This window comes from Microbispora sp. H10670 (genome assembly GCF_014161385.1).
Lineage (GTDB): Bacteria > Actinomycetota > Actinomycetes > Streptosporangiales > Streptosporangiaceae > Microbispora > Microbispora triticiradicis.
Genome location: NZ_JABBWW010000001.1, coordinates 675,813 through 732,079 on the forward strand (window position 1 = coordinate 675,813; position 56,267 = coordinate 732,079).

Annotated in this window: 56 protein-coding genes (1 of these 56 only partly in view); 25 read left to right on the top strand and 31 right to left on the bottom strand. The window is 70.9% G+C overall.

Going from position 1 to position 56,267, the window contains the following annotated elements; genetic code table 11:
• Window positions 1–29, top strand: partial view of a FadR/GntR family transcriptional regulator gene (locus HHX33_RS03250; protein ID WP_117408393.1) — the final stretch only. 661 nt of this gene lie to the left of the window's left edge; the window shows 29 of its 690 coding nt (coding positions 662–690); its start codon lies off the left edge, out of view; it ends in the stop codon at window positions 27–29.
• Between the two features lie 36 nt (window positions 30–65).
• Here the strand turns inward: HHX33_RS03250 and dnaN are convergent, their stop codons facing one another.
• The 3 genes from dnaN to HHX33_RS03265 all read right to left on the bottom strand — a co-directional run bounded on the left by dnaN (window position 66) and on the right by HHX33_RS03265 (window position 3,390).
• Window positions 66–1,157, bottom strand: coding sequence for a DNA polymerase III subunit beta (gene dnaN, locus HHX33_RS03255; protein WP_117408394.1), 1,092 nt, complete (start codon window positions 1,155–1,157; stop codon window positions 66–68).
• Between the two features lie 92 nt (window positions 1,158–1,249).
• Window positions 1,250–1,903 (bottom strand): response regulator transcription factor, encoded by a 654-nt coding sequence (locus tag HHX33_RS03260; protein WP_182873214.1) that lies wholly within the window; start codon window positions 1,901–1,903, stop codon window positions 1,250–1,252.
• The gene (locus tag HHX33_RS03265; protein WP_220501395.1) at window positions 1,894–3,390 is read right to left on the bottom strand and encodes a sensor histidine kinase; all 1,497 of its coding nucleotides are present in this window, start codon (window positions 3,388–3,390) and stop codon (window positions 1,894–1,896) included. The genes HHX33_RS03260 and HHX33_RS03265 overlap by 10 nt, the downstream gene beginning before the upstream one ends.
• Before the next feature lie 132 nt (window positions 3,391–3,522).
• Between HHX33_RS03265 and HHX33_RS03270 the strand changes: the two genes are divergently transcribed.
• From HHX33_RS03270 to HHX33_RS03290, 5 genes are all read left to right on the top strand, one after another.
• Entirely contained in the window at window positions 3,523–4,527 is a 1,005-nt protein-coding gene (locus HHX33_RS03270; protein WP_182873215.1) for an ABC transporter ATP-binding protein, read from the top strand.
• Entirely contained in the window at window positions 4,524–5,285 is a 762-nt protein-coding gene (locus HHX33_RS03275; protein WP_182873216.1) for an ABC transporter permease, read from the top strand. The genes HHX33_RS03270 and HHX33_RS03275 overlap by 4 nt, the downstream gene beginning before the upstream one ends.
• 180 nt (window positions 5,286–5,465) lie before the next feature.
• On the top strand, window positions 5,466–6,257 hold the full coding sequence (locus tag HHX33_RS03280; protein WP_182873217.1) for a helix-turn-helix domain-containing protein: 792 nt from the start codon (window positions 5,466–5,468) through the stop codon (window positions 6,255–6,257).
• An 89-nt stretch (window positions 6,258–6,346) separates the two neighbouring features.
• Window positions 6,347–6,799: an SRPBCC family protein gene (locus HHX33_RS03285; RefSeq protein ID WP_117408400.1), complete on the top strand. Its 453-nt coding sequence runs from the start codon at window positions 6,347–6,349 to the stop codon at window positions 6,797–6,799.
• A gap of 180 nt (window positions 6,800–6,979) precedes the next feature.
• Window positions 6,980–7,714, top strand: a complete 735-nt coding sequence (locus HHX33_RS03290) for a metallophosphoesterase (RefSeq protein ID WP_182873218.1) — start codon at window positions 6,980–6,982, stop codon at window positions 7,712–7,714.
• Window positions 7,715–7,784: 70 nt separating this feature from the next.
• On the opposite strand, the gene HHX33_RS03295 is transcribed toward HHX33_RS03290, so the two are convergent.
• On the bottom strand, window positions 7,785–9,089 hold the full coding sequence (locus HHX33_RS03295) for a carotenoid oxygenase family protein (RefSeq protein ID WP_182873219.1): 1,305 nt from the start codon (window positions 9,087–9,089) through the stop codon (window positions 7,785–7,787).
• A gap of 60 nt (window positions 9,090–9,149) precedes the next feature.
• A complete protein-coding gene (locus tag HHX33_RS03300; protein ID WP_259402030.1) occupies window positions 9,150–9,710 on the bottom strand; it encodes a hypothetical protein in 561 nt (186 codons plus the stop codon).
• Window positions 9,711–9,803: 93 nt separating this feature from the next.
• Here HHX33_RS03300 and HHX33_RS03305 point away from each other — a divergent pair, with 93 nt between their 5' ends.
• Complete coding sequence (locus tag HHX33_RS03305; protein WP_182873221.1) at window positions 9,804–10,379, top strand: PadR family transcriptional regulator; 576 nt, start codon at window positions 9,804–9,806, stop codon at window positions 10,377–10,379.
• 76 nt (window positions 10,380–10,455) lie between these two features.
• Here HHX33_RS03305 and dnaB read toward each other — a convergent pair whose 3' ends face one another.
• Window positions 10,456–11,823 (bottom strand): replicative DNA helicase, encoded by a 1,368-nt coding sequence (dnaB, locus tag HHX33_RS03310; protein ID WP_182873222.1) that lies wholly within the window; start codon window positions 11,821–11,823, stop codon window positions 10,456–10,458.
• A gap of 290 nt (window positions 11,824–12,113) precedes the next feature.
• On the opposite strand from dnaB, the gene HHX33_RS03315 reads away from it, so the two are divergent.
• Entirely contained in the window at window positions 12,114–13,442 is a 1,329-nt protein-coding gene (locus tag HHX33_RS03315; RefSeq protein ID WP_182873224.1) for an MATE family efflux transporter, read from the top strand.
• Between the two features lies 1 nt (window position 13,443).
• Here the strand turns inward: HHX33_RS03315 and HHX33_RS03320 are convergent, their stop codons facing one another.
• The 7 genes from HHX33_RS03320 to rpsF all read right to left on the bottom strand — a co-directional run bounded on the left by HHX33_RS03320 (window position 13,444) and on the right by rpsF (window position 17,927).
• A complete protein-coding gene (locus HHX33_RS03320) occupies window positions 13,444–14,187 on the bottom strand; it encodes an amino acid ABC transporter ATP-binding protein (RefSeq protein ID WP_182873226.1) in 744 nt (247 codons plus the stop codon).
• Entirely contained in the window at window positions 14,184–15,119 is a 936-nt protein-coding gene (locus tag HHX33_RS03325; protein ID WP_310741189.1) for an amino acid ABC transporter permease, read from the bottom strand. Before HHX33_RS03325 ends, HHX33_RS03320 begins: the two co-directional genes overlap by 4 nt.
• Window positions 15,116–16,003, bottom strand: a complete 888-nt coding sequence (locus HHX33_RS03330) for an ABC transporter substrate-binding protein (protein WP_182873230.1) — start codon at window positions 16,001–16,003, stop codon at window positions 15,116–15,118. Before HHX33_RS03330 ends, HHX33_RS03325 begins: the two co-directional genes overlap by 4 nt.
• A 182-nt stretch (window positions 16,004–16,185) precedes the next feature.
• Window positions 16,186–16,632, bottom strand: a complete 447-nt coding sequence (gene rplI / locus HHX33_RS03335; RefSeq protein WP_117408409.1) for a 50S ribosomal protein L9 — start codon at window positions 16,630–16,632, stop codon at window positions 16,186–16,188.
• A 17-nt stretch (window positions 16,633–16,649) separates the two neighbouring features.
• Complete coding sequence (gene rpsR / locus HHX33_RS03340) at window positions 16,650–16,886, bottom strand: 30S ribosomal protein S18 (RefSeq protein WP_036324737.1); 237 nt, start codon at window positions 16,884–16,886, stop codon at window positions 16,650–16,652.
• Between the two features lie 110 nt (window positions 16,887–16,996).
• Complete coding sequence (locus tag HHX33_RS03345; RefSeq protein WP_182873231.1) at window positions 16,997–17,545, bottom strand: single-stranded DNA-binding protein; 549 nt, start codon at window positions 17,543–17,545, stop codon at window positions 16,997–16,999.
• 91 nt (window positions 17,546–17,636) lie between these two features.
• On the bottom strand, window positions 17,637–17,927 hold the full coding sequence (gene rpsF / locus HHX33_RS03350) for a 30S ribosomal protein S6 (protein WP_117408411.1): 291 nt from the start codon (window positions 17,925–17,927) through the stop codon (window positions 17,637–17,639).
• 182 nt (window positions 17,928–18,109) lie between these two features.
• Here rpsF and HHX33_RS03355 point away from each other — a divergent pair, with 182 nt between their 5' ends.
• Window positions 18,110–18,442: a hypothetical protein gene (locus HHX33_RS03355; protein WP_117408412.1), complete on the top strand. Its 333-nt coding sequence runs from the start codon at window positions 18,110–18,112 to the stop codon at window positions 18,440–18,442.
• A gap of 33 nt (window positions 18,443–18,475) precedes the next feature.
• On the opposite strand, the gene HHX33_RS03360 is transcribed toward HHX33_RS03355, so the two are convergent.
• On the bottom strand, window positions 18,476–18,652 hold the full coding sequence (locus HHX33_RS03360) for a hypothetical protein (RefSeq protein ID WP_165900793.1): 177 nt from the start codon (window positions 18,650–18,652) through the stop codon (window positions 18,476–18,478).
• 178 nt (window positions 18,653–18,830) lie between these two features.
• On the opposite strand from HHX33_RS03360, the gene HHX33_RS03365 reads away from it, so the two are divergent.
• On the top strand, window positions 18,831–19,619 hold the full coding sequence (locus HHX33_RS03365; protein WP_182873232.1) for a deoxyribonuclease IV: 789 nt from the start codon (window positions 18,831–18,833) through the stop codon (window positions 19,617–19,619).
• Between the two features lie 55 nt (window positions 19,620–19,674).
• Here HHX33_RS03365 and HHX33_RS03370 read toward each other — a convergent pair whose 3' ends face one another.
• The 4 genes from HHX33_RS03370 to HHX33_RS03385 all read right to left on the bottom strand — a co-directional run bounded on the left by HHX33_RS03370 (window position 19,675) and on the right by HHX33_RS03385 (window position 26,033).
• Window positions 19,675–20,910, bottom strand: a complete 1,236-nt coding sequence (locus tag HHX33_RS03370) for a glycosyltransferase family 87 protein (RefSeq protein ID WP_182873233.1) — start codon at window positions 20,908–20,910, stop codon at window positions 19,675–19,677.
• A gap of 124 nt (window positions 20,911–21,034) precedes the next feature.
• The gene (locus HHX33_RS03375; protein WP_138459828.1) at window positions 21,035–22,435 is read right to left on the bottom strand and encodes a glycosyltransferase family 87 protein; all 1,401 of its coding nucleotides are present in this window, start codon (window positions 22,433–22,435) and stop codon (window positions 21,035–21,037) included.
• Between the two features lie 114 nt (window positions 22,436–22,549).
• Window positions 22,550–25,132 carry a transglycosylase domain-containing protein gene (locus HHX33_RS03380; RefSeq protein WP_182873234.1) on the bottom strand — a complete coding sequence of 861 codons (2,583 nt, stop codon included), beginning with the start codon at window positions 25,130–25,132 and terminating at the stop codon, window positions 22,550–22,552.
• 517 nt (window positions 25,133–25,649) lie between these two features.
• Window positions 25,650–26,033: a DUF5318 family protein gene (locus tag HHX33_RS03385; RefSeq protein WP_182873236.1), complete on the bottom strand. Its 384-nt coding sequence runs from the start codon at window positions 26,031–26,033 to the stop codon at window positions 25,650–25,652.
• Between the two features lie 125 nt (window positions 26,034–26,158).
• Between HHX33_RS03385 and HHX33_RS03390 the strand changes: the two genes are divergently transcribed.
• Both HHX33_RS03390 and HHX33_RS03395 read left to right on the top strand, forming a co-directional pair.
• The gene (locus HHX33_RS03390) at window positions 26,159–26,797 is read left to right on the top strand and encodes a PadR family transcriptional regulator (protein ID WP_111700074.1); all 639 of its coding nucleotides are present in this window, start codon (window positions 26,159–26,161) and stop codon (window positions 26,795–26,797) included.
• A gap of 13 nt (window positions 26,798–26,810) precedes the next feature.
• A complete protein-coding gene (locus tag HHX33_RS03395; protein ID WP_111700075.1) occupies window positions 26,811–27,890 on the top strand; it encodes an inositol-3-phosphate synthase in 1,080 nt (359 codons plus the stop codon).
• Window positions 27,891–27,982: 92 nt separating this feature from the next.
• On the opposite strand, the gene idi is transcribed toward HHX33_RS03395, so the two are convergent.
• Complete coding sequence (idi, locus tag HHX33_RS03400; protein ID WP_182873237.1) at window positions 27,983–28,576, bottom strand: isopentenyl-diphosphate Delta-isomerase; 594 nt, start codon at window positions 28,574–28,576, stop codon at window positions 27,983–27,985.
• A gap of 101 nt (window positions 28,577–28,677) precedes the next feature.
• Here idi and HHX33_RS03405 point away from each other — a divergent pair, with 101 nt between their 5' ends.
• From HHX33_RS03405 to HHX33_RS03415, 3 genes are all read left to right on the top strand, one after another.
• Window positions 28,678–29,985, top strand: coding sequence for an MFS transporter (locus tag HHX33_RS03405; protein WP_182873238.1), 1,308 nt, complete (start codon window positions 28,678–28,680; stop codon window positions 29,983–29,985).
• Between the two features lie 119 nt (window positions 29,986–30,104).
• Window positions 30,105–32,195 (top strand): vWA domain-containing protein, encoded by a 2,091-nt coding sequence (locus HHX33_RS03410; RefSeq protein WP_182873239.1) that lies wholly within the window; start codon window positions 30,105–30,107, stop codon window positions 32,193–32,195.
• Window positions 32,195–33,688 (top strand): extracellular solute-binding protein, encoded by a 1,494-nt coding sequence (locus HHX33_RS03415; RefSeq protein ID WP_182873240.1) that lies wholly within the window; start codon window positions 32,195–32,197, stop codon window positions 33,686–33,688. The genes HHX33_RS03410 and HHX33_RS03415 overlap by 1 nt, the downstream gene beginning before the upstream one ends.
• Window positions 33,689–33,752: 64 nt before the next feature.
• Here HHX33_RS03415 and HHX33_RS03420 read toward each other — a convergent pair whose 3' ends face one another.
• Window positions 33,753–35,015: an adenosylmethionine--8-amino-7-oxononanoate transaminase gene (locus HHX33_RS03420; RefSeq protein ID WP_182873241.1), complete on the bottom strand. Its 1,263-nt coding sequence runs from the start codon at window positions 35,013–35,015 to the stop codon at window positions 33,753–33,755.
• Window positions 35,016–36,413 (bottom strand): CCA tRNA nucleotidyltransferase, encoded by a 1,398-nt coding sequence (locus HHX33_RS03425; RefSeq protein ID WP_310741190.1) that lies wholly within the window; start codon window positions 36,411–36,413, stop codon window positions 35,016–35,018. It lies immediately after the preceding gene.
• 180 nt (window positions 36,414–36,593) lie between these two features.
• Between HHX33_RS03425 and HHX33_RS03430 the strand changes: the two genes are divergently transcribed.
• From HHX33_RS03430 to trxA, 8 genes are all read left to right on the top strand, one after another.
• Entirely contained in the window at window positions 36,594–37,130 is a 537-nt protein-coding gene (locus HHX33_RS03430) for an aminoacyl-tRNA deacylase (protein WP_182873243.1), read from the top strand.
• Between the two features lie 46 nt (window positions 37,131–37,176).
• Entirely contained in the window at window positions 37,177–39,429 is a 2,253-nt protein-coding gene (locus HHX33_RS03435) for a hypothetical protein (RefSeq protein WP_182873244.1), read from the top strand.
• A 71-nt stretch (window positions 39,430–39,500) separates the two neighbouring features.
• Entirely contained in the window at window positions 39,501–41,099 is a 1,599-nt protein-coding gene (murJ, locus tag HHX33_RS03440; RefSeq protein ID WP_182873245.1) for a murein biosynthesis integral membrane protein MurJ, read from the top strand.
• A 385-nt stretch (window positions 41,100–41,484) separates the two neighbouring features.
• On the top strand, window positions 41,485–42,984 hold the full coding sequence (locus HHX33_RS03445) for a protein kinase family protein (RefSeq protein ID WP_111700084.1): 1,500 nt from the start codon (window positions 41,485–41,487) through the stop codon (window positions 42,982–42,984).
• Window positions 42,985–42,993: 9 nt separating this feature from the next.
• Window positions 42,994–43,635 (top strand): RNA polymerase sigma factor SigM, encoded by a 642-nt coding sequence (sigM, locus tag HHX33_RS03450; protein WP_111700085.1) that lies wholly within the window; start codon window positions 42,994–42,996, stop codon window positions 43,633–43,635.
• Window positions 43,625–44,596 (top strand): anti-sigma factor family protein, encoded by a 972-nt coding sequence (locus tag HHX33_RS03455; protein ID WP_182873246.1) that lies wholly within the window; start codon window positions 43,625–43,627, stop codon window positions 44,594–44,596. The genes sigM and HHX33_RS03455 overlap by 11 nt, the downstream gene beginning before the upstream one ends.
• A 223-nt stretch (window positions 44,597–44,819) precedes the next feature.
• Window positions 44,820–45,749, top strand: coding sequence for a thioredoxin-disulfide reductase (gene trxB, locus HHX33_RS03460; RefSeq protein ID WP_111700087.1), 930 nt, complete (start codon window positions 44,820–44,822; stop codon window positions 45,747–45,749).
• Window positions 45,750–45,831: 82 nt separating this feature from the next.
• Window positions 45,832–46,155 carry a thioredoxin gene (gene trxA / locus HHX33_RS03465; RefSeq protein ID WP_111700088.1) on the top strand — a complete coding sequence of 108 codons (324 nt, stop codon included), beginning with the start codon at window positions 45,832–45,834 and terminating at the stop codon, window positions 46,153–46,155.
• Window positions 46,156–46,275: 120 nt separating this feature from the next.
• Here trxA and HHX33_RS03470 read toward each other — a convergent pair whose 3' ends face one another.
• Entirely contained in the window at window positions 46,276–46,893 is a 618-nt protein-coding gene (locus HHX33_RS03470) for a GNAT family N-acetyltransferase (RefSeq protein WP_111700089.1), read from the bottom strand.
• A gap of 351 nt (window positions 46,894–47,244) precedes the next feature.
• Here HHX33_RS03470 and HHX33_RS03475 point away from each other — a divergent pair, with 351 nt between their 5' ends.
• Window positions 47,245–48,477 (top strand): PLP-dependent aminotransferase family protein, encoded by a 1,233-nt coding sequence (locus HHX33_RS03475; RefSeq protein WP_111700172.1) that lies wholly within the window; start codon window positions 47,245–47,247, stop codon window positions 48,475–48,477.
• A 409-nt stretch (window positions 48,478–48,886) separates the two neighbouring features.
• Window positions 48,887–49,837, top strand: coding sequence for a D-alanine--D-alanine ligase family protein (locus tag HHX33_RS03480; protein WP_182873247.1), 951 nt, complete (start codon window positions 48,887–48,889; stop codon window positions 49,835–49,837).
• A gap of 90 nt (window positions 49,838–49,927) precedes the next feature.
• On the opposite strand, the gene HHX33_RS03485 is transcribed toward HHX33_RS03480, so the two are convergent.
• The 9 genes from HHX33_RS03485 to rpmH all read right to left on the bottom strand — a co-directional run bounded on the left by HHX33_RS03485 (window position 49,928) and on the right by rpmH (window position 56,260).
• A complete protein-coding gene (locus HHX33_RS03485; RefSeq protein ID WP_182873248.1) occupies window positions 49,928–50,383 on the bottom strand; it encodes a VOC family protein in 456 nt (151 codons plus the stop codon).
• Between the two features lie 150 nt (window positions 50,384–50,533).
• Window positions 50,534–51,553 carry a ParB/RepB/Spo0J family partition protein gene (locus HHX33_RS03490; RefSeq protein WP_182873249.1) on the bottom strand — a complete coding sequence of 340 codons (1,020 nt, stop codon included), beginning with the start codon at window positions 51,551–51,553 and terminating at the stop codon, window positions 50,534–50,536.
• Between the two features lie 248 nt (window positions 51,554–51,801).
• Window positions 51,802–52,575, bottom strand: coding sequence for a ParA family protein (locus HHX33_RS03495; RefSeq protein WP_111700173.1), 774 nt, complete (start codon window positions 52,573–52,575; stop codon window positions 51,802–51,804).
• 320 nt (window positions 52,576–52,895) lie between these two features.
• Window positions 52,896–53,576: a 16S rRNA (guanine(527)-N(7))-methyltransferase RsmG gene (rsmG, locus tag HHX33_RS03500; RefSeq protein ID WP_111700093.1), complete on the bottom strand. Its 681-nt coding sequence runs from the start codon at window positions 53,574–53,576 to the stop codon at window positions 52,896–52,898.
• A gap of 304 nt (window positions 53,577–53,880) precedes the next feature.
• Complete coding sequence (locus tag HHX33_RS03505; RefSeq protein WP_182873251.1) at window positions 53,881–54,375, bottom strand: protein jag; 495 nt, start codon at window positions 54,373–54,375, stop codon at window positions 53,881–53,883.
• A gap of 18 nt (window positions 54,376–54,393) precedes the next feature.
• A complete protein-coding gene (gene yidC / locus HHX33_RS03510) occupies window positions 54,394–55,350 on the bottom strand; it encodes a membrane protein insertase YidC (protein ID WP_182873252.1) in 957 nt (318 codons plus the stop codon).
• A gap of 4 nt (window positions 55,351–55,354) precedes the next feature.
• Window positions 55,355–55,669: a membrane protein insertion efficiency factor YidD gene (gene yidD, locus HHX33_RS03515; RefSeq protein ID WP_111700096.1), complete on the bottom strand. Its 315-nt coding sequence runs from the start codon at window positions 55,667–55,669 to the stop codon at window positions 55,355–55,357.
• The gene (gene rnpA, locus HHX33_RS03520; protein ID WP_182873253.1) at window positions 55,666–56,043 is read right to left on the bottom strand and encodes a ribonuclease P protein component; all 378 of its coding nucleotides are present in this window, start codon (window positions 56,041–56,043) and stop codon (window positions 55,666–55,668) included. The genes yidD and rnpA overlap by 4 nt, the downstream gene beginning before the upstream one ends.
• Before the next feature lie 79 nt (window positions 56,044–56,122).
• Window positions 56,123–56,260: a 50S ribosomal protein L34 gene (rpmH, locus tag HHX33_RS03525; protein ID WP_015772801.1), complete on the bottom strand. Its 138-nt coding sequence runs from the start codon at window positions 56,258–56,260 to the stop codon at window positions 56,123–56,125.
• Window positions 56,261–56,267: the final 7 nt, after the last annotated feature.

Sequence of the window (56,267 nt, forward strand, 5' to 3'; positions counted from 1 at the left end):
TCACCGAGTCGGCGACGCTGACCTCCTGAGCCGCCCCCGGCTCCCAGAAAACCGGGACCGGGACCTCAGCCGAGCCGCAGGGACATCACCAGGTAGCGGTAGCCGGGGTCGTCGCCCTCGTCCGTGACCAGGGCGGGCCGGGTCGGCGAGTCCAGGTGGACGCGCGCCCGCTCGGTCCCGACGCCCGCGAGGCCGTCGAGCAGGAAGTGGGGCTGGAAGGCGATCTGGATGTCCGGGCCTTCCAGCTCGGCCTCGACGACCTCCGCGCCCCTGCCGATGTCGCCGCCGCCGGCCTGGATCAGCACCTGTCCCGGGGAGAACGACAGCCGGACCGCGGTGTTGCGCTCGGCGACCAGCGTCACCCGCTTGACGGCCTCCACGAACGGCCCCACCGGGACGTCGGCGTGGATCGGCCACTGCTCGGTCAGCCGGGCCCGGTAGTCGATGAACTGCTCGTCGAGCAGCCGGACGGTGGTGGTGCGGCCCTGGCTCTCGAATCCGGCCACGTTGTCGCCGAGCCCGACCGCCACCTCGCCCCCGCGCAGCGAGCGCGCCACCTCGACCAGCACCCGCGCCGGCACGACCACACCGTGCCGCTCCTCCTGCCGCTCCGGGTGCCACAGGAACTCGCTCGCCGCGATGCGGTAGCGGTCGGTGGCGGCCAGGGAGACCCGAACGTCCTCGATGTCCATCCGGATGCCCGTGAGCATGGGCAGCGTGTCGTCGCGGCTCGCGGCGGGCGCGACCTGGTTGACGGCGGTGGCGAAGACGCCCCCGCCCACGGCGCCGACCCTCGGCGGCATCGGCGGCATCGCGGGGAAGTCCTCGTCCGGCATGGTCAGCAGGCCGAACTCGGCGCTGCCGCAGGTGAGCACGGCCTCCGAGCCGCTGGTGGCGATCTCGACGGGGCGCGCCGGAAGGCTGCGGGTGACCTCCGCCAGGACCTTCCCCGGGATCAGCACCCGCCCCGGCTCCGCCACCTCGGCCTCGACGTCGGCCCGCGCCGACACGTCGTAGTCGAAGGCGGACACCCGCAGGTCGTCCCCCGCCTCCAGCAGCAGCCCCGCGAGGACGGGCACGGCTGGCCTGGCCGGGAGCACCCGGGCCGCCCACGCCACCGCTTCGGCGAGCACGTCGCGGTTCACCTGGAATTTCATCCCGACCTCCTGCCTGTGCCACCTGCCTGTGCCACGACTCGATTCCCCAAGGTAGCGCCCAGCACCGACATTCCAGGGGCCGGTCACCCGGCTCAGCTGGGCCTGCTGCCGAGGAAGGCCAGCACCGCGAGCACCCGGCGGTTGTCGTCGTCTGAGGGCGCCAGGCCGAGCTTGGCGAAGATGTTCGCGGTGTGCTTGCCCACCGCGCTGTCGCTGAGGAACAGCCGCTGCCCGATGGCGGCGTTCGACCTGCCCTCCGCCATCAGTTCCAGCACCTCCCGCTCCCGGGGGGTGAGCTGGCCGAGCGGCTCGTTGCGCGAGTTGCTGGCCAGGAGCCTCGCGATGACCTCCGGGTCCATCGCCGTGCCGCCCGCCGCGACCCGGCGTACGGCGTCGACGAACTGCTCGCCGTTGAACACCCGGTCCTTCAGCAGGTAGCCGACCCCGCCCGAGCCGTCGGCCAGCAGCTCCCTGGCGTACAGCTGCTCGACGTGCTGGGAGAGCACGAGCACCGGCAGCCCCGGCACCCGCCGCCGCGCGGCGAGCGCGGCCTGCAGCCCCTCGTCGGTGAACGTCGGCGGCAGCCGTACGTCGACCACGGCCACGTCCGGACGCTCGCCGACCAGCGCGGCGAGCAGCTCCGGGCCGGACTCGACCGCGGCGACGACCTCGAAGCCGTGCGCGCGCAGCAGGTGGACCAGGCCCTCCCGCAGCAGGTGCAGATCCTCCGCCAGGACTACCCGCACCCGCTCTCCTTCTCCCGCATGGCCCGTGCCGTCGTGGTCAGCGCGACGGTCAGCAGGCCGCCGCCGAGCAGCATCATGCCGACGATGACCGGCCACTGGAAGGGCTCGGGCATGTACAGCCCCAGGAACCAGGACCTGACCGGCGAACCGACCAGTTTGAGCACCATCGCCACCAGCCCCTGCGGGAACAGCGCGATCGGCCACAGCGCCCAGCAGACGCCGCCGAGAACGCGCCACGGGGACCGGGGCGCCACCCGCAGCGGGAAGGCCCGCGGCAGCTCGACGACCGCCGTGGTCGGGCCGCCCGCCGGGCTGCTCAGCGCGAACACGCCGTCGAACGCTCCGAGCCTGCGCTCGATGCCGCGCAGGCCGGTGCCACGCCCGGGGTCCGCGCCGCCGCGGCCGTCGTCGGTCACCGTGACCCGCAGCGCGGGACCCCGCGCGCTCACGTCCACCCACGCCTCGGTCGCGTCGCCGTGCCGGGCGGCGTTGGCCAGCAGCTCGCTGACCGCGAAGTACGCCGCGGACTCCAGCGGCGCGGACGCGCGCTCCGGCACGTCGACGGTCACATGGGCGCGCAGCGGGCTGTCCAGGGCCAGCGCGCGTACGGCGTCGCCGAGGCCGCGTTCGGCGAGCACGGGGGGATGGATGCCGCGCACCAGCCGCCGGATGTCCTGCAGCGCGGCCGCCGAGGCGTCCCGCGCCTTGTCCAGCAGCGCCCGGGCGGCCCGCGGGTCGGTCTCCAGCAGCTGCTCGGCCGCGCCGATCGTCATCCCGATCGCGACGAGACGGGCCTGGGCGCCGTCGTGCAGGTCGCGTTCGATCCGCCGCAGCTCGGCGGCCTGCGAGTCGACGACCTCGGTGCGCGCCGCGTCCAGGTGGCTGACCCGCCGGGCCAGCCGCGTCTTCTCCGTGGGCCCGAGGAGCACGGCGGCGACGCCGCCGTGGACGCGCAGGGCCCACGGCGCGTACCAGTACGCGACGCCCGCCGCGAGCAGGATCCACACCACGCCCAGGGGGTCGCCCCCGGCCAGCCGCAGCACGCCGTACGCGGTCGTGAGCAGCGGCGCGGCGGCCACGAGTCCGCAGGTCACCGGCGCGGCGAGCAGGTAGGCGAGGTCGCGCCAGGTCGCCGGGTCCTTGATCATCCAGTTCCACCGCTTGTTGAAGGCGGGGATCGTGGGCCTCTTGTACAGGGTGCGGCCGTCGCGGTACCAGCCGTCCGCCTGCGGCACCGGCGGGGACGGCGCCGGCAGGTAGGGGTCGTCCACCGGCACGCCCGACCAGCGCCCGGACAGATGGCGCGCCAGCCCGGTCACGGCCCGCGTGAGCCGTACGGCCGGGGGCAGGGCGAAGACCAGGCCGAGCAGGAAGGTGAGCAGCGCCGCCGTCAGCATCACCAGGGCGGCGGCCAGGCCCAGCAGGGCGAGGCCGGCGAGGGCTGCGCCCCTGCCGAGTGCGACGAGGGTACGGCGAGCTGCGGTCATGCGTCCAGTCTGCGAGTTCCGGGCGGTTCCGCACAGTGGCCCCGGCCCCCCAGCGGGGGTGGGGGAAAGTACACCCCCGCCGGGTCCGCAGCCGCATTCCGGGCGGCCCGCCTGATTCCTAGCGTCGTCGGCATGGCAATCATCACCGTGGACCACCTCCGCAAGACGTACGGGGCACGCGTGGCGGTCGAGGACGTGTCGTTCTCCGTGGAGGAGGGCGAGGTCTTCGGCATCGTCGGCCGCAACGGGGCCGGCAAGACGACGACGGTCGAGTGCGTCGCCGGGCTGCGCACCCCCACGGCGGGCACGATCGATCTGGACATCGGCCCGGACGGCGACGCAGGCGCGGACCTGAAGGAACAGGTCGGCGTGCAGCTCCAGGAGTGCTCGCTGCCCGACAAGATCCGGGTCGGGGAGGCGCTGTCGCTCTACGCGTCGTTCTACCGCCGTCCCGCCGACTGGCGGGCGCTGGCCGCCGACGCCGGGCTCGACCTCCGCGCGTCGTTCGCCACCCTCTCCGGCGGGCAGCGCCAGCGGCTGTCGGTCGCGCTCGCGCTGGTGGGCAGCCCGCGCGTCGCGATCCTCGACGAGCTCACCACCGGCCTCGATCCGCAGGCCCGGCGGGAGACCTGGGAACTGGTCACCCGGATCAGGGACCGGGGCGTGACGGTCCTGCTCGTCACCCACTTCATGGAGGAGGTGGAGCGGCTGTGCGACCGGGTCGCGGTCATCTCACGCGGCCGGGTGCGCGCGGTCGACACGCCCGCCGGGCTCGTCGCCCGCGCCGGCGGCGAGCAGCGCCTGGTCTTCCGTACGGAGAGGCCGCTGACGGATGCGCAGGTCACGGGCCTGCGGGCGCTGCCCGAGGTGACGTCGGCCACCGTGGAGGGCACTGTGGAGAGCACGGTGGAGGGCGCGGTGGAGGGCTCGGTGCGGGGCGCGGCGAACGGCGGGGACGACGCCGGGGAGGTCACCGTCACCGGCACCGGCGACCTGCTGAGCGCGGTGACGGCGGTGCTGCCCGCGTCCCTGATGCGCGGCCTCCGCATGGAGCGCACCACCCTCGACGACGCGTTCCTCGCCCTCACCGACCCCTCGTACGGACCCTCTCACGCACCCTCCCAGGAGGAGTCATGACCACCGCCCCTACACGGGTTCTCGTCCGGATCGCGGCCGTGGAGGCCCGGCTCTTCCTCCGTGAGCCCGCCGCCGTGTTCTTCGCGGTCGTGCTGCCGGTCGCGCTGCTGCTGACCCTCGGCGCCACGATTCCCGGCTTCCGCGACGCGGACCCGTCCCTGGGCGGGCAGCGCTTCGTGGACGCGCCCTTCACCTCGATGATGGTGCTGCTGTCGGTCGTGACGCTCGGGCTCAGCGCGCTGCCGGCGGTCCTGGTGACCTACCGCGAGCGCGGCGTGCTGCGGCGGCTGTCCACGACGCCGGTACGGCCGGGGGCCCTGCTGTCCGCGCAACTACTGATCAACGTGGGTGTGGCCGTCGTGGCGACGACGCTGACGCTGGGGCTGGGGCACCTGTTCCTCGGGGTGCCGCCGCCCCGCTCGCCCTTGGCGTTCGCGGGGGTCTTCGTCCTCGGCTCGACCACCATGCTCGCCATCGGGCTCCTCCTCGCCGCCGTGGCGCCGAACTCCAAGGTCGTCCAGGGCGCGGGGGCCGCGCTCATGTTCCCGCTGCTGTTCCTGGCCGGGATGTGGCTGCCCAGGCCGCTCATGCCGGAGCTGCTGCGCCGGATCAGCGACTTCACGCCCACCGGGGCCTTCGGGCAGGCGCTCACGGACGCGCTGGGCGGCGGGGGTCCCCAGGCCGTCCACCTCGCCGTACTGGCGGGCTGGGCGCTGGCCGCCGGGCTCGCCGCGGCCCGGCTGTTCCGCTGGCAGTGAGACCGGTGCGGTGAGAGCCGTGCGGTGAGGACCGTGCGGTGAGGACCGTGCGATGGAAGGCGGCCCGTTCCGCGCCCGTCGCGGGGGCGGGGCACGGGACGGGCCGCGACCGGTCACGTGGGCCCGGTGGTTACCCAGGGGGTAATCGCCGGGCCGCGCGGACGGGGATAGCGTCGGGGCGTGACCGTCGCCCAGATCCACCAGCGGCCGTTCGGTGAACTCCTGCGCCGGTGGCGCGAGCACCGGCGGCTCAGCCAGCTCGACCTCTCCAACCGCGCCGAGATCTCCACTCGGCACATCAGCTTCCTGGAGACCGGCCGCTCCACGCCGAGCCGCGACATGGTGCTCCACCTCTCCGAGCACCTGGATCTCCCGCTGCGCGAGCGCAACCACCTGCTGCTGGCCGCCGGGTACGCCCCGGTCTACACGGAGTCGCCGCTCGGCTCGCCGGGGATGGCGGCGGTGTGCGAGGCGATCCGCCGGCTGCTGTCGGCCCACGACCCCTATCCGGCCGTGGTGGTGGACCGGGCCTGGGACCTCGTCGACGCCAACGAGGGGATCGCGCTGCTCGCCGAGGGGATCGATCCCGACCTGATGGGCAACGTGCTGCGGGCGAGCCTCCATCCGGAGGGTCTCGCGCCGCACATCCTGAACCTCGGCGAGTGGCGGGCGCACCTGCTCGGACGGCTGCGGCGGCAGATCACGCACACCGCCGACCCCCGGCTCACCGAGCTGTACGCCGAACTGCGCGACTACCCCTGCGACCAGCCCGAGCCCGAGGTGGAGCTGCCCGGGCCCGGAGACATCCTGGTGCCGCTCCGAGTGCGGCGGGCCGGGCGGGAGCTGTCGTTCTTCAGCATCGTGGCCACCTTCGGCACGCCGCTCGACATCACGGTCTCCGAGCTGGCCATCGAGTCGTTCTACCCGGCGGACGCCGCGACCGCCGCCTTCCTGCGCGACACGTCTTCGTGATCGTCCGGAGATCATCCGGCGTCCGGCGTTCTGTCACACTTCGTGCATCGACACGTGCCTTGGCCGTGCCTGAGCAGAAGGAGGCGAGAATGCCCACACGAGTACTGGTCAACACGTTCCACGTGGACGCCGCTCCGGAGAAGGTCTTCGCGCATCTCACGACGCCCGAGAGTTACGTCGGCCTGTCACCGCTCGTGGTCGCCGTACGCGACGTCGACCGGTCCGAGCCGGGGGTGGTGCGGTACACCTCCGTCGAGCGGTTCCGCTTCCTCGGTCTCAGGTACGACAACCCCATCGCCGTGACGCTCCTCACCGAGGGCCTGTCCGTACGCGGACAGGTGCGCAGCCCCGGCGGCGTCCGGCTCGGCTACCGGTTCGACCTGTCCCCCGAGGGGCCCGGAACCCGGGTGGCCGACCGGCTCGACGTGAGCGCGGCCTGGTTCCTGCTGGGCTTCGCGGCGGGCCAGGCACGGAAGGTGCAGCTGGCCCGGGCCGGTATCCTCGCCCAACGGCTGTCGGAGGGTTCCGCCCGGATGTCCTGACGGAAGCGGTTTCACGGCGTACGGTGCGGTCGCGGGCGGCGCTCGCGAGCGGCGGCCCGCCGGTGGCGGCTCGCGGGATGTGCACGCGGGCGGCGGCTTCCGGGGCGGCGCCTCGTGATCATGTCCGCCGCGCTCTCACGTGAGAAGCTGTAGCCCCCCATCCATGGCCGGAGGTATCACATGCTCGTGCTGGCGCACGTCAGCGACATCCACATCGACGGAAGCGAGCGGAACACCTCGCGCGCCGCACGCGCGCTCACCTACGCGAGGTCGCTGCGGCCCGACGCGATCGTGCTCACCGGCGACCTGGCGGACCACGGCGCGATGGAGGAGTACGAGATCGTCCGTGAGCTCGTCTCCGGTGACGACGTGCCGCTCGTGCTGTGCCCGGGCAACCACGACACGCGCGCCCACCTCCGCAAGGTCCTGCTGGAGCAGGACGGCGACCACCCGGTGAACCAGGCGCTCAACCTCGACCACGCGACGATCGCGCTGTGCGACTCCAGCGTTCCCGGGCGGCCCGAGGGTGAGCTGAGCGACGACACGCTGGCCTGGCTCGACTCGGTGCTCGCCGCGACCCCCGGGGTTCCGGCCTTCGTCGGCATGCACCACCCGCCGGTCGCGCTCGGCATCCCGTACGTGGACGGCATCCGGCTGGAGCGGCCGGAGGGGCTGGCGGAGGTCCTCGGCCGTCACCCGCACGCCATCGCGGTGCTGGCCGGGCACGCGCACACCGCGGCGGCCACGACGTTCGCCGGGCTGCCGCTGCTGGTCGCGCCGGGAGTGGTGAACACGGGGCTGCTGCCGTCCGAGACCTCCGCGCACCCGCCGGTCGACCACGACCTGCCTCCGGCCGTCGCCCTGCACGTGCTCGACGACGGCCGGGTCACCACCCACTTCCGGCCCGTCCCGTAGGTCCCGGCGCCACTCGGCCGTACGGCCCGCGCCGGGTCCTCCCGCGCGGGCCGTACGGGCGACGGCGGCCTCAGGCGTCGGGGATCCACGAGCCGTGGAACCCGGCGGGCACCCGCCGCGGCAGCCGTACCGACGCGACCTGGGTCAGGTCCGACGCGTCGAGCACGAGCAGCTCGGCGCCGTCGTCGGTGCCGGCGATCGACAGCAGCCAGCCCGCGTCCTCCCCGCCCCCGCTGACGGTGCCGGCGGCGGGCACGAACACGGCCTCACCGGGCGTGCGGTCTCCCGTCTCGTGGGCCAGACTCGTGCCGGCGCCGGTGTCGTACTTCACGATCGCGTCCTTGGTGACCGCGTAGAGGTAACGGCTGCGCAGGCCGGTCAGCGTCTCGTTGACGGTGGGGAACTCGACGTCCCGATCGTCGAGGGCCTCGTCCTTCGACACGCCGGTCGCGGGGTCGAGCACCCAGCGGTGCAGCGCCGCGCCGCCGGTGTGCGCGGCGGGGCTGGCCGTGCCGCCGATGGTCGGCCAGAAGGCCTGGAACGCCCCCGGCGCGTAACGCACGGCGTCGACGACGATCCGCCCCTGCTCGTCCTCGCTCGCGTTCCCCACGTGGAAGACGTAGCAGGGGTCGATCTCGAACCACCGGACCTTCCCGGTGCGCCGGCTCATCACGCCGAGCCGGGCGCCGTACAGGTCGTCCCACCGGTACGGCATGCCCCGGCCCACCAGGTTCACGTCGAAGACGACCGGCAGGTCGAGCCACACGACGTGGTTCGCGGTGATCGCGAAGTCGTGCGCCATCGTGGGCGCGGGGACCTCGACCTCACGGGTCTCCACCAGCTCGCCGGCGGCGGACAGGCGGTGGTAGGTGAGGTAGGGCGGCGCCCAGCCGTACCCGAAGAAGTGCAGCTCCCCGGTGACCGGGTCCTCCTTGGGGTGCGCGGTCATCGCGGTGGCGACCCGGCCGCCGAAGTCGCAGGGGCCGACCGTGTCGAGCTCCGGCGTCATCTCGTACGGCAGGCCGTTCTCGACCAGCGCGAAGATCTTGTCGGCGTGCGAGATCACGTGGGTGTTCGCGGGGACGGCGGCGAGGTCGACGCCCTTGTCACCGAGGTAGGGGGCGCCGTCGAGGCGGGTGGTGCGCACCCACCGGTTGCGGTACCACTCGGCACGCCCCTCGCGTAACCGGATGCCGTGGATCATCCCGTGGCCGACGAACCAGTGGCCGGGCTCTTCGCCGGGGCGGGGGTTGGGCCCGTTGCGGAAGTAGCGGCCGGTCAGCTCGGGCGGCAGCGTGCCCTCCACGGGCAGGTCGAGCGCGTCGATCTCGTCGGGTACGGGGGCGAGGCGGCCGGAGAGGTAAGAGGCGGTCATGTCTCGTGGCTCCTTTCAGAACGGCTTTCCAGACGGCTTTCAGACGGCTTTCGGGCGGCTTCAGGCGGCGTTGTAACGGGCGCGGACGATCCGGGGGTAGCGGACCGTGAACAGGGCGGGCACTGCGAGACCGCAGACCTTCACGGTGACGAGGGCGGCGGTGGCCTGCGGCTCGAAGGCGAGCAGCAGGGCGAGCGCGACGGCGGTGAGCGTGAACGCGGCGGCCCAGACGGTGGTGATGACGGCGTTGACCTGGTAGAAGATCTCGGTCGCGTGCACCTCGGGGGCCGTGGAACGGCGGGCCATGCCCAGCGTGAACGGCCTGCGGACCGCCAGCGACCCCCAGGCGGTGAGCGCCAGCCAGCCGACCGACACCGCCGGTCCGTACTCGCCGAGCGGCGCCGGGGTGACCGTGAAGGCGACGAGCGCGAGGGCCGCGAAGAAGACGCCCGAGCTGAGCTCCAGGACGATCTCGTCCCAGCCGCGCCCCGCGCGGCGGTCGACGGCCAGCAGAACGATCGCCACGAGGAGACCGGCCCCGGCTCCGTACCTCGCCTCGCCGTTGGTGCTGAGCACGGAGAAGACGATCCAGGGGAGGAAGGTGAGGACGTAACGGAGCACGGCGGGTTCCTTCGGACGACGTTCCATTTGTGACATGTCAAAAGTAGAAGCTCCAGAGATGACATGTCAACACAGGAATGTAGGATCTGGCGCATGAGTCTTCGTCACGCACTGCTGGGGCTCCTGTCGGCCGGCCCGGCCAGCGGGTACGACCTGCTGAAGACGTTCGAGATATCGCTGGCCAACGTCTGGCCGGCCACCCAGAGCCAGCTCTACTCGGAGCTGACGCGCCTGGATCGCGAGGGTCTGATCGAGGTCGCCGCCGAGGGCCCGCGCGGACGCAAGGAGTATCGGATCACCGGAGAGGGCCTCGCCGAGCTGCGCCACTGGCTGGTGGAGGAGCCGCCGACGCAGAGCCGGCGCAGCGACATGCTGCTGCGGGTGTTCTTCCTCGACACGGTCACGCCGGACCAGGCCCACGGCTACCTGGAGAGGCTGGCCGTACAGGCCCGCAAGGAGCACGCCGCGCTCCGCGGCGTGCGCGAACAGATCATCGGCCAGGGCGAGGACGCGCTGCGACTGTACGGTGACCTCGCGCTGGAGTGGGGTCTGCGCCTGACCGCCGCCCAGCGCGACTGGGCCGAGTGGGCGGCCGCCCGGATCGCGGCCCTGCCCCGCCAGAGCACCGAGCTCACCGAAACGCTTACCGAGCCCGCCGCGGCCGAGTGAGGCTCCCGGCCCCGGCACGGCGTCCCGACGGACCGCCGCCCGGGGCCGCGGCCCGCCCGGTCAGCGCGTGATTCGCCTAATGGGTGGCCATGTCGACGAAACGGCTGTAGTGGCCCTGGAAGGCGACGGTGACCGTGGCCGTGGGGCCGTTTCGGTGCTTGGCCACGATCAGGTCCGCCTCGCCCGCGCGCGGCGACTCCCGCTCGTACGCGTCCTCCCGGTGCAGCAGGATGACCATGTCGGCGTCCTGCTCGATAGATCCAGACTCACGTAGGTCCGACACCTGCGGGCGTTTGTCCGTACGCTGCTCGGGACCACGGTTGAGCTGGGAGATGGCGATGACGGGCACCTCCAGCTCCTTGGCCAGCAGCTTGAGCGCCCGGGACAGCTCGGAGACCTCCTGCTGCCGGCTCTCGGTCTTCTTCGGCGAGCTCATGAGCTGCAGATAGTCGACGATAACGAAGCGCAGGTCGTGCCGCTGCTTCAGGCGGCGGCACTTGGCCCGGATCTCCATCATCGACATGTTCGGGGAGTCGTCGATGAACAGCGGCGCCTCGGCGACCTCCCCCATCCGGCGGGCCATCCGGGTCCAGTCGTCGTCGCTCATCGTGCCCGAGCGCATCGTGTGCAGCGGGACCCGCGCCTCCGCCGACAGCAGGCGCATCGTGATCTCGTTGCGCGACATCTCCAGCGAGAAGATGACCGTGGTCATCCCATGCTTGATCGCTGCAGAACGGGCGAAATCCAGACCTAGGGTGCTTTTTCCGATCGCGGGGCGGGCGGCCACGACGATCATCTGGCCGGGGTGGAGGCCGTTGGTGAGGACGTCGAGGTCCTGGAAGCCGGTCGGGACGCCGACCATCTGGCCGCTGCGGCTGCCGATGGCCTCGATCTCGTCCAGGGCGCCCGGCATGATGTCCGACAGCGGGAGGTAGTCCTCGGAGGTGCGGCGCTCGGTGACCTTGTAGATCTCGGCCTGGGCGCGGTCGACCAGGTCGTCGACCTCCTCGCCCTGGCCGCCGTAGCCGTAGGAGACGATGCGGGTGCCCGCCTCGATGAGGCGCCGCAGGACGGCCTGCTCCCGCACGATCTTCGCGTAGTAGCCGGCGTTCGCGGCGGTGGGCACGATCGCGGTCAGGGTGTGCAGGTAGGCACCGCCGCCGACGCGGGCGACCTCGCCCCGCTTCTGCAGTTCGTCGAAGACGGTCACCGAGTCGGCGGGCTCGCCCCGGCCGTAGAGATCGGTGATCACGTCGAAGACGATCTGGTGGGCGGGCCGGTAGAAGTCGTCGGCGCGCAGCACCTCGATGACGTCGGCGATGGCGTCCTTGGACAGCAGCATGCCGCCCAGCACCGACTGCTCGGCCTCGATGTTGTGCGGCGGCGTCCGCTCGAACGTCGATTCGGAGCCTCCCGGGCCTCCCGGGAAGTCGAGCACGCTCACCTCACACCCCCTGCCCAGCGGTCACAGCATCCCCAACCCGGTGCGACAGTCTCCCCAACCTCGGGGCGGGGCGGCAACCCGGCCGGTGGACAAGCCTGTGGACAACGTGTGCAGGCACGCCCGTGACATGTGGGAAGCCTGGGGACGAGCCTGTGGACAGCCAAGCGGCCGTGTCGGGGAAATCCATCGTCACCTGCGGTTTCACTGTCCACCGCCTGTGGAGGAAAGAAAGTCGCAGAGGGATTCCCGATACTGATCGAGCATGACCTCGTAAGCCGCAAAATAGGCTTATGTCCCTTACCTCCAGAACAGGACACGGACGCGCCCACGACAGGGAGATCCTGAGGCTCGCGATCCCGGCATTCGGGGCACTCGTGGCCGAGCCGCTCTTCCTGCTCACCGACTCGGTCATCGTCGGCCACCTCCCCGATCCAGCGCTCGGCGCGCTCGGTGTGGCCAGCGCGGCCCTGTCGGCTCTCGTCGGGCTGTGCGTGTTCCTCGCGTACGCCACCACGGCCGCGGTCGCGCGGAGGCTTGGGGCGGGGGACGTCAGGCAGGCGATGCGCCAGGGGATGGACGGCCTGTGGCTGGCCGCGATCATCGGCCTGGCCGTCGGTGTGGCGTGCTGGCCTCTTGCTCCGTTTATCGTACACCTGTTCGGAGCGGCGGGCCAGCTCGCCACGGAGGCCGTCACCTACCTGCGCATCAGCCTCATCGGCATCCCCGCGATGCTGCTGGTCCTCGCCGGCACCGGCGTGCTGCGGGGAATGCAGGACACGCGGACGCCGCTCGTGGTCTCCGTGGCGTCGTTCGCGCTGAACGGGCTGCTCAACGCCTGGTTCGTGCTCGGGCTCGGCTGGGGGCTCGCCGGGTCGGCCTGGGGCACGGTCCTCGCCCAGGTCCTCGCGGCGGCGGCCTATCTCGTGATGGTCGTGCGCGCCGCCCGTGCGCACGGCGCCTCGCTGCTGCCCGACCTCGCGGGGCTGCGCGCCGCCGGAGCGGCCGGGCTGGCCCTGGTCGTCCGTACGGCGTGCCTGCAGGCGGTGCTGCTCGTCGCCGCGGGGATCGCCACCCGCATGGGCGACGAGCAGATCGCCGCGCACACGATCGCCACCCGGATCTGGACCTTCCTCGCCTTCGCCCTCGACGCGATCGCCATCGCCGGTCAGGCCATCACCGGCCGCGCGCTGGGCGCGGGAGACACCTCGGGCACCCGCGCGGCGACCCGGCGCATGCTGATCTGGGGCGTCGCCTGCGGCGTGGTGTTCGGCGCACTCGTGCTGGCCGCCCGGCCGCTGGTCCCGGCCCTGTTCGACGCGCGGGGCGAGGCCGCCGCCGAACTGCTGGCCGTGCTGTGGCCGGTGGCCCTCCTCCAGCCCGTCGCGGGTGTGGTGTTCGTGCTGGACGGGGTGCTCATCGGCGCCGGCGACCAGCGCTATCTCGCCCACGCCGGGCTGTGGACGACGCTGGCCTTCCTGCCGTTCGCCGCGGTGGCGGGCACCCTGGTCGCCCTGTGGCTCGCGCTCGGCGCGTGGATGGCCGCCCGGCTGGTCACGCTCGGCGTCCGCGCGTACGGCACCGCCTGGATGGTGACCGGCACCTCGCGGACGGCGACCTGACTCACATGCGGCGGGCCTCCAGCACGCGCTGGAGGAACGCGCGGGTGCGGGGATGCCGGGGCTCGGAGAAGATCTGCCCGGGTGGACCGCTCTCCAGCAGCACGCCGCCTTCGAGGAAGCAGACCTGGTCGGCGATGTCACGGGCGAAGCCCATCTCGTGGGTGGCCAGGATCATGGTCATCCCGGTGTCCTTGAGCTCGCGGATGATCCCCAGCACCTCGGTGACCAGCGTCGGGTCGAGCGCGGAGGTCACCTCGTCGAGCAGCAGCAGGCGCGGCCTGGTCGCGACCGCGCGGATCACGGCGACGCGCTGCTGCTGTCCGCCGGACAGCCGGTCGGGATACTCGTCCGCCTTGCCGGCCAGCCCGAACCTGTCCAGCAGCTCGCGCGCCCGCGCCTCGGCCTCCTCCGCCCGTACGCCGTGGACCCTGCGCGGCGCGAGCGTGATGTTGTCCAGCACGGTCATGTGCGGGAACAGGTTGTAGGCCTGGAACACCATGCCGATGCGGCGGCGCACGTCGTCGGCGTCGGCCCGCACGTCGGTGATCTCTGCGCCGTCCAGGTGGATCGCGCCGTCGTCGATGGTCTCCAGCAGGTTGACGCAGCGCAGCAGCGTCGACTTGCCCGAGCCGGACGCCCCGATCAGGCAGACCACCTCGTGCGGGGCGACCTCCAGGTCGATTCCGCGCAGCACGCTCTGCCCGTGGTAGTGCTTCCAGACGCCCTCGATCGTGAGCAGGCTCATGCCGTGCCGCCTCCCGCTTGGCGCCGGGCGACCCGCGCGGCGAGATGGTCGGTGAGCCGCGCCATCGGCACGGTCAGCGCGATGAACAGCAGCGCGGCGGCGAGATAGGGCGTGTAGTTGAAGTCGTAGGAGGCGTGGATGTAAGCCTGCCGCAGCGCCTCCAGCGGCCCGAGCACGGCCACCAGGGCCGTGTCCTTCTGCAGCGACACGAAGTCGTTGAGCAGCGGCGGGACCACCCGGCGGACGGCCTGGGGCAGCACCACGTAGCGCATGGTCTGGCCGTGGCTCAGGGCCAGCGACCGCGCCGCCGCCCGCTGGCTCGGGTGCACCGACTCGATCCCCGCCCGGAACACCTCCGCGACGTACGCTCCGTAGGACAGGACGAGCGCGATGATGCCGAGCGTGACGGGGTCGCTCGGCGCGCCCTGCAACTGGAGCGCCGGAATGCCGAACCCGACCAGATAGATGAGCAGGATGGTCGGGATGCCGCGGAAGACGTCGGTGTAGAGCACGGCGAGCGCGCGCAGCGGGAAGAACACCGGCGAGCGCAGGCCGCGCACCAGCGCGACGAGAAGGCCCACCACCAGGATGAACGCCTCGGCGATGAGGAAGATCTTGATGTTGAGCAGGAACCCGCGCAGCACGTCGGGCAGCGCGGCGACGAACGCCTCGGGGCTGAGGAAGGTCTCCTGGACGCGCGGCCACCCCGGCGACTTGGTGATCCCGACGACCAGGGCGACCACCACGACGATGGTCGAGGCGGTGGCGATGGACACCGACCGCCGCCCGCGGGCGCGCAGCTCCGCCTCCCGGCGAAGCTGCCGCTCGCTCTTCACCCACTCCGGCGGATCGCCCGGCCCGGCCGGATCGCGATCGGGATCGTCCTCCCGGCCAGGCGGCCCGTACGGCGCCGACGCGTGCCCGTCGGTCACTTGAGCTCCGGCGCGCCAGCGGCGGCGGTCAGCCACTCGCCTTCGATCTTCGCCAGCTCACCGGAGCTCCGCAGCTCGCCGAGCGCCTTGTCGACGCAGCTCACCAGGGAGCTGCCCTTCTGGAACAGCAGGCCGAACTCCTCCGGCTCGCCGCCGGTCGCGGCGAACTGGCCGACGATCTTCGAGCCCTTCACCTGAGCGGCCGTCACGTAGAAGGCGGTGGGCAGGTCGACGACGATGGCGTCGATCTGCTTGTTCTTCAGCGCGGTGATCGCGTCGACCTGCTGGTTGAACACGCTCGGGTCCTCGGCCGGCTGGATGACCGCCTGTACGGCCTGCAGCGCGGTGGTGGCCGCCTGCACGCCGATCTTGGCGTCCTTGAGATCGGCGAGGCTGGTGGCGGAGGCGTACTTGCCGCCCTCCAGGGCGACCACGCCCTGCTTGACGGTGTAGTAGCCCTGGCTGAAGTCGACGGCCTTGGCCCGCTCGGGGGTGATGGAGATCTGGTTGACGTCGAAGTCGAACTGCTTGGGCCCGGGGGCGAACGACGAGTCGAACGGCACGACCGTCCAGGCGACCTCGTCCCTGGTGAAGCCCAGCTGCCCGGCCACCGCGTAGGCGACGGCGCTCTCGAACCCCTGGCCGCTGGAGGGGTCGTCGTTCTTGAACCACGGCTCGTACGCCGGTTTGTCCGTGCCGATGGTGAGCTTGCCGGGGGTGGTGAGCTTCAGGCTCTCCTTGGCACACGCGTCGGCGCCCGTGGAGGCGCCCGCCGACGTGCCCGCCGAGGAGCTCGCGGTGGTGGAGGCGTCGTTCGCCGGGGCGCAGGCGGCGGCCGCCAGCGTGAGGGCACCGGACGCCAGCAGCAGAGAGGGACGGCGCATCACAGTCTCCATCAGGGGGTCTTTCCACGAAATCCGTCAAAACGGATGGGATGATACTAGCGTTCCGTAGAACCCCCCTTTACCTGGGGAGATCTCGGAATTCACGCTCGTCCACCCGGCTCGGACGACGAAGGGCCCCTCTCCGCGGACGGAGAAGGGCCCTCGACGGACTGCGGCGGGTGTCAGCCCGCGACCACCTCGACATCGAGGGTGGCGGCGACCTCCGGGTGCAGCCGGACGCTGACCTTGTGGGTGCCGACGCTCTTGATCGCGTTGCCGATCTCGATCCGGCGGCGGTCGAGCTGGGGACCGCCGGCGGCCTTGACGGCGTCGGCGATGTCACCGGTCGTGACCGAGCCGAACAGCCGGCCGGACTCGCCGGCGCGGGTCTTCAGCTTGACCTTGAGCGCGCCGAGCTGGCCGGCGACCTCCTTGGCGGAGCCGAGGTCGCGGATCTCGCGGGAGGCGCGGGCCTTCTTCAGCGAGGCGACCTGCGACTCGGCGCCGCGGGTCCACCGGATGGCGAAGCCACGGGGAATGAGGTAGTTGCGGCCGTAGCCGTCCTTGACCTCGACAACGTCGCCGGGAGCGCCGAGCCCGGAGACCTCAGTGGTGAGAATGAGCTTCATGTCCTGGGTCTCCCTTCTCAGCGCGCGGTGCTCGTGTACGGCAGCAGGGCCATCTCACGAGCGTTCTTGATAGCGGTGGCCACGTCGCGCTGGTGCTGGGTGCAGTTGCCCGTCACCCGGCGAGCACGGATCTTGCCGCGGTCGGAGATGAACTTCCGAAGCAGCGCCGTGTCCTTGTAGTCGACGTAGGAGATCTTGTCGTGACAGAAGAGGCAAACCTTCTTCTTGGGCTTGCGCACTGCCGGCTTCGCCATCGTGGTGCTCCTTTCAGAGCCCCGCGTTTCGCGGGAATGGTCGCTCGGTTGTGTTTACAGTGAGTGGGACCGGAAGGCCCGGGACCGGGTCGTTCCCGAAGGTCGTTTCCCTAGAAGGGCGGTTCGTCGCTGAAGTCGCCGCCGAAGCCGCCACCACCCTGGGGAGCGCCGCCGCCGAAGCCGCCGCCGCCACCCCCTCCGCCGGAGCCGTAGCCACCCTGCGGAGCGGGAGCCGCGGACGCCCACGGGTCGTTGGCCGGGCCGCCGCCGAAGCCGCCGCCTCCGCCCTGGCGCGAGGTCTTGTTGACCTTCGCCGTCGCGTTGCGCAGCGAAGGGCCGACCTCGTCGACCTCGACCTCGTAGACCGTGCGCTTCTCGCCTTCCTTGGTCTCGTACGAACGCTGGCGCAGCCGTCCCTGGACGATCACCCGCATGCCGCGCTGGAGGCTCTCGGCGACGTTCTCCGCCGCCTGCCGCCAGACGTTGCAGGTGAGGAACAGGCCCTCGCCGTCTTTCCACTCGTTGGTCTGCTTGTCCAGGAACCTCGGAGTGGACGCGATGCGGAACCGGGCCACGGCCTGCCCCGTCGGGGTGAAGCGCAGCTCCGGGTCGTCGACAAGATTGCCGACAATGGTGATCTGTGTGTCGCCTGCTGCCATCGGTCGCTTTCGCCTTCCTATCCCGTCAGCTGAGCCGTCAGGGGCTCAGAGTACGGCTCGGGCCCGACAAACCGCCGGGCTTCGGAGCCGTCTAGTGCAGCTCGGGGCGGATGACCTTGGTGCGGAGAATGCCCTCGTTCAGGTTGAGCTGGCGGTCCAGCTCCTTCACGGTGGCGGGCTCGGCGGTCAGGTCGACCACCGCGTAGATGCCCTCGGACTTCTTCTCGATGTCGTAGGACAGGCGGCGACGGCCCCAGACGTCGACCTTCTCCACGCTTCCGCCGTCGTTGCGGACGACGGCGAGGAACTGGTCGAGCGACGGCTGCACGGTGCGCTCGTCGAGGGACGGGTCGAGGATGACCATCATCTCGTAGCGACGCATGTGTTATCCAACCTCCTCTGGACTCTTGCGGTCACGACGCCTTGCCGTGACAGGAGGACCTGCGCGATGCCGGGCGGCCAAGCCGCCCCAGCTGTGTCACACGCAGTCGAACCAGGCTACCAGCCACTTGGCCGTACGCCGGACGGAGAGCGAAACTGGAGGTCGGAGAGGGGGGAGGCGCGATGCCACGTGTCATCGGCCGGAGAAGGAGGCGCCCCGGTCACCTGACGCTGAACACCGACGGGCGTCCGCACCCGCGGGAGAACGCGTTGACGATCGCCACGCTCGCGTGTGGTCTGGTGGCGTTCGTCACGGGGTTCGTCGTGCAGGCGCACATGGTCGCGTCCTGGGTCGGCGCGATCGGGTTCTGGGGCGGCCTCTACGCACAGTTCGTCTCGTCGACCAGCAGGCAACGGGCACTGATCATCGTGGGGATCGTGGGGTCGTTCGTCGGCGCGGCGCTGGGGATCGCGCACGGCGGCTTCTTCCCCCGCGGGTTCACCCTGCGCAACTGACTCGTCCACGGCGCCGCTCCGACCGGAGGTGGCTCAGCCGCCGATGTGCAGGTCGACGCCGAGGAGCACGAGGAACCACAGGAAGACGGCGATCAGGGCCTGGGCGACCTGCTTGATGAGGGTGGGGGTGATGTAGTGGTGAATCCAGGCCACGTAGAGGCCGACGAGGATGTAGATGAGAAGGATGAAGCTGCCTAAGCGATATCTCATGCTCGTCTCCCTGACGAAGTAGGATCGGCGCGCGGGTCTCAGGGCGCGTGACACGCGACTTCCCTGGTGCGCTCTTTTGAAACAGCGCACCCTCTTGAAACGCTCTTGGAGAGCGCCTACAGTTCGCCCTCCGCGTCCGGCAGCCGCTCACCAGGCACGCACGTGTTGGAGGACCTCCATGGACAGCCACAGCGCCGGCCCGCGGATCGGGGCCCACGTCGACCAGGACGACCCGCTGGCGCACGCGGCGGCCCGCGACGCCGAGGTGGTGCAGTTCTTCCTCGGCGACCCGCAGGGATGGAAGAGCCCGGTGCTCCCTGCCACGGCCGACGCCCTGCGCGCCTCGGACGTCGACGTCTACGTGCACGCGCCGTACGTCATCAACGTGGCGACCGCGAACAACCGCATCCGCATCCCGAGCCGCAAGCTCCTGGACGCGCACCTCAAGGCGGCGGCGTCGATCGGCGCCAAGGGACTGGTCGTCCACGGCGGGCACGTCAACGCGGGCGACGACCCGCAGACCGGGTTCGACAACTGGCGCAAGGTCTTCGAGCGCACCGAGTGCCCGATTCCCGTCCTGATCGAGAACACCGCGGGCGGCGGCAACGCGATGGCGCGCAGGCTGGAGCGGATCGCCCGGCTCTGGGACGCCGCGACGGCGGGCGCGCCGGACCCCTCGATGGTCGGCTTCTGCCTCGACACCTGTCACTTCCACGCGGGCGGCGAGGAGCTCGCCGGGCTGGTGGAGCGGGTGAAGGCGATCACCGGCCGGATCGACCTCGTGCACTGCAACGACTCGCGGGACGCCTTCGACTCGGGCGCCGACCGGCACGCCAACCTCGGCGCCGGCCAGATCGACCCCGAGTCGATCCTCTCGGTCTGCCGCGCGGCCGGGGCGCCGATCGTGGTCGAGACGCCGTTCGAGGGTCAGGCCGAGGACATCGCGTTCCTGCGCAAGCATCTGTAGAGGCGCCCGCGGAAAGCCGTCCACAGCCTGTGGATAAATCTGCGGATTGCGAACCTCAGAAAACGGGTAGGGCTTCTGGCACGTCCTGCTCGTCCTTCGCCTTCTTCGGTCTGCGCGTGGCCCGCCACAGCTGCACGTACGACGTGACCGCCGCGGCCAGGAAGACCAGGTTCCGGAGGGTCAGCACCACCGTGCCGGGCAGCGCGCCCTCCCAGCTGTAGTCCTGCTCCACCCAGGGGTACATGATCCCGGTGAGCAGGGCGGCGACCATGACGAGCCAGGCGGCCGGCCGCTGCGTCGGCCCCGGCTCCGTGCGCCGCACCGCGAGGATGACGGCGGCGACGCCGATCACCCAGACGAAGTACTGCGGCGACAGCACCCGGCTGGTGACGACCAGGAACAGCACGGTGGTGAGCGCGGCGTCGTAGTAGGACCGCGGGCTGGGAGCCGCGCGCAGCCACCACACCCCGATCAGCACGAGCGCCACGGGCGTGGCCGCCAGGCTCACCCCGGTCGCGGTGTCCACGCCGGCGCCCACGGCCTCCATCGAGCCGTGCTGGTAGGAGGTGAAGCCGTCCCACCACCCGAGGGCCCGGGCGAGCGCGAACGGCGTCGCGGCGAGCGACTCGATCTGCAGCCCCCGCTCCTGCTGCGCGGTCAGGAAGTCGAGCGCGTGCGGCAGGGTCAGAGCGGCCATGCCGCAGCCGGCCACCGCGACGACGAGCGTGGAGCCCGTGGCGGTCAGCAGTTCACGCCACCGCCGCAGGCCGGTGAGCAGCGCGACCGGCCACACCTTGACGATGAGCCCGACGCCGATCAGCGCCCCGCGCACCACCGGGTTCGCCGAGGCCGTCAGCGCCAGCACCGCCACCAGCGTGACCATCAGGTCGTACCGGCCGAGGAGCACCGGCCCGAGCAGGGCGGCACCGATGGTCCACGCCCACGGGCCGGTGCGGCCTCCGCCGCGCGGGGAGTGCGAGAACCGCCACACCAGGAACAGGATCACGAGGTCGCACAGCAGGGACAGCAGGTAGAAGGCGACGTGATACTCGAACGGCAGCAGCCGGGGGACGAGCATCGGCAGCGCCGCGAACGGCGGATACTGCCACTTGTCGTCCCCGGCGGGGAACTCCCCGCGCGCCAGGACGTCCGACCAGCCCTGGTAGAGGGTGACGTCGTTGCTGAAGGAGTCGCCGTGGCCGGTCGGGATGGCCTGGGTCGCGACGAGGAACAGCCCCGCCCTGGTCACCGTCCACACGAGCAGCAGAAGCCATGGCGGCCTCCGGCGCATCACCGTCTCCTCCCCGTTCGCCGCACGCTTGCGAGCGACGTTACGCGAAGCCCGCGCGCACGTCTCGCGGGAACATCCGGCGAGGGTGCGCGCGGGCCGTGAAATCCGATGAAAGATTCATGCCTCAGACCGGTTCCGGCTGCTCCTGTCCGCCCCGCTCCTCCGGTCCGTCACGCTCCTCGGAGCCGCCCCGGGCGAGGACCGCGCGGCGCAGCACGAAACGGTCCTCGGCCTGGTCGAACGGGCCACCGGACGGGTCGTCCACATCCCCCTGGCGGACGACGTCGTGCTCGGGGCGCAGGATCTCCCAGACGACCAGCGCCATGAGGACGACGATCGTCAGCAGCCGGGCCCAGACCGACAGGAAGTACGGGTCGTCGCCGATGCCGAGCGAGGCCTGGTCGGGGATCTGGGTGATCAGGTAGAGCCAGATCGAGAAGAAGTACCAGCACTCGGCCACCTGCCAGGCGGCGAGGGCCCCCCACCTCGGCCTGGCCAGCACCGCGAACGGCACCAGCCACAGGACGTACTGCGGCGACCAGACCTTGTTGGTGATCATGAACGCGGCCAGGGCCAGGAAGCACAGCTGCATCAGGCGAGGCCGGCGCGGCGCGGTGAGCGCGAGCACGGCCACGCCCAGCAGCAGCACCGCCAGGGCCGCCATGGCCATCGTGTTCAGCTTCTCGCCGTCGCCGAGGAAGGCCAGGAACTCGGGCCTGTCGTGGCCGAACCACTGCGTCTTCTGGAAGAAGAACCACAGGCCGCCCCAGTCGGCGCCGCGCTCGCTGCTGAAGGCGTAGAACCGCTGCCAGCCCTCGAAATTGATCATCATGATCGGCACGTTGACCAGCAGCCAGGCGCCGGCCGCCCCCGCGACGGTCTTCAGGAACGGCATCCATTTGGCCGTACGCAGGGTGAGCAGGAACAACGCGCCGAAGAACATCAGCGGGTAGAACTTCGTGGCCACGGACAGGGCCAGCAGCACCCCGGCCAGCCACGGCCGGTGCCGGGCCCAGGCCAGCAGGCCGCCGAGCGCGAGCGCGCCCGCGGCGAGGTCCCAGTTGATGTACGCGCAGAGGATGACGGCCGGGCCGACGGCGTACCAGAGGGCGTCCCAGGGGCGGCGGCCCGCGAGCGCGGCCGTCAGCAGCACGCCCACGACCAGCGCGATGCCCATCAGGACCACGGTGACGTCGTAGAACACGACCCCGTCACCGCCGGCGAGGCGCCGGGCGAACTCCATGATTCCGCCGATGCCGACCGGATACTCGACCGGGTAGTCGACGTACGGGACCTTGCCCTCGTTGAGCTTCTCCGCCCAGAACAGCGGATAGATGTCCGTGTAGCAGAAGTGCGTGTACTGCCCGATTCCGCCGTCCCAGGCGCCGCCGAACCGGCACGGATACTTCCACAGGTAGGCGAGGACGGCGCCGAGTCCCGCGAGAAGCCCGAGAGGCAGGTACGGCACAGCCCGCGCGGCGACCCCGGGCAGCGGGGCGGAGTCGTTCGTGGTCCGGGTCGTCATGGTGGGTATTGCACCATCGAACCCCGTGAGTTGGCGACTCAGACGGTTCGAGGGGGCCCGCGGCGGCGCGCCGCGGGCCCCCTCGTCACGGTCTCACGAAGTTTCGGTCCGGGCTCAGGGGCTGGTTCCGGACTGCCTCGCGACGGGTGCCGACGCGGGGGCGCCAGTGCCGTCCGCCGGGGCGTTCTGTCCCCCTGGTCCCCCCTGTCCGCCCGGGCCCCCCTGTCCTCCGGGGCCGTTGTCGCCGAGATCGAGACCCACGCCGTCGTCGCCACCGCCGACGCTGCCGTCACAGGACAGGTCGCCGGGGAGACAGGAACCGTCGCCGCCGTCGCCGCCGCCGTTCGGGAAGTCGGTCGGCATGTCGTTGGGGAACCCGCCGCCGCCGTCCTCCGGGCTGGGGGACGGGGTGGGCGTCGGGCTCGGCACGAGGTTCTCCGGGCTGCCCATGCCGGCCTTCGCCGGGAACTGCTCGACGGGCTTGCCCTCGTGCGCCGCGACCATGAAGTCGTGCCAGATGTGCGTCGGGGCGTCGGCGCCCTCGAAGCCCAGCGACACCTCCTTGACGCGGGTGTACGGGTTGTTCCCGTTGTACTTCGGGTGCTCCTTGCCGTTCGGCGTGATCGGGCAGTTGGAGTAGCGCGGCTGCACGATCTTGCCGCTCTTGGTCACGCACTGCTCGCGGTACATGCCGACCGCGGTCACCAGCTGCGGCGTGTAACCGACGAACCAGGCTTCCTTCTCGTCGTTGTTGGTGCCGGTCTTGCCGGCGGCGGGGCGCCCGATGGGACCCCAGCGGCTGGCCGTACCGGACTTGATGACCTGCTCCATGGCGTAGGTCGCGTCGGCCGCCGCCTCCGGCGAAATCACCTGCTTGACCTCGCGGGCCTCGGTCAGCACGACGGTCTTGCCCTGCTTGACCTCTTTGATCACGTGGTAGTCGACGTGCTTGCCCGCGTTGGCGAAGATCGAGTAACCGGCCGCCTGCTCCACGGGCGTGACGCCGACGCTGCCGATCGCGAGCTGGTAGCCGTGCCCGCTCTGGCCGCCGACGCCGTTCTTGTCCTCCTCCAGCGCCCGCTTGCTGATGCCGGCCGCCTCGGTGAGCGACCGCAGGTCGTCCAGCTGGCCGGGCAGCTTGAACGCCATCGAGGCGAACGCCGTGTTGATCGAGTGCGCGGTCGCGTAGATCACGTCGATCGACGCGGGGACGGAGTGCCCGTTGGTGATCGGAGTGGTGCCGGGCAGCTCCTTCGGCATCGTCTCCTTGCCGGGGACGTAGCTGTTGAGGCTGTAGCCCGCGTCGAGCCAGGCGGCCAGCACGTACGGCTTGAACGCCGAGGCCGCCTGCTTCCTGGAGTCGAAGGGCTCGTTCCAGGTCTCGTTGAGGTAGTTGCTGCCGCCGTAGAACGCGATCACCCGGCCGTTCGTCGGGTCCACGGCCGCCAGACCGGTGTGGAACTCCTTCGACATCGACGACGTGGTGTTCAGGACCGCCTTCTTCGCGGCCTGCATGAGCTTCTTGTCGAAGGTCGTGTAGATCTTGTAGCCGCCGCTCTCGATCTGCTCGCGGCTGAGCTTGCGGCCCTCCAGCTCGTGCAGCGCCTGGCTGAGCATGTAGCCCTTGAGCCCGCTGAACTCCTGCGAGACCTTCTGCGGCTTCGGCTTGGGGAACTTCGCGGTGGTCAGGACGTCCGGATACTTGGGCTTGCCGTCCTTGTCGGTCATCAGCGACATGCCGTTGACGACGTACTTGAAGCGCTCCTCCGTGCCCGCGTAGTTGCCGTCGCCCTCGGCCTTGTCGAAGTTGCCCGGCTGCTGGATGCGCCCGGCCAGGTAGGCCCCCTGCGCGACGGTCAGCTTCTTGGCGGGCACGTTGAAGAACTCGCGCGCCGCCGCCTCGATGCCGTACGTGTTGCGGCCGAACGGCACCGTGTTCAGGTAGTACTCGAGGACCTTGTTCTTCGACCAGTCCTTGTCGAGCCGGACCGCGATGAAGATCTCCTTCACCTTGCGCTTGATGGTCTGCTCGGTGCTGAGGCCGTTGAAGTAGTTGCGGGCCATCTGCTGGGTGATGGTCGACCCGCCCTGCGTCTGCTGGCCCGTGGCGGTCATCCAGACCGACCGGGTGAGGCCGGCGATGTCGATGCCGCCGTCCTCCCAGAAGGAGCGGTTCTCCGCCGCCACCACCGCGTCCTGGACGTGCTGCGGCACCTGGTCGAGGGTGACCGCCACCCGCTTGGTGCCGAGGCGGGCCAGGACCGAGCCGTCGCGGTAGTAGAAGGTGCTGCCCTGGGCCTTGGCCGCCTCCTGCGCGTCGTGCTCGGAGGGCAGCTCCGTGTTCGCGTAGGCGACCGCGATCATGCCGAAGATTCCGGCGCACAGCACGGTGAGGCTGGCGAGGAGGATCTTCCAGCTCGGGACGAACCGCTTCCAGCCCGTACGGCGGGGCTTTTCGTCGTCCTCGAAGTCGTCGTCGAAGTCGCGCGGGTCACGCGGACCACGCCCACCCGGTCCCCCCGGACCGCCGGGACCCCCTGGACCCCCCGGACCACCGGGGCCGCGTCCGCCGCGACCGGTCGGCCTGCGGCGGCGACCGCCGGTCTGCATCGACTCGGTGGGCTGTCCCTCGACGTCGCGGCGGGGGCCGCCCGCCGGCATGCCCAGCGCCTGCGTGCGCTCGTCGGCGCCCGGCACCCCCGGCCGCCCCGGACCGCCGGGGCCGGCGGGGCCGCCCGGGCCGCCAGGGCCCTGCGGGCCGTAGCGCGGGTCGTGCCCCCCTGGCGGGCGGCCACCGCCCATCGGACCCCGTGGGCCCGGTGCCTGACCACGTGCCTGACCCTGCGGCGGACCCTGCGGCGGGCCGCCTGGCGGCACCGCGCCCATGGCCGCCGTGTCCTCGAAGGCCGCCTCACGGCGGCGGGGGTCCGGTCCGGGAGGGGGCGGCTGCGGCGCGCGACCCCGGCCGGGTTGCCGCGGCGGAGCGGGGTCGCCGTACTCGCCGTACGCGTCGTACTCGTCGGACTCCCGGGGCGAGCGACGACGGCGCCCAGGGCGGGATGATCCACCGGAGCCCGAGGCGTCCTCGGGGCGGCCGGACGATTCCGGTCCGTAGCTGCTGTAAGTCACACGTCCTCGTCAGATGTCTTCGGGAAACTGATCGACGTCGGCCGGCAGGCCGGGAGGGTTCCTCCTGGGAAGGTGGAGGGTCGCCCTACAGGGAAGGGCCCGGGGGATCGGCTGTTCCGTGGACGAACGACACCGCCAGGTGGTTCCAGGTACAACCTTGGCAGACCTCCACCACGCAGACCCGGGATTCGCCGTATTCCCGGGCCGTCGCGGCGCGCTCCGTCCTCCCCCTGGTCCGTTCCGCCGCTCGTCCCCGTTCGCCTCCGTTCGCAGGTGTGACGTTGGTCACGTTCCTTCGCCCGTGCGTGGGGCAGATGCGAGACGTGGGCTCAGCGTGAGGCCGGGCCGCACGTGGGAGGAGAGGGCGGGCGTCCCAGACGTCCCGCGCCCGCGTGCGATCGGCGCGGAAGGACCGTACGGCCGCCCGCCTGGCGAAGCCGCGGGCCTCGACCGATCGCTGTGAGCACATGTGGCCAGATTACGACCCTTTGCCAAATCTTGCCCAACTGTTGACCCGTTGCCAGATATGACACCCCGACGTATCCTGCAGATGTATCGAGTCGATACATCAGTCGGACACAGGAGGTGGTTCCAGTGACGGGCTCTCGTGGAGGTGTGCTGGAACTCGCCGTCCTGGGGTCGCTGCACGAAACACCTCTGCACGGATACGAGCTGCGCAAACGGCTCAACACGCTGCTCGGCATGTTCCGTGCGTTCTCCTATGGCTCGCTGTATCCCTGCCTCAGGGGCCTGCTCAACGACGGGCTCATCGTCGAGGAGGAGCCCCCGCAGGACACGGTTCTCGGCCGCAGGTCGAAGATCGTCTATCGGCTCACGGCGGAAGGTAAGGAGCGGTTGCAGGAGCTGCTCAACCAATCGGGCCCGTCCTCCTGGGAGGACGAGAGCTTCGGCATCCGCTTCGCCTTCTTCCGCCACACGGAAGCCGAAGTGCGGCTGCGCATCCTGGAGGGCCGCCGCAGCCGCCTGGAAGAACGCCTCGACCGCGTCCGTGAGGCTCTGTCCCGCACGAGGGAGCGACTGGACAGCTACACGCTGGAGCTCCAGCGCCACGGGCTGGAGTCGGTCGAGCGCGAGGTTCGCTGGCTGAACGAGCTGATCGACTCGGAACGACGGAGCCGGTCGGCTCCCGGCGAGGGGGATCACCCCCCGGGTCCCGCGCAGGCCGTACAGGAAGAGACCCAGAGGGCGGACACGCCCGAGGCAGATAGGTAAAGGAGCGAGTGCTATGGGTTCGGTGCGCGTAGCCATCGTCGGTGTGGGCAACTGCGCCTCATCGCTGGTGCAGGGCGTCCACTACTACAGGGACGCGGATCCGGGCAGCCGTGTGCCGGGCCTCATGCACGTGCGGTTCGGTGAGTACCACGTCGGCGACGTGGAGTTCGTCGCGGCTTTCGACGTGGACGCCAAGAAGGTCGGCCGCGACCTGTCGGAGGCCATCGTCGCCTCCGAGAACAACACGATCAAGATCTGCGACGTGCCGCCGCTCGGCGTCACCGTGCAGCGTGGCCCCACCTTCGACGGGCTGGGCACGTACTACCGCGAGATCATCGAGGAGTCCGACGAGCAGCCGGTCGACGTCGTCCAGGCGCTCAAGGACGCCCGGGTGGACGTGCTCGTCTCCTACCTGCCGGTGGGCTCGGAGGAGGCCGACCGCTTCTACGCGCAGTGCGCGATCGACGCCAAGGTGGCCTTCGTCAACGCGCTTCCGGTCTTCATCGCCTCCGACCCCGAGTGGGCCGCGAAGTTCACCGAGGCCGGCGTGCCGATCGTGGGCGACGACATCAAGTCGCAGGTCGGCGCCACGATCACGCACCGCGTGCTGGCCAAGCTGTTCGAGGACCGCGGAGTGGAGCTGCTGCGCACCTACCAGCTCAACTTCGGCGGGAACATGGACTTCATGAACATGCTGGAGCGCACCCGCCTCCAGTCCAAGAAGATCTCCAAGACCCAGTCGGTCACCTCGCAGATCCCGCACGAGATGGGGAAGGCCGACGTCCACATCGGCCCGTCGGACCACGTGCCGTGGCTGGACGACCGCAAGTGGGCCTACGTCCGCCTGGAGGGCAGGTCGTTCGGCGACACCCCGCTGAACCTGGAGTACAAGCTCGAGGTCTGGGACTCGCCCAACTCGGCCGGCATCATCATCGACGCGGTCCGCGCGGCCAAGATCGCCCTGGACCGGGGCATCGGCGGCCCGCTGCTGTCGCCCTCGTCGTACTTCATGAAGTCGCCGCCGGAGCAGTACTCCGACGACGTCGCCCGCGAGGCCGTCGAGAAGTTCATCCGGGGCGAGAACGAGCGCTGACGGACTCTTCTCCGCGTGTCCCGCCCCGGTTCCGTGACGGACCGGGGCGGTTTCACATGCTCATGGGTGGCGGCGGGTCCGGAGGCGGCGGCTCAGCCGAGAGGGAGCGCGGCCGGCGGCAGGGCCGCCGGGTCGGCCACCGGCCAGGCCAGCGGGTCCGGGCCGAGCGCGACGAGCTGCGGCACCTGCTCCCGCGCCCAGGGCGAGATGTCCAGCTCTCCGCTCGTCACCCCGGCGGCGAAGCTCGCCCAGGGCTCCCAGCGGACCTCGCCGACCTCCTCGGCGTTGGGCGCGGCCTCCTCTCCCGTCACCACCGCCCGGTAGACCGGGCACAGCTCGTGCTCGACCATCCCGTTGTCCATGACCGCGCGGTAGGCGAAGCGCGGCAGGATCAGGTCGACGGACTCGACGATCAGTCCGAGCTCGAACGCCAGGCGGCGGACCACCGCCGCCGACAGCGGCTCCCCGGGCAGCGGATGGCCGCAGCAGCTGTTGGTCCACGCGTCGGGCCAGGTCAGCTTGTGACCCGCCCGCCGCGACAGCAGCACCCGGCCCTGCCGGTCGAAGACATAACTGGAGAACGCCAGGTGCAGCGGAGTGTCCGCGCCGTGGACGGTGGACTTGGGAGCGGTGCCGATCGGGTTGCCCTCGACGTCGACCAGCACGACATGTTCCGGTGAGGTCACCGTCAGAGAGTACGGTGTCACGCCGTCGCCGGTCAGTGGCAGGGGGTTTTATCGGGGTTGATCCTGATGCCACCCGGAGATCGTCCGCGTAGGCTGTCGCCGTGTCCTACGTCTCCGATCTGCGGGTGGTCCTGCGGGGTCGCAACTTCCGGCGGCTCTTCGCCACGAGGCTCGTCTCGCAGTTCTCGGACGGGATCTTCCAGCTCGCCGTCGGCGGGTACGCGTTCTTCAGCCCGGAACGGCAGGCCAGCGCCGCCGACATCGCGGCGGGCCTCGCCGTGCTGCTCCTGCCGTACAGCGTGCTCGGGCCCTTCGTCGGGGTGTTCATCGACCGCTGGTCGCGGCGGCAGATCCTCGTTATCGCGCCGTTCGTGCGCGGGACGCTGCTGGTGCTGGCCGCCTGCCTCGTCCTGGCGGGGACCTCCGACGTCGTCTTCTACGTGGCGGCGCTCGGCGTGCTCGCGGTCAACCGCTTCTTCCTGGCGGCCCTGGGCGCGTCGCTGCCCCACGTCGTGCCGGGCGACCAGCTGATGATGGCCAACGCGGTGACGCCCACCTCCGGCACGGTGGCGACGTTCCTCGGGATGGGCGCGGCCATGGTGCTCCGCACGATCGCCGGATCGGACGACCGGGGCGTGGCGGTGCTGCTGGTCTGCTCCGGCGTCGTCTTCGGGCTGAGCGCGCTGATCGCCCGGACGATGGAGCGCTCCCTGCTCGGCCCCGCGTACGACCCGGACCGGCCGCAGGCCCGCGAGGCCGTACGGCACGTGCTGACCGGGCTGGTGGACGGCGCGCGGCACGTCGCGCACCGGCGCTCGGCGGCGGCCGCCCTCACCGGCATGGCCGCCCACCGCCTCATGTTCGGCATCTCGACGGCGGCGGTGGTCCTCATCTACCGCTACTCCTTCACCAGCGACCCCGACGACGCGCTGAAGGGCATCGCGCTCGTGCTGGGCGCCGTCGGCGCCGGGAGCTTCGCCGCGGTGCTGGTCACCCCGTGGGCCACCGAACGGATCCGCATCGAGACCTGGGTCCCGGCCATGCTGGTCACCTGCGGGATCCTGGAGTTCGCGCTGTGCGTGACGTTCCGCGAGTGGGGTTTCCTCGGCGCCGGGCTCGTGATCGGCGTCGCGGGACAGAGCGTGAAGATCTGCGCCGACACCGTCGTGCAGCGCGACGTCGAGGACGCCTATCTCGGCCGCGCCTTCTCCGTGTACGACATGCTGTTCAACGGCATGACGGTCCTCGGCGCGGTGCTGGCGGCGGCGCTGCTGCCCCACGACGGCAGGTCCTACCCCGCGCTCGCCGTGATCGCCGTCGGCTACCTGCTCGGCGCGGTGGTCTACCGGCTGGTCCTCCCCTCCCCCACCACCCGCCACCCCGCCGTCGCCTCCGATCGACCCGAGTAAGGGCCGGGCGTGATCAGGTGATGTGCCCCTGACATATCCATGACGACGCCCTGACGGATCATCCGAGAGCTACTATTCCGGCAGTTCCCGGTCCTCTCATCACTGAACAGGCCGTTGTGATGTCCTCCCCGACCCCCTCGACCGCAGGAGACGACTCCGACAGGCCGCCAGGGAACGTACCGGGGGAGGCGACGCCCCCGGAGCGGCCCCCGAAGGTGGCGGCGGCGCGGGAGACGCTCGTCACGACGCTCGCCGCGGCCGCGGCGAACAGCATCTGGACGGAATACCACGCCTTCCTGGAGCACCTGCCGGTCCCGACGTACGTCGGAGTGCTGGCGACCGGCGTGCTCGGCGGTTTCTTCCTGTCGGGCCGGCGGCCGGCGGGTGTGCTCGCCCGACTGACCGGATGGCTCGGCCCGCCCGCCGCGAGGATCCGGGACTGGATCCTGGCCCCCCTCTCCCAGCGGACGCGGACGGCGAAGACGCTGCGGACGCTGCGCCGCGCCCTGCCCGTGCTCGTGATCGCCTATCTGTCCGTGGCGTCCGGTGTGGTCGTCGTCCTGGGCGTCTGGGGCGCGTCGATGCTGGTGCGGTGGGCGTCGTCACCCTCCTGCGCGGATCCGCGGGAGTTGTTCGTGATCACGGCGCCGGAGAACGTCGACGCGCTGCGCGATGCCGTCGCGGCCTATGCCGGCGATTCGGACGACTGCCCGCCGTACCGGATCTCGGTCGGCCCCGCGCCGTCGGCGGCCGATATCGCCAAGGGCTTCACCCTCGGCTGGTGCCGGGGAGACGAGTCGTTCCCGAGGCTCTTCGGGAGGCGCCCTGACGCCTGGATCGCCACCAGCACCGCCGAGGTGGAGCACGTTCTCCGGCTCCAGAGCACCAGCAGCCCTTCGGGACAGCCCTGCGACAGGATGGCCGGCGGAACGGCGACGCTGCGCCCGGGCCCGAGTGTGGCCGGCGAGCAGCTGGTCGTCGCGATGCTCGCCGAGCGCGCCGACGACCTGGAGAGACTGCCTCCGGAGCGGAGAGGCGACAGAGCGCTGGCGGACGTCATGCGGACGGTCCGCACCGATCTGGGCATGCGCCTGGTCTACCCGCAACCCGGTCTCTCCTCGGCCGGTCTGCTGGCGGCCGCACGCCTGGTCGGCCTGGAACGCCCTGAGGACACCGTGCGGAGCATGGTCTCCGACGACAGCGTCAACGCGCTCCTGTGCCGCTTCAAACGGATGACGAGGGCAGAGAAGAATGAGCATGCCCTGCTCATCCCGGCCCACAGCGTGCGGGAGTACAACGCCGGGGAGATCACGGACGAGGGCTGCCGGGGCATGGGCGAGAACGAGCCCAGACTCACGGAGGAACGGCCGCCCGGTCTGCCCCTCCTCGACTATCCGTTCGTCGCCGTCGACTGGCCGGACGAGGGCGCCCCGGCCTCCCGGGACGAGACGGCCGAAAGCCGCCTCGCTCTCGATCGCTTCGCCGCCTGGCTCACGCACGAGCACCCGCTCTTCGGCCGCCCGGCACCTCCTGCCAAGCAGAGCGGCGATGACGTGCTGGACCAGGCGAAGAAGGAGATCTCCCGGCGGCTGCACCCCGTCGACCTGCAGTTCCTGCTCGACGTCTCCGGATCGATGTCCCGATCGCTCCTTCCCGCGAGTGAGGCGCTCCCCGAGATCAGGCAGGCGCTCGTCGAGACCGACCGGCTGTCGCTCAGCACATTCTGGCGGGAGAAGGACGAAGGTCCCGTAAGGGTCAGCGATCCCACCGACAAGGACGAGCCGAGCCGTCTGGACAGGTTCGTCGGGCGTTTCCGGCTGGAGCGGAGCCGGGGACGGGACGCACCGCTGTGGACGGCGATCGAGGAGCTGGGAAGGAAGTTCGGCCCCCCGGCCCGTTCGGTGGTGGTCATCACGGACGGAGGACCGTTCGGGACCGGAAGGGATCCCCGGCCTGCGGAGCAGGACGTCGTACGGGCCCTGAGCCGCAGCCCCTCGATACGCAACCTCTACGTCCTCGTCCTCGGGCACAACGGGTGCGGGGGCAGGTTCCCGCAGCCGGAGCGGGTGCACGGGCCGGGGGCGAAGCCGGGGTCGGAGCAGCGCGTGATCTGCGCCGAGATCGGAGGAGGGCAGCCCTCCCGGACAGGGACGCAGGCGGTGGCGGGCGTGCTGCGTAACGCGATCTTCACACTACGGGAGTGGTCCTGATGACCCGGCGAGCGGAGCTGTGGTGGTCACGGCTGCCCCCCTTCCGGAGGCGGCTCGCCGCCGGAGGGTTCGCGGTGGGCGTCCTCCTCGGGAGTCTGCAACTCCTGCACACCGGGAGGGACACGGCCTGCCACTCCGACGGGCGGATCACGATCGCGGCGAACAGCGACGTCAGCGCCGGAGGCTTCCGCAGGGACCTCGTCCGGCAGTGGAACGCGAAGTCGAAACGCACCGACGATCTCGTCGAGATCTCCGACTCCACCGACGAGGCCAGGGCCGAGATGGCCGCCGCGGCCCAGTCGCACCGCTGCACCTACGACATCTTCCTCCTGGACGTCGTCTACATCCCCGAGTTCGCGAGGAACGGCTACCTGAGCGAGCTCACCCCGAAGGAGTTCGGCGCGGCGTGGCCGCACGTCACGAAGGAGGTGCTGCGGGCGGCACAGGTGGACCGCAGACAGTACGCCGAGCCCCTGGCCACAGACGCGCCGCTGTTGTTCCGCAAGGCCGGCCTGCCGCTCCCCGCCACATGGGCGGATCTCGTCGGAGACGGCAGCCGGACCGGCTACGCCGGCACGTACGGCTACGTCGGGCAGTTCGACGACTACGAGGGGGGAACCGTCAACCTCATGGAGGCGGTGCTCTCCTCCGGCGCCGAGATCACCAAGGGCGACGAGGTCGTGCTCGACCAGTACGCCGAGAAGACGAAGAACGCGCTCGCCCACCTGCGCGGGCTCCTCGACGGCCTCGCGGGGGACGGGAGCCGGCCACCCGGCTCGGGCGGCCCCTCCTCCAGCCCGGCGCCCTCCCCCGGCGCCGAGGCCCGGTGCCAGGACCGCCTCGGCCGCGGCTGTCTGTTCCGGTACCGGGAGGAGAGCAGCCTGCAGGCTTTCCGGGACGGGGACGTGGGGTACATGCGGAACTGGCCGTTCGCCTTCCCCCGTCTGGCGCTCGACCCGTCGATGCGGGCCGGAGACGGGTCTCCGCTGTTCGAGGTGTCCCACCTGCCCGGCAAGGGGATCACGGGGGGCTACGCCCTCGCGATCAGCGCGACCATGCCCGAGGAGGAACGTCCGGACGCGGTACGGCTCATCCGCTTCCTCACGTCGGCCGAGGCCCAGAAGCAGCTGTTCGCGTGCGGCGGCTACCCGCCCGTCATCAAGGAGGTCTACGACTTCTACATGTCACAGGAGAAGGGCCCCCGAACGTGCAGCGAGCTCCAGGATCGGGAGGATCCGTCCCCCGAACCCGGATCGGAGATGACGGCCCCCGAGCTCGGCGACTTCGCGACGGCGATCCACGACGCGCTGGGCCGGGCCGAGTCACGTCCGGTCTGGCCCCACTACGCCACGTTCAGCGACACGTTCAGATCCTGCGCGAGAAAAGCGGTGACCGGCGAGATCGAGGCGCGGGAGATCGACGTCGACAGCTTCGCCGAGGCCCTGCGGACGGCCGGGGACGGCAGGCGGCCGGACGATCCCTGCCCCGGCTGACCGGCGAGCCGGGGGCCGGGGGCCGGCGAGCCGGGGGCCGGGGGCCGGCGAGCCGGGGGCCGGGTCACAGTGCCTCGGCGGCGGCGTTCATGGCGGCGGTGATCGTCGCGACGTCCTCCGGCGTGCAGGCGTACGGCGGCATGGTGTAGATGAGACGGCCGAAGGGCCGCAGCCAGACGCCGTGCTTCATCACAGTGTCCTGAACCTTCGCGACGTCGACGGGTTCGTCCGTCTCGATCACGCCGATGGCGCCCAGTACCCGCACGTCCCGTACGCCCGGGGCGTGGACGGCCGGGGCGAGGCCGTCGAGCAGCCCGGCCTCGATGCGGGCGACCTCCTCCCGCCACGGGCGCTCGGCCAGCAGGTCGAGCGAGGCGCTGGCCACCGCGCAGGCGAGCGGGTTGCCCATGTAGGTGGGGCCGTGCATCAGCACTCCGAGGCGGTCGGCCACCCGCTCGGTGCACAGGGTCGCTGCGAGCGTCACGTATCCGCCGGTCAGGGCCTTGCCGACGCACATGATGTCCGGCCTGATCCCGGCGTGGTCGCAGCCGAACATCTCCCCCGTACGGCCGAAGCCGGTGGCGATCTCGTCGGCGATCAGCAGGACGCCGTGCTCGTCGGCGAGGTCGCGCAGCCGCCGAAGGTAGGCCGGGTGGTAGAAGCGCATGCCCCCGGCGCCCTGCACGACCGGCTCCACGATGATCGCGGCCAGCTCCGCCGCACGCGCCTCGACGGTATCGGTGAGCTCCCTCAGGTACGCCTCGTCGGGTTCCGGAGCCGTCCGGACCGGGCGGCGGCCGTAGTCGTCCGGCGGCGCGGGCGCGAAGACGTGCCGCGGCAGCATGCCGGTGAACAGGTGGTGCATGCCGCTCACCGGGTCGCAGACCGACATCGCGCCGAGCGTGTCGCCGTGGTAGCCGCCGCGCACGGTCATCAGCGTCGAGCGCCCGCTGTACTGGATCGCCATCTTGATCGCGACCTCGACCGCCACCGAGCCCGAGTCGGCGAGGAAGACCCGGCCGAGCCCGGTCATCCCGGCCAGCCGCTCCGCGAGCCGCACGGCGGGCTCGTGGGTGAGGCCGCCGAACATGACATGCGCCATGTCCTCGATCTGTTCGCGTACGGCCCGGTTGAGCCGGGGGTGGTTGTGGCCGTGTACAGCCGCCCACCAGGAGGCCATGCCGTCGATCAGCGCACGGCCGTCGTCGAGGACGATCCGCACGCCGTCGGCACGCCTGACCACGTGGACGGGCACCCCGGACGACACCGCCGAGTACGGATGCCACACGTGCGCGCGGTCCAGCCGGAGAACCTCGTCCGCGTCCACCTACGACAGCAGGCCGTTGTCGCGGGCCCAGGTGCGCAGGGCCTCCCCGGCCGCCTCCTTGCCGATCAGTCCGTGATCCATGCGGATCTCCAGCAGGTGCTTGTAGGCCCGGCCGACGACCGGGCCGGGCGGCACCCCGAGGATCTCCTGGATCTCGTTGCCGTCCAGCTCGGGCCGGATCTTGGCGAGCTCCTCCTCCTCGGCCAGCCGGGCGATGCGCTCCTCCAGCTGGTCGTAGGTGCGCGACAGGGCCTGCGCCTTGCGCCTGTTGCGGGTGGTGCAGTCGGCCCTGGTCAGCTTGTGCAGGCTGCTCAGCAGGTGCCCGGCGTCGCGGACGTAGCGGCGGACGGCGCTGTCGGTCCACTCTCCCGTGCCGTAGCCGTGGAAACGCAGGTGCAGCTCCACGAGCTTGGACACGTCGGAGATCACGTCCTTGGGGAACCTGAGCTCGGTCAGCCGCTTCTTCGTCATCTGCGCCCCGACCACCTCGTGGTGGTGGAACGACACCCGGCCGCCCGGCTCGTTGCGCCGGGTCTTCGGCTTGCCGATGTCGTGCAGCAGGGCGGCCCACCGCAGCACCCGGTCCGGCCCGGCGGTCTCCAGCCCGATCGCCTGCTCCAGCACGATCAGCGTGTGCTCGTAGACGTCCTTGTGCCGGTGGTGCTCGTCGATCTCCAGCCGCAGTTTCGGCAGCTCGGGCAGCACGTGGGCGGCCAGCCCGGTGTCCACGAGCAGCGAGAGGCCGGCCCTCGGGTGCGTGCCGCAGACCAGCTTGTCGAGCTCGTCGCGGATGCGCTCGGCCGAGACGATCTCGATGCGGCCGGCCATCGCGGTCATGGCCTCGACCACCTCGGGGGCGACCGCGAACCCCAGCTGCGCGGCGAACCGCGCGGCGCGCAGCATCCGCAGCGGGTCGTCGTCGAACGACCGCTCGGGGGGGCCGGGCGTGCGCAGCACCTTGGCGGCGAGGTCGGGCAGCCCGCCGTACGGGTCGGCGAACTCGTGGCCGGGCAGGCGGACGGCCATCGCGTTGACCGCGAAGTCGCGGCGGGCGAGGTCGCCGTCGAGGGAGTCGCCGTACATCACGTCCGGCTTGCGGGAGGCCGGGTCGTACGACTCGCTGCGGTAGGTGGTGATCTCCAGGAGCCAGCCGCCCTTGCGCACGCCGACCGTGCCGAACTCGATCCCGATCGTCCAGACGGCGTCCGCCCAGTCCTTGACGATCTCCAGCACCCGGTCGGGCCTGGCGTCCGTCGTCAGGTCGAGGTCCTTGCCCACGCGGCCCAGGAAGACGTCGCGGACGGATCCGCCGACCAGGGCCAGCTCGTGTCCCCGGGCCGCGAACAGCTCGCCGAGCTCGTCGGCGACAGGGGCGATGCGGCGGAACAGTTCGTTCACGGCGTGCTGCTGGCTGTCGCTCAGATTTGAAACGGACAAGGCTGGGTAGGTCCTTCGGTCACGGAACAGAAACTCTCCCCCGATGGCCCAGGTGTCGGGTGTCACCCAGGGGAGACACGCCTAGCGATCACCAGGCCACGGACGGTTCGGGGGCGCTGGACGACGCAAGGAGCACAAGAGATGAAAGACGCTCTCGCGATTCACCGCTGGCTCCTCGCCCACCAGATCCACCATGAGATCGTACGTCTTCCGCGCCCGTTGACATGCTCCGACGAGCTTCCCGAGGTCCTCGGGGTGGCCCCCGAGACCTGCCTGTGCGTGTCGCTTTTCGAGGTGACCGCGCGGTCGGGCACCCAGGTGGTGGCCGTGGTGAGCACGGTCGGCCGGTCTCCCGGGCCCGCGGCGGTGGCCTCCCTCCTGCGTACCCCCAGGGTACGCCCCGCCTCCGCCAACACGGTGAACTCGGCGACCGACTACGCCGACGGGCTGGTCTGCCCCCTGCTGCTGCCCGACGAGCTGACCGTGCTGGTGGACCAGCGGCTGCGGGACCGCCTCGATCCAGACGACGTCGTCCACACCGCGACCGGCGAGCGCCGCACCGCGTTGCGGCTGCGCGCGATCCACCTGTTCGACCTGGTCGCGGCCAAGGCCGTGGACATCAGGACGATCCCCCGGAGGGGCGCGGCGAGCCTCGCGAGTCCTATGCGGACCGCTTAGGCCATAGCATTCTGGGCGTGCGCCGTTCCTCACCGCTGGCCCGCACATGATTCGCAAGGCCGCACTGCTGACCCTGCTGACCGCCCTGCTCGCGTCCCCCGCGGGCATGGCCGGTACGGCTGCCGCCGTACCCGCGGGTCGCGCCGCGGCCGCCGCCGCTCCCGCCGATCCGCTGGTCGTGAACGAGATCACGCCGGAGGTCGTGCGCGACGCCGCCGCCCCCGTGACGATCTCGGGGACCGCCGCGGGCGCTCAGGGAACCTCCGTACGGGTGGTGGTCCGCTACGCGCCGAACCGGCCGCTGACCTCGCGCGGCGAGATGGCGGCCTACCTGTCCGAACAGGGATACGTCCCCTCCAACTGGAGCACGAGGCTCCAGGCCACGCCGCTCGACCAGGCGGGCAAGCTGCCCTTCCGGTTCACCGTGACGCCCCAGGAGCTGGGGATGTCCCGGCCGGGCGTCTATCCGCTCGCGATCGAGGTGACCGACGCGGCGACCGGTCAGCGGATCGCGATCGAGCGCACCTTCCTGACGTACGCCCCGAAGGGCGAGCAGATCCCCAAGGTGAAGCTGGCGCTCGCCCTTCCCCTGGTGGACCGGCCGCACCGCGCCGACGACGCGACGTTCATGGACGACGACCTGTCCGCGTCGCTCGCGTCCGGCCGCCTGGCGGCGCTGCTCCAGACCGCCCAGGACACCGGGGACAAGGTCACCTGGTTCGTCGACCCCGCCCTGCTCGACGACGTCCGCGTCCTGTCCTCCGGCGCGCGGATCGTACGCGGCGTGCGCAAGGAGGCCGACCGGGCCGCGGGCCAGTGGCTGAACGGCCTGCGCGGCGCGCTGACCGGCAAACCCGTCGTGGCCACGCCGTACGCCGATCCGGACATGACCGCGCTGGTCCACCACGGCCTCGACAAGCAGGCCGCGGCGTCGGTCCAGCGCGGGGCCGCACTCGCGAGCGAGGTGCTCGGCCGGGAGATCCACGGCACCACGGCCTGGCCGGCCGGTGGCCGGATCGACCGGGACACCCTTGACGAACTGGCCATCTCGGGCGTGACGTCCGTCCTGTTGTCCGCGGACGCGCTGCCGGTCAGGGCCGCGGCGCAGGACGACCCGGCGGCGATCACCTCGGCGATCACCCCCACGCCGCTCACCCCCGACGGCGCGGCCACGCTCTACTCCGTGGTGGACAAGCCGCTGACCGCGCTGCTCGCCGATCCCACGCTGAGCGAGGTCCTCGGCGGGAACGTCTCGGCTCCCGGCGCGGCGCTGCTGGCGCGGCAGCGGTTCCTCGCCGAGACCGCGATGATCGCCTTCGAGCGGCAGAACGGGCAGCCCGCCCAGCCGGGCCGGTCGGGCCAACCGAACAGGACAGGACAGGACGGGCCGGACGGATCGGCGAAGACGCCGTCGCCCACCGTGGTCGCGGTGCCCGGCTCGCACCTGTGGACGCCCGACCCCGCGTTCGTCTCCGGCCTCCTCCAGGCCGCCTCATCCGCGCCCTGGCTGAGCATGACCTCACTCGACTCGGTGAAGCCGGGACGGGACGGGGCCCAGCGGGGCGACCTGACCTACACCGAGCGCGACCGCCAGGCGGAGCTGGGCCGCTCCCACCTCGCGACCGTCCGGAAGCTGGAGCGCAAGGCCGAGGCCGTGGCCACCGTCACGGCGGAGCACACCGACGTCTTCCACGCGGCGATACTCCGGCTGACCTCGGCCTCCTGGCGGGGTGACGCCAAGCGGGCCGCCTCCTTCGCGCAGCGGGTCAAGGAGACGATCGACCAGCGCATCACCGGCGTGTCCGTGCTCGACAGCCCGCGCTCGGTGGCGGGGAGCAACGGCCAGGTGCCCGTCAGCGTGGCCAACAACCTGGACCAGGACATCGAGATCAGGATCCGGGTCACCTCGGGCAGCAAGTCCCGCCTCGCGATCGACGCGGACGACGGGACCTACGTGACCCAGCCGACCCGGGTCCTCGCCGGCCGGAGCCAGCTCGTCAACGTGCCGGTGATCGTACGCGGCGGAGGCGGCGAGGCGAGCATCTCGGTGCAGCTTCTCACCGACGGCGACGTGGAGTACGGCAACGCCGTACGGGTCGTGGTGCGCGCGACCGGCTACACCGGCATCGCCGTCGTCATCGTGGGGGCGGCCCTGGTCATCATGCTCGCGGCCGTGGTGATGCGGGTCCTGCGCCGCAGGTCGAGGAGGGCGTTCCCGTTCGACGGCACGACCGCCGGCGAGGGCCCGCCGGAGGACCGGCCGGGCGCCGTGCCGGCCGAGCGGACGCAGTCACCGTAGGCGGACCCCGACCCGGCCCACCCGAGCGAGGCGGCCCCGCGAACGCGGCCGTCGTGACCCGAAGGACACCCATGAGCAGGATGCTGCGAGCCAGCGCGATCATGGCGGCCGGGACGATGGTCTCGCGGCTCACCGGCTTCGCGCGGACGGCGATGCTCGCCGCGGCCATCGGCACCTTCGCCCTCGGCGACGCCTACAACGCGGCCTACATGATCCCCTACATCCTGCTCGACCTGTTGCTCCAGGGCGTGCTGAGCAGCGTGGTCGTGCCGGTGATCGTACGGGCGCAGCAGCGCGACCCGGACGGGGGCCAGGCGTTCGAACAGCGGCTGATGACGCTGGCGGTGGTGGTGCTGACGGCCGTCGCGCTGCTCGGCGTGCTGCTGGCCAAGCCGATCATGGAGCTCTACACCGCCTCGAACTGGACCGAGGACAAGGTGGGGGTCGCCGCCACGCTGGCCAGGTACATGCTGCCGCAGATCGCGTTCTTCGGGGTCGGCTCGCTGGCGGGGGCGATCCTCAACACGCGGGACAGGTTCGCCGCCCCGATGTGGGCGCCGGTGCTGAACAACATCGTGGTCATGGGCGTCCTGGCCGCCTACTACGCCGTCGGGTCGTCCGACATCGAGAAGGTGAGCGAGCGCGACCTCACGCTCCTCGGCCTCGGCACCACGGCCGGCATCGTCGCCCAGGCGATCGTGCTGGTGATCGCGTTGCACCGGGCCGGGTTCCGGTTCCGCCCCCGCTTCGGCGTGCGCGGCACCGGGCTCGGGGAGGCGGCCAGGGCCGCCGTGTGGACGTTCGGCTACACCGGCATCACCCAGATCGGGTTCTGGGTCACCACCAAGCTCGCCACCGGCGCGGGCGACCGGGCGCCGGGCGCCGGCAACAGCGCCTGGGCGTACGCCTTCCAGCTTTTCCAGCTCCCGTACGGGATCATCGCGGTGTCGGTGATCACCGCGATGCTGCCGAAGATGAGCCGGTCCGTCGCCGAGGGCAGGCTGGACGAGGTGCGCACGGAGTTCGCCTCGGCGGTGCGGTTGGTCTCGTCCGTCATCGTCCCGGCGGGCCTGCTGCTGATGGTGCTCGGGCCGGCGGTCACCACACTGATCTTCTCGTGGGGCCACATGACGGCGGCGAACGCGATCTACATCGGCCATGTCCTGCAGGTGTTCGGCGTCGCGCTCGTGCCGTTCTCGATCTTCCAGCTCCTGCTGCGGGTCTTCTACAGCTTCGGCGACACCCGCACCCCCGCGATCATGGCGGCGGTGAACGTGGCCATCAACGCGACGCTCAGCCTGGTCGCGTACTTCACGCTGCCCGACCGGTACGTGGTCATCGGCATGGCCTTCGCCTACCTGGCCACGTACATCGTGCTCTGCGGCGTCGCGTGGTCGCTGGCCAGCCGGAAGATCGGCGGACTCTCCGGCCGGGAGGTCACCGCCGGCCTGGGCCGGATGTACGCGGCGGCGATCCCCTCGGCCGCGCTCGCGCTGGCGGTGCTGTGGCTGGCCCGGGAGCTCACCACGATCACGCCGGTGAGCTCGGCCGTCGTGCTCGCCGTGGGCGGCGGAGCCGGCCTGATCCTCTACCTGCTGGCCGCGCACCGGCTGCGGGTTCCCGAGGTCCGCTCCATCATTGGACTCGTGGCGGGCAGGGTAGGACGGTAGGAGTTCTCACGACCAAGCGGCAACTCGAAGGTAACCCAGAAGTCCGATTCGGACGTCTTCCATCGGGAAGGCGGGCACAAGCGGCACGGCACTAGCATGGTGCGCCAGGGAGTGTTGAGGAAGCGGCGCCCGTTGCGAGCGGGAATCCGGTGGGATTCAGCGCGGCAGGGCATCACTTTTGATACACCTTCCAGCGAAACGTCCCGCGGATCTTGCCCTACCGGAGGAATCCGGCCCGGCGGTGCTCCGTCCGGTGCCGCGGCAGGCACGAGATCTCGGGGGCGCGACCTGGAGTTGTGATCGGCGAGCGGAAGCGGGAAGGCGTGGGCGGAACCACCCGGCATCGGCTGATGCATGCCGACGGGCCGCGGAGCGGGGCGGCCGCATGAGCATGTCCACGGTCGAACCGGGGACCCGGCTGGCGGACCGGTTCCGCCTGGAGGACCGGGTCCACGAGTCCGCGGGCGCGACCCTGTGGAAGGCGCTGGACGAGATCCTCGCCCGCCCGGTCGCCGTCCACACGTTCGCGCCGGACTTCCCCCGGGTCGCGGAGGTCGTCACGGCCGCCCGCCTGGCGAGCCGGCTGACCGACCCGCGCCTCACCCAGGTCTTCGACGCGGCCGACGAGGACGGCACCGCGTACGTCGTGAGCGAGTGGGTCAGCGGCGACTCGCTGCTCGACCTGCTGGAGAGCGGCCCGGTCGAGGCCGAGCGCGGCGCCGCCCTCGTGGCCGAGGCCGCCGAGGCGCTGGCGCACGCCCACGCGGCGGGACTCACCCACCTGCATCTCACCCCCGGCCGCCTGGTCTGGACGAGCGGGGGAACGGTCAAGCTCCTGGGCCTCGCCGTCGACGCCGCGATCCTCGATCTCCACAGCGAGGAACCCGCCCGGGAGGACGCCGAGGGGCTGGGCCGTCTGCTGTACGCCGCGCTGACCGGCCACTGGCCGGGCGACTCCGACTGCGGCCTGCCCTCCGCGCCCCTCGACGACGGCAAGGTCTGCACCCCCCGCCAGGTCACCGCCGGCGTGCCCGGTTATCTCGACGCCATCACCTGCCGCGCCCTGCTGCAGGAGCCGAGGCGGGGACAGCCTCCGCTGGCCACCCCGGCCGAGGTGGCCGAGGCCCTCTCCGAGGTGCCGCGTCCCACGCCCGTCCCGGTCACCACCGCCCCGCCCGCGCTGAACCTGCGCTCCGAGGCGCCCGACGGCCTGGGCCTGGGCGTGACCACGAGGCCGCCGCAGAAGCCGATGGCGCATCCGCCGCCGCCGCGTCCGCAGACCGGCGCGGCGAGCAAGATCCTGCTGACCGTCATCGTGCTGCTCGTGATGGCGGCCGTCGGGGTCGGCGCCTGGACGGTGGGGAAGAACCTCGGCAACGCCCCGCGGGTCACGCAGCCGGACGTCGCCGATTCGCCGTCGCCCACGGCCAAGCCGGTCGCCGTCAAACCGGTGAGCGCGACCGGGTTCGACCCCCTGGGCTCCGACCGCGCGGAGAAGCCGGAGATCGCCGGGCTCGCCGTCGACGGCAAGCCGTCCACGGAGTGGCACACCGACAGCTACCTCGGCGCGGACCTGGGCGGGCTCAAGGACGGGGTGGGGCTCATCCTCGACATGGGCAAGCCGGTCCCGATCGCCGACGTGGCCGTCTCTCTGGGCGACGCCGCCGGGGCGACCGTGCAGCTCAAGGTGGGCGACGCGGCGGATCTCGGCTCGCTGAGGACGCTCGCCGAGGCGAAGGGCGCCTCTGGCACGGTCACGCTCACGCCGAGCAAGGCCACCACAGGTCAGTACGTTTTGATCTGGTTCACCCGGCTTCCGCCCTATGCCGGGAAGTATCGTGGCACCATCTACGAAGTAACGGTGCACTCCCCCGGACCGGCATAGCAGGGACCTGTGAACTCCCCACCAGACACACCCCCGACGGCTGAGCACGCGCAACGCGCCGTGTCCGACGCCGATCTGCTGACGCGCCATCTGGGCGGCGATCCGCACGCGTTCAGTGAGATCGTCAGGCGGCACCGCGACCGGATGTGGGCGGTCGCCCTGCGTACGCTGGGCGATCCCGACGAGGCCGCCGACGCGGTGCAGGACGCCTTCGTCTCGGCGTACCGGAAGGCGGACAGCTTCCGCGGCGAGGCGGCGGTCACGACGTGGCTGCACCGTATCGTGGTGAACGCCTGCCTCGACCGCATGCGCCGCAAGTCGGTGCGGCCCGTCGCCGACGACGAACTCATCGAGGCCGCCGAGCGGGAGTCTCCGGCCACCGACCAGTCGGGCGAGCGGGAGGTGTCCCTGGAGGTGACGGCGGCGCTCAAGCTGCTGCCGCCCGACCAGCGGGCCGCCCTCGTGCTCGTCGACATGATGGGCTACGCGGTGGACGACGCCGCCGCGGTCCTGGGCGTCCCGCCCGGAACGGTGAAAAGCCGCTGCGCCCGGGGCCGCGCCAAACTCGCCCCGATTCTTTCGCATCTACGGAACCGATCAGACCTGACTCGCGTCTCATCCGGGAAGGGAGCAGAACTTCGTGACGGGTGACACGCACTACGACCTGGAGATTCTCGCCGAACTGGCGGAGGGTCTCCTCGACGAAACCACGGCACGGCGGGTCCGCGAGCACCTCGCGGTCTGCGACCCCTGCGGGGAGAGCCTCGCCGACCTGGCCGCGGTCCGCGAGGTCCTGGCGGCCGTGCCGGTGCCGGCGATGCCTCTGGGCGTCGCCAAGCGCATCGACCGCGCGCTCGCCGCCGAGGCCCCGGACTGGGACCGCGTCATGCGGGACTCCCCCTGGGAGAACGCGCCGTGGGAGACCGTCGAGACTCCGGTCGAATCCATCGTCCCTGCCGGGGCGCCGCAGCCGGGGCTCGTACCCGCGCCGGAGCCTACGCCGGAGCCGGAACCCGAGCTCGCGCCGGTCGCCGCGGCGACGGGTCCGCTGGGCGTCGTGTCCGGCGACGGGACGATCACGCCGGCCGGGCGCCGCACCGGGACGCGTACGGGGGGCCGTAAGTCCGCCAGACGGCGCGCGTGGGCGATGCCCGCGGTGGCCGCCGCCGCGGCGGTCGCGGTCATCGGGAGCGGGGTCGCCGCCACCGGCCTGCTCTGGTCCGGCGGCGCGCAGCCCCAGTCGGCGTTGAGCCAGGGCGACGCGAGCCAGAGCCCGGAGAAGACCCGCGCGCAGGCGCTGACCTACTCGACCTACGCCAGCGGCCACAACTACACCAGCCGGGAGCTGCGCGGGCCGCTGCTGGGCTACTTCGGCGTCGGCCCCGGCGTGGACGGCGCGTCCACGAGCGACGAGGGTCTCGACAGCTGCGTCAAGCAGTTCTCCACCGAGCTCGACCGCACGCCGATCGGGGTCGACAAGGCCCTGTACAACGGCAACGAGGCCACGATCATGGCGTTCTGGGAGGACAAGAACATCAACGCCGTACGGGTGGTCGTCGTGGACTCCGAGTGCCGCCGCCTGCGGCCGGAGGGTCTGGCCAGCTGGAGGTGACCCGACGCCGCTCCGGGGCTCACCCGGCGGCGTACGTGGTACGGCGCGAGCCGTACCATCGGCAGTGACGAAGCCCCCCGCGACCTCCGGGGGGCTTCGCGATGTCCGGGTGCCCCAGACGCGTCAGGAGTCCTCGGGTGCCGGGGGTCGGCCGCGGGAATCGCCGGGGCCTAGGATCTGTTGACGCGACTGCACATCACACCGGGATCGGAAGGCGAGTCCGTTGAGCGACGTCCGTAACGTGATCATCATCGGATCGGGCCCCGCCGGCTACACGGCGGCCGTGTATGCCGCGCGGGCGGACCTGCGGCCGCTCGTCTTCGAGGGCTCGGTCACCGCAGGTGGTGCGTTGATGAACACCACCGACGTGGAGAACTTCCCCGGGTTCCCCGACGGGATCATGGGTCCGGACCTGATGGACAACTTCCGCAAGCAGGCCGAGCGCTTCGGCGCCGAGCTGGTGGCGGACGACGTCGTCGAGGTCGACCTGGAGGCCGACCCCAAGGTCGTCAAGACCTACACCGACACCTACCTGGCCAAGTCCGTGATCATCGCCACCGGCTCGCGCTACCGCGAGCTGGGCCTGGAGAACGAGAAGCGGCTGTCCGGCCGGGGCGTGTCCTGGTGTGCGACCTGTGACGGGTTCTTCTTCCGCGACCAGGAGATCGTGGTCGTCGGCGGCGGCGACACGGCGATGGAGGAGGCCATCTTCCTGACCCGGTTCGCCCGTACCGTCACCGTGATCCACCGCAGGGACACGCTGCGCGCCAGCAAGATCATGCAGGACCGGGCGTTCGCCAACGACAAGATCCGCTTCGTCTGGGACAGCGAGGTCGTCGACGTGCTCGGTGAGGACCGGATCTCCGGCGTGCGCGTGCGCAACCTCAAGACCGGCGAGGAGACCGATCTGCCGGTCGGGGGGCTGTTCATCGCCATCGGACACGAGCCGCGCACGGAACTGCTGAAGGGCCAGATCGATCTCGACGACGAGGGCTACGTCCTCGTGCAGTCGCCCACGACCAGGACCAACCTCGACGGGGTGTTCGCGGCGGGCGACGTCGTCGACCACATCTACCGCCAGGCGATCACGGCCTCCGGGACCGGATGCGCCGCGGCGCTCGACGCCGAGCGCTGGCTGACGCTGAACGCCTGAGACCGTTTCCGGGCGACCGCGGGAATGCGGTGACCGTTCCCGCGGTTGCACCCACCACACCAGACACAAGGGGAGAGTTACCTTGGGCGCCATCAAGAGCGTGACGGACGCGAGCTTCGAGGCCGAGGTCCTCAAGAGCGACAAGCCGGTTCTCGTCGACTTCTGGGCCGAGTGGTGCGGTCCGTGCCGCCAGGTCGGGCCCATCCTCGAGGAGATCGCGACCGAGAACGCGGACAGGCTGACCATCGTCAAGCTGAACATCGACGAGAACCCGGTCACGCCGCGCGACTACGGCGTGCTGCAGATCCCGACGATGAACGTCTACAAGGGCGGCGAGGTCGTCAAGCAGATCATCGGCGCCAAGCCGAAGGCCATGCTGCTGCGCGAGCTGGAGGGCGTACTCTGACGCGCCCCGATCGAGCCGGACAGGAGCCCCCCGCGCGACCGCGCTGGGGGCTCCGCTGTGTCGTGAGATCGCTCGGGCACTCGCGTGGAGCCTGAGATCGTGTGGGGCCCTGAGATCGCCTCAGACGGGCCGCAGCGCCCGCTCCGGGGACATGGAGCCGAGTAGGCGCTCCAGCGCCACCTCGACGTCCTCACGCCACGAGACGGCGGTCTTGAGCTCCAGACGGAGCCGGGGGAAGCGCAGGTGCGGGCGTACGGTCTTGAATCCGACCGACAGCAGATAGTCCGCCGGCAGCAGGCAGCCGGGCTGCTCCCACTTGAGGTCGCCGAAGGCTTCTATGGCTCGTACGCCACGGCGGGTCAGGTCCTTCGCGACGCCCTGCACGAGCATCCGGCCGAGCCCGCCTCCGGAGAACTCCGGCACGATGTGCGCGGTCATCAGCAGCACCGCGTCGGAGCTGACCGGAGAGGTCGGGAACGCCACCGATCGGGGGACGTACAGCGGCGGGGCGTAGAGCACGAAGCCGGCCGCCACGCCGTCGACGTAGGCGATCTTCCCGCAGCTCCCCCATTCGAGGAGGGTCGCGGAGATCCAGGCCTCCTTCTCCAGCCCCGGGTCGCCCGCCTCCACCGCTCGCTCCCCGCTCACGGGGTCGAGCTCCCAGAACACACATCGCCGGCACCGGCGCGGCAGGTCGTCAAGGTTGTCGAGGGTGACATTGACCAGCCGACGCGACACGTGATGCCCCAATCCCCGCTAGCGGTCCCGCCAGAAAAGCGCGCGAATACGGCGTCTACTGCACGCATCGTAACTCAGCGGCAGGGCCGGAGCGCGTACGCCACAAGAGCCACAGCCGACCGTTTACGTCGCCCTCACGGTGAAACCAATGAGGCAGGAATGCAGGAAAAGGGGTCTGTGATGGTCAATACCCTGTTGTGAGCAGCGTGGCGCGTTACCGTACTCTGGATTTCTCGGCTAAGTGATCGGAGGTGGACCGTGACGCATGAGCTTGATCACGGTCGGACGAACGCGGCCCACGGGTCGCGCATTGACGCCTACGTCGACAGGTACGCCGCCCGGGCCGCCGGGATGGTCGCCTCCGAGATCCGAGCTCTCTTCGCCGTCGCCTCGAGGCCCGAGGTGGTCTCGCTCGGCAGCGGCATGCCGTACATCACGGCCCTTCCCCTCGACGTGGTGGGCGATCTCGTCGCCGATCTCGTCGCCACCCGCGGTTCCGTCGCTCTGCAGTACGGCGGCGGCCAGGGCGACCCCGCCCTGCGGGAGCAGATCTGCGAGGTCATGCGCCTTGAGGGCATCGAAGCCGGTCCCGACGACATCATGGTCACCGTCGGCTCCCAGCAGGCGCTCGACCTCATCACCCGCATCTTCATCGACCCCGGTGACGTCGTGCTCGCCGAAGGGCCGTCCTATGCCGGGGCGCTCGGCACGTTCGCGGCGTACCAGGCGAAGGTCGTCCACATCGCGATGGACGACCAGGGGCTGATTCCCGAGGCGCTCGCGCAGACCATCTACGCCCTTCAGGCGGCGGGGAACCGGATCAAGTTCCTCTACACGATCCCGACCTTCCAGAATCCCGCCGGTGTGACACTGAACGAGGTGCGCCGCCGCCAGGTGCTGGAGATCTGCCGCCGGACCGGCGTGCTCGTCGTCGAGGACAACCCGTACGGCCTGCTCGGGTTCGACGGTGAGCCGATGCGGGCGCTGCGGGCCGACGATCCCGACGGTGTCGTCTACCTCGGCTCGTTCTCCAAGACCCTGGCCCCGGGCTTCCGCGTCGGCTGGGCCGTCGCGCCTCACGCGATCCGCGACAAGCTGGTCCTCGCCATGGAGTCGGCGGTGCTGTCGCACTCTACGTTCACCCAGCTCGCCGTGGGGCAGTACCTCACGACCCAGCCGTGGCGGGAGCAGATCAAGACGTTCCGGGAGCTGTACCGCGAGCGGCGCGACGCGATGCTCAACGCGCTCGAGGTGTTCATGCCGCCCGGTTGCACGTGGACCCGCCCGGCCGGCGGGTTCTTCGTCTGGATGACGCTGCCCGAGGGACTCAACTCGAAGGCTCTCCTCCCCCGGGCCATCGCCGAACGGGTCGCCTTCGTGCCCGGCACCGGTTTCTACTCCGACGGCGGCGGCACGCGGAACATGCGGCTGTCGTTCTGCTACCCGGAGCCGGACCGCATCAAGGAGGGCGTACGCCGCCTCGCCGGGGTCATCGAGCAGGAGCTCAGGATGCGGGACACGTTCGGCACCGGTTCCATACCGCGGCAGGGAGGCGTGGACACCCCCGGCCCGGACCTCGCCTAGGGAGTGTCTGGCCCGCCTCGCTCAGGTGTGGGTACGGCCCAGTCTGAACCGGCGTAGCCTCTCCTACTGGGACGTCGCAGCCTCCCGCCTCTCCCCTCGTGGCCGGGCCTGGACGACGACCGCCAGGAGGGGCACTAGCCTGTTCAGGCTGGCCGTACCGACTCCTCGACGCGAGAAAGGCCCTCTTCGTGAGCGAGCGAACGATGACCGCAGGATCGCCCCCCGCACCTCCGCGGAGGGGAACGCGCCCCGGGCCGGGCAACGCCGATCACCGGTGGATCGGGGGTCGTACCTCCGAGAGCCGCACGGCGGCCACGGCCGGCCCTGCTGAAGGGCTCGGCCCGCGTGCGCGGGGAAATGACCTGACCCAGCCCAGCGGCGTGTTCGCCCGCATCGGTGGTGAGACGGCATGAGCGATCTGAGTCACGTGCTCGTCCTCGCCGGAGGGCTCTCCTACGAGCGTGAGGTCTCCCTGCGCTCCGGTCGCCGGGTGGCGGAGGTGCTGCGGGCGGCCGGTGTGGACGTGGAGACGCGCGACACCGACGCCACCCTCGTGCCCGCCGTGTTGTCGGACCCGCCGGACGCGGTGTTCGTCACCCTGCACGGCGGCGCCGGGGAGGACGGGGCGATCCGGTCCGTCCTGGAACTGCTCGACGTGCCCTACGTCGGTGCGACGCCGGACGCCTGCCGGGTCGCCTTCGACAAGCCCACCGCCAAGGCGGTCGTCCGATCCTGGGGGCTCAACACCCCCGACTCGGTGGCGCTGCCCAAGGAGACGTTCCACGACCTCGGCGCCACGGCGGTGCTCGCCCGTATCGTCGACCGCCTCGGGCTGCCGCTGTTCGTGAAGCCCTCACGTGGAGGGTCCGCGCTCGGCGCGTCGATCGTCCGCAGCGCCGAGGAGTTGCCCGCGGCGATGGTCGGCTGCTTCGCGTACGGGGACACCGCGTTGATCGAGCAGTACGTGCAGGGCGTGGAGGTCGCCGTCTCCGTCGTGGATCTGGGTGACGGACCGGTCGCCCTGCCTCCGGTGGAGATCGTGCCCGACCGCGGCGTCTACGACTACGCCGCCCGGTACACGGCCGGCCAGACCGAGTTCTTCGCACCTGCCCGGCTCTCTCCGGAGGCCACCGAGGCGTGCGCGGGGATGGCCGTGGCCGCTCACACCGCACTGGGGCTGCGTGACGTCTCCCGCACCGACCTCATCGTCGACGCCACCGGCAAGCCGTACTTCCTTGAGGTGAACGTCGCCCCCGGCATGACGGAGACCTCCCTGCTGCCGATGGCCGCCGAAGCGGCCCACCGGGATCTGGGCACCCTCTGCAAGGGGCTCCTGGAACTCGCCGCGGCTCGCCGCTGAGCCGCCCCGCCTGTTTCACGTGAAACAGGCGACAGAACGTCGCTGCGGCACGCGTGCCTGTGAGCACGCATGCCGCGTGGGGCGACGAGGTCAGCCGAACCAGCTGTCGTAGGCGCTGCGCAAGGTGTCATGGGGCGGATCCGGGAGCACCGTGAAAAACTTCCATGCGTAGCCGTAGGGATCGAGAACCTCGGCGTACCGCTCTCCCCAAGGGGCGTCGGCCGTCTCAGTGGTGACCTCGCAACCGGCCGTTCGGCAGTAGTCCACGGCCGCTCTGACATCGTCTACCGCCATACCGATGACCACGCCCAACCCTCGCGGACCGGCCAGCGTGCCCCGTTCACGCTCGCTGTCGGGAAACGGCATGCCGGTCAGGGCGTCGACGAGTAGTTGGAGATCGCCGCGTCGCAGGATCGCCATGACTGTCCGGCCGTCGGGACTGGAGATCCTGCCGGTCCGCTCGAACCCCAGCCCCTCGTAGAACGCGGCCGCCGCGCTCACATCGTCGACTCGAAGCCCTACCCGAAAGGGAGCCTCGTCGTTCATCGCGCCTCCATCGCTCGCCCATCGACCGCGCCTGAGTACGGTGCCTGAGTACCGTGCCCGAGCACGATGCATCAGTGCGAGAAGCGGCGTCCAGTGCGACAGCGTGGCCGGCGGTAGCGATGTTTCACGTGAAACAGCGACTCCCAGCGACTACTCGGTGGCGATCCCCGCGCTGCGCATCGCGTTGGCGGCGTCCGGAGCCATCGTGTCGATGATCCGCTCCAGGTCGTCGATGGTGGAGAACTCGACCACGATTCGGCCCTTCCTGCTGCCGAGATCGACCTTCACCTTCGTCTCGAAATGGTCGGAGAGCCGGTCGGCCAGATCCCGCAGCGCCGGCGCCGTCGGCTTCTTCGCCCGCGGCTTGCGGGGAGCCGGACCCGCGGTCGCCTCCCCCAGCGCCACGATCTCCTCGACGGTCCGGACCGACAGCCCTTCTGCCACGATGCGGCTCGCCAGGCGTTCCTGGGCGGCCGGGTCGCTGAGCGTCAGCAGCGCCCGCGCATGGCCGGCGCTGATGACCCCGGCCGCCAGCCTGCGCTGAACCTCCGGCGGGAGGTTCAGCAGCCGCAAGGTGTTGCTGATGTGTGAGCGGGAGCGCCCGACCTTCTTCGCGAGCACCTCATGGGTGGCGCCAAAGTCGTCGAGAAGCTGCTGGTAGGCCGCCGCCTCCTCCAGTGCGTTCAGTTGCTCGCGCTGGAGGTTCTCGATGAGTGCCTCGCGGAGCATCTCGTCGTCCTGCGTGCTGCGGACGATCGCGGGGATGTGGTCGAGCCCGGCGAGCTGGGACGCCCGCCACCTCCGCTCCCCCATGATGAGCTCGAAGCGGCCGGCCGGCAGCGCCCGTACGACGACCGGCTGCAGCAGGCCGACCTCCTTGATGGAGGCGGACAGTTCTTCGAGACGATCCTCGTCGAACACCTCCCGGGGCTGGCGGGGGTTGGGAGAGATCGACCCGACCTCGATCTCCTGGAAGTACGCGCCTTCCACCGGGCGCAGGCCCGTTCCGCCGTCACCCGCAACCCCACCGCCAGCCACGCCGCCACTCGATGCGAATGCCGGCAGACCGGCAGTGGACGGCACGCTCGCCAGAGGCGACGGATCGACGATCGGTCCTGTGGGGATCAGAGCCCCAAGACCCTTGCCAAGTCCCCGACGCTGCTGGCTCACCGCTGCTCCTTCATACCCGCACCCGCAAAGAAGGCGGTGCCCAGCGACTCGGAGTCACTGGGCACCGGCACGCACACACCAGGAGAGAGTACCGCTGCGACGCCTCCGCACGAGTCCTCAGACATCGACCTGTGCACAACCGACCGACGCTGAGGGCCGCCAACGCCGTGCCCAGGAAACGCCCGACGCCTTTCCAGCGTCAGCTCCCGGCGGTCGGCACTCAGTGACCGGTTCTCAGCGGTCGGTTCTCAGGCGTCGGCGAGGGCCGCCGCGCGATAGGCGATCTCCTTGGCGGCCCCCATGTACGCGAGCGCGCCGCTCGATCCCGGGTCGTACGTCATGACCGACTGGCCGTAGCTGGGCGCCTCGGAGACGCGGACGCTCCTGGGGATGACCGCGTCGAGCACCGTGTCCCCGAAGTGGGACCGCACCTCTTCCGCTACCTGAGACGCCAGGCGGGTACGGCCGTCGTACATGGTGAGGAGGATGGTCGAGACCGCGAGCGTCTGGTTGAGGTGCGCACGGACCAGTTCGACGTTCTGCATGAGCTGGGTGAGCCCCTCCAACGCGTAGTACTCGCACTGAATGGGGATCAGGACCTCCTGGGCCGCCGCCATGGCGTTCACCGTCAGCAGGCCCAGCGACGGCGGGCAGTCGATGAGGATGTAGTCGAACTCCATGGCGTCAAAGGCCGCCAGCGCCCTCCGCAGACGAGACTCGCGGCCCACCATCGGGACGAGCTCGATCTCCGCCCCCGCAAGGTCGAGGGTGGCGGGGGCGCAGTAGAGGTTCGGCATGTCGGGGACGGGGTTCACGATCTGCGACAGCGGCATGTCGTCCACCAGGACCTGGTAGACCGACGGCATCCCCGACCGGTGCTCGGTCGCGAGGGCGGTCGACGCGTTCCCCTGTGGGTCCAGGTCGACCACGAGAACGCGCTGATCATGCATGGACAGTGCCGCCGCCAGGTTGACGGCCGTGGTGGTCTTACCCACGCCGCCCTTCTGGTTGGCCACCGTCATCACCCGGCAGCGAGGAGGCCGGGGCCAGCTCCCCTCGTCACGCGTCGAGTAACCGACGGAAGGCGCAGCCGCCTGCGCAGGCGCGGCTGTTTCACGTGAAACCACAGAACTCAGTGCCTCTCGTACCAGCGGCGAATCGCCAGGGCTTAGGGGGGTCTGGGGCACGGTCGTCGTCCTTTCGACCGGCGAAGCAGGGGGACGAGGCCAGCCAACCCCGGAGGACCGGCCTGCTGTCGCGATCTCCCAGGGTAGGGGGAGCCGGGTCTCCGGCCAACCCAGTCCCGTTTTCACATCGCCTGATCCGGCGTCCGCCACGCGGCTCACCTCTTCCGTCGCCTCCGCGTGTCCGCTCGCGGGGGTCGTCCTGCGACGACGCGAACAAGGGTCGCGGGCGGCTCGACCCTACCGCGCCCCACTGTCACGAGCTCGACGTGCCTCACCCCGTACGACTGGAGGTGGGGGCGGGCGGCTTCCAGTTCCTCCTGTGCCCGCTCCCCCTTCATCGCCAGAAGTTCGCCGTCCTCCCGCAGCAGCGGCATCGACCATGAGAGCAGGCGGTCGAGCGGCGCCACCGCCCGTGCGGTCGCGACATCGAAGAGCCTCTTGTAAGCGATCTCCTCGGCGCGTCCGCGCAGCACCTCCACGTTGTCGAGCTTGAGCGCCTCGGCGCACTCGGAGAGGAAGACCGTGCGGCGGAGCAGTGGTTCCAGCAATGTCACCGTCACGTCGGGCCGGACGATCGCGAGCACCAGGCCGGGCAGGCCGGCGCCGGAACCGATGTCGACGACGGTCGAGTCCGGCGGGATCGCCTCCTCCACCACGGCGCAGTTGAGCAGATGGCGGTCCCAGATCCGGGGCACCTCTCTCGGCCCCAGCAGCCCCCGCACCACTCCGGGACCGGCGAGTAACTCGGCGAACACCCGGGCCCGCTCCAGCGCCTCACCGGTGAAGATCTCACGCGCCACCGGGGGCGCCTCGGGCAGGTCGTTGCTCTCCGTCATCACTCACTCATCCAGGAACGCTCTGGGGCCAAGGGTAGTCGTCATTCCCCCGCCGGGAATGGTCAGCCGTGGATACGGGCGCCGGGTCCGCACTCCCCGGCCGTGCGGGGAGGCGTGTCGCTCATCCCGCGGTGTGGCAGGACTTCAGCAGGACGCGGCAGGACGCCAGGACGGGAAAAGCCGCCGGCCCCGAAGATCGGGACCGACGGCTTCCCACGTCGGAGTTTGCGGAACCCCGGCGTTTCCGGCACCACAGCTGAGAGCCGTACGGGCTCGAAAGCGGAGCCGGAACCGCGAGGAACGGTCAGGCGGGCAGGACCACCACGAAACGGCGGGGCTCCTCGCCCTCCGACTCGCTGCGCAGGCCCGCCGCCGCGACGGCGTCGTGCACGATCTTCCGCTCGAAGGGCGTCATCGGGGTGAGCGCCTTGGGCTCGCCCGTGCGCTTGACGTCCGCGGCCGCCGAGGAGCCCACCTTCGTCAGCTCGGCGCGGCGCCGCTCCCGGTAGCCGCCCACGTCGAGCATCAGCCGGGAACGCTCCCCCGTCTGGCGGTGCACGGCGAGACGCGTCAGCTCCTGCAGCGCCTCCAGCACCTCCCCGCCGGAGCCCACGAGATCGTCACCCTTGATCCCGACGATCGACACCATGGCGCGGTCCCCCTCCACGTCCATGTCGATGTCGCCGTCCAGGTCTGCGATGTCGAGCAGGCCCTCCAGGTAGTCCGCCGCGATCTCGCCCTCCTGTTCCAGGGCGTCGACGTCGGGAGCAGGCTTGAGGGTCTCCCCAGCTTCGGTCACGTCCGGACTCTCCTTCTCCTACGACTTCTTGCTGCCGGTGCGCTTGCTGCGGGGCTGGCGCGCCGGCTGCTGACGGACGATCTTGGGGGCGGGTTCCGGCTCTGCCTCCGGGGCCTTCGTGGTCTTGGGCTTACCCACCAGCTTCGTGAAGACGCCGTTCGACGGCTCGGGGGTGGTGATGTTGCCCTTCTCGTCCACGACCGGCATGGGGTGGCGGCTGTAGAACCAGTGCTGCTGGCCGAGCGTCCACAGGTTCGTGGTCACCCAGTAGAGGATCAGACCGAGCTGGAAGTTCAGGCTGAAGACGGCGAACAGCGGCGAGATGTACATGAGGATCTTCTGCTGCTGCGCCATGGGGTTGTCCGGCATCTGCGCCATCGAGCGCGTCACGCTCTGCCGGACGGTGAGGAAGGTGGTGCACGAGCTGACCGCGACGAAGAGGCCGAGCACGATCTTCGTGACCACCGGATCGGCGCTGAACTTCTCGATGTCCGCCGCGCTCGTGAAGAAGGTCGCCGGCAGCGGAGCACCGAAGACGTGCGCGTGCCGGGCGCTCTCCACGAGCTCCTTGGACATCCCGAAGACGGCCCGGTCCTCGGCGATGGCCCGCAGCACGGTGAACATCGAGATGAAGATCGGGAACTGCGCGACGATCGGGAGGCAGCCGCCCAGAGGGTTGGTGCCGGCCTCCTGGTACAGCTTCATGACCTCTTGGTTCATGCGCTGCTTGTCGTTCTTGTACTTCTTGCGCAGCTCTTGCACCTTGGGCGCGAGTTCCTGCATCTTCCGCGACGAGCGCATCTGCTTCATGAAGAGCGGGAAGATCAGCAGACGCATCAGCACGGTCAGGGTGATGATGGTCAGCGCCCAGTTGAGACCGCTACTGGCGGGGATAAAGGTGCTGTAACCGCCGTGGATCCAGGTGATCACCTGGGCCACCGCCGTATACAGCCATTTCAGGAATGGCAGCTCCACCGAGCTAGCTCCCTTGCGTTTCGTCGTGAGACCGGACTCGGCGTGGGGGCACCGGGTCGAAACCTCCAGGATGGAACGGATGGCACCGTCCAATACGCCTGACGGTCAGCCATACCCCGCGCGCCGCTCCGTGAACGGCGACGGCCTCGAGACCATAGGCACTACAGGACGGCTCGAACCGGCACCTCGGCCCCAGCAACGGGCTGATGAATGCGCGGTAGAACCGGATGAGCGCGAGCAGCACGCGGGCGACCAGCCCTTCCGCGAGCCGGTCGGCCTCCCCGGGCGCCTCGGCCGGGGTCGGATGCTGCGCTGTCATGACCGTCCATCCGTCGGGGTCCGGGCGTCGGACCCGCGCCGCCGGAGTAAACGACTCAGCGCGACGTCGAGTTCGGCGGCCAGGTGCTCGCTGCGCGCGGACGCGGCCGGTGGATTGGCGCGTACCACCAAGAGGCTACCTCTCGGCAGCATCGGCAGGCGGTTCCGCATGAGGTGTCTCAACCTGCGCCTGACCTGGTTCCGCACCACGGCGCCACCGACCGCCCTGCTCACGACGAAGCCGACCAGCGGTGGCTCGTCGGCGTCGCGCAGGTTCAGATGTGCGACCAGGGCGGGACGCCCGGCGCGTCGCCCACGGCGGATCGCGTCGGCGAACTCGTCACCCCGACGCATGCGGGACGCGGACGGCAGCACCGGGCCTTCCTCGACGTACGGCCGCCCGCTCCACCGGCGCCGTGAGGGGCGCCGGGTGCGAGCGGGCGGCGACTGGTCGTCAGACCGTCAGCTCGGCGCGGCCCTTGCGGCGGCGCGCGGCCAGGATGGCGCGGCCGGCCCGGGTGCGCATGCGCAGCCGGAAGCCGTGGGTCTTCGCGCGGCGACGGTTGTTCGGCTGGTAAGTACGCTTGCTCACGAGTGGG

What these genes read in the sequence shown, in the direction of transcription:
- dnaN (WP_117408394.1), bottom strand. Translation starts at nt 1,157, where the DNA reads ATGAAATTCCAGGTGAACCGCGACGTGCTCGCCGAAGCGGTGGCGTGG.
- HHX33_RS03265 (WP_220501395.1), bottom strand. Translation starts at nt 3,390, where the DNA reads ATGACCGCAGCTCGCCGTACCCTCGTCGCACTCGGCAGGGGCGCAGCC.
- HHX33_RS03270 (WP_182873215.1), top strand. Translation starts at nt 3,523, where the DNA reads ATGGCAATCATCACCGTGGACCACCTCCGCAAGACGTACGGGGCACGC.
- HHX33_RS03275 (WP_182873216.1), top strand. Translation starts at nt 4,524, where the DNA reads ATGACCACCGCCCCTACACGGGTTCTCGTCCGGATCGCGGCCGTGGAG.
- HHX33_RS03285 (WP_117408400.1), top strand. Translation starts at nt 6,347, where the DNA reads ATGCCCACACGAGTACTGGTCAACACGTTCCACGTGGACGCCGCTCCG.
- HHX33_RS03290 (WP_182873218.1), top strand. Translation starts at nt 6,980, where the DNA reads ATGCTCGTGCTGGCGCACGTCAGCGACATCCACATCGACGGAAGCGAG.
- HHX33_RS03295 (WP_182873219.1), bottom strand. Translation starts at nt 9,089, where the DNA reads ATGACCGCCTCTTACCTCTCCGGCCGCCTCGCCCCCGTACCCGACGAG.
- HHX33_RS03305 (WP_182873221.1), top strand. Translation starts at nt 9,804, where the DNA reads ATGAGTCTTCGTCACGCACTGCTGGGGCTCCTGTCGGCCGGCCCGGCC.
- HHX33_RS03315 (WP_182873224.1), top strand. Translation starts at nt 12,114, where the DNA reads ATGTCCCTTACCTCCAGAACAGGACACGGACGCGCCCACGACAGGGAG.
- HHX33_RS03320 (WP_182873226.1), bottom strand. Translation starts at nt 14,187, where the DNA reads ATGAGCCTGCTCACGATCGAGGGCGTCTGGAAGCACTACCACGGGCAG.
- HHX33_RS03330 (WP_182873230.1), bottom strand. Translation starts at nt 16,003, where the DNA reads ATGCGCCGTCCCTCTCTGCTGCTGGCGTCCGGTGCCCTCACGCTGGCG.
- rplI (WP_117408409.1), bottom strand. Translation starts at nt 16,632, where the DNA reads ATGAAGCTCATTCTCACCACTGAGGTCTCCGGGCTCGGCGCTCCCGGC.
- rpsR (WP_036324737.1), bottom strand. Translation starts at nt 16,886, where the DNA reads ATGGCGAAGCCGGCAGTGCGCAAGCCCAAGAAGAAGGTTTGCCTCTTC.
- HHX33_RS03345 (WP_182873231.1), bottom strand. Translation starts at nt 17,545, where the DNA reads ATGGCAGCAGGCGACACACAGATCACCATTGTCGGCAATCTTGTCGAC.
- rpsF (WP_117408411.1), bottom strand. Translation starts at nt 17,927, where the DNA reads ATGCGTCGCTACGAGATGATGGTCATCCTCGACCCGTCCCTCGACGAG.
- HHX33_RS03355 (WP_117408412.1), top strand. Translation starts at nt 18,110, where the DNA reads ATGCCACGTGTCATCGGCCGGAGAAGGAGGCGCCCCGGTCACCTGACG.
- HHX33_RS03360 (WP_165900793.1), bottom strand. Translation starts at nt 18,652, where the DNA reads ATGAGATATCGCTTAGGCAGCTTCATCCTTCTCATCTACATCCTCGTC.
- HHX33_RS03365 (WP_182873232.1), top strand. Translation starts at nt 18,831, where the DNA reads ATGGACAGCCACAGCGCCGGCCCGCGGATCGGGGCCCACGTCGACCAG.
- HHX33_RS03370 (WP_182873233.1), bottom strand. Translation starts at nt 20,910, where the DNA reads ATGCGCCGGAGGCCGCCATGGCTTCTGCTGCTCGTGTGGACGGTGACC.
- HHX33_RS03375 (WP_138459828.1), bottom strand. Translation starts at nt 22,435, where the DNA reads ATGACGACCCGGACCACGAACGACTCCGCCCCGCTGCCCGGGGTCGCC.
- HHX33_RS03385 (WP_182873236.1), bottom strand. Translation starts at nt 26,033, where the DNA reads ATGTGCTCACAGCGATCGGTCGAGGCCCGCGGCTTCGCCAGGCGGGCG.
- HHX33_RS03395 (WP_111700075.1), top strand. Translation starts at nt 26,811, where the DNA reads ATGGGTTCGGTGCGCGTAGCCATCGTCGGTGTGGGCAACTGCGCCTCA.
- HHX33_RS03410 (WP_182873239.1), top strand. Translation starts at nt 30,105, where the DNA reads ATGTCCTCCCCGACCCCCTCGACCGCAGGAGACGACTCCGACAGGCCG.
- HHX33_RS03415 (WP_182873240.1), top strand. Translation starts at nt 32,195, where the DNA reads ATGACCCGGCGAGCGGAGCTGTGGTGGTCACGGCTGCCCCCCTTCCGG.
- HHX33_RS03430 (WP_182873243.1), top strand. Translation starts at nt 36,594, where the DNA reads ATGAAAGACGCTCTCGCGATTCACCGCTGGCTCCTCGCCCACCAGATC.
- HHX33_RS03435 (WP_182873244.1), top strand. Translation starts at nt 37,177, where the DNA reads ATGATTCGCAAGGCCGCACTGCTGACCCTGCTGACCGCCCTGCTCGCG.
- murJ (WP_182873245.1), top strand. Translation starts at nt 39,501, where the DNA reads ATGAGCAGGATGCTGCGAGCCAGCGCGATCATGGCGGCCGGGACGATG.
- HHX33_RS03445 (WP_111700084.1), top strand. Translation starts at nt 41,485, where the DNA reads ATGAGCATGTCCACGGTCGAACCGGGGACCCGGCTGGCGGACCGGTTC.
- HHX33_RS03475 (WP_111700172.1), top strand. Translation starts at nt 47,245, where the DNA reads ATGGTCGCCTCCGAGATCCGAGCTCTCTTCGCCGTCGCCTCGAGGCCC.
- HHX33_RS03480 (WP_182873247.1), top strand. Translation starts at nt 48,887, where the DNA reads ATGAGCGATCTGAGTCACGTGCTCGTCCTCGCCGGAGGGCTCTCCTAC.
- HHX33_RS03485 (WP_182873248.1), bottom strand. Translation starts at nt 50,383, where the DNA reads ATGAACGACGAGGCTCCCTTTCGGGTAGGGCTTCGAGTCGACGATGTG.
- HHX33_RS03495 (WP_111700173.1), bottom strand. Translation starts at nt 52,575, where the DNA reads ATGACGGTGGCCAACCAGAAGGGCGGCGTGGGTAAGACCACCACGGCC.
- rsmG (WP_111700093.1), bottom strand. Translation starts at nt 53,576, where the DNA reads ATGACGGAGAGCAACGACCTGCCCGAGGCGCCCCCGGTGGCGCGTGAG.
- yidD (WP_111700096.1), bottom strand. Translation starts at nt 55,669, where the DNA reads ATGACAGCGCAGCATCCGACCCCGGCCGAGGCGCCCGGGGAGGCCGAC.